Annotated in this window: 60 protein-coding genes and 1 riboswitch (1 of these 61 only partly in view); of the genes, 22 read left to right on the forward strand and 38 right to left on the reverse strand. The window is 69.0% G+C overall.

Translation table 11 applies throughout. The features are described from left to right. Positions 1–75: 75 nt before the first annotated feature. Entirely contained in the window at positions 76–699 is a 624-nt protein-coding gene (locus tag O9335_RS03640) for a 50S ribosomal protein L25/general stress protein Ctc (RefSeq protein WP_298383709.1), read from the forward strand. A 70-nt stretch (positions 700–769) separates the two neighbouring features. On the opposite strand, the gene O9335_RS03645 is transcribed toward O9335_RS03640, so the two are convergent. The 14 genes from O9335_RS03645 to O9335_RS03710 are packed head-to-tail and all read right to left on the reverse strand — an operon-like array spanning position 770 to position 14,517. Further along, positions 770–1,222: an MSHA biogenesis protein MshP gene (locus O9335_RS03645; RefSeq protein ID WP_298383712.1), complete on the reverse strand. Its 453-nt coding sequence runs from the start codon at positions 1,220–1,222 to the stop codon at positions 770–772. Continuing rightward, complete coding sequence (locus O9335_RS03650) at positions 1,219–2,067, reverse strand: type II secretion system protein (protein WP_298383714.1); 849 nt, start codon at positions 2,065–2,067, stop codon at positions 1,219–1,221. The genes O9335_RS03645 and O9335_RS03650 overlap by 4 nt, the downstream gene beginning before the upstream one ends. After that, positions 2,067–2,519 (reverse strand): prepilin-type N-terminal cleavage/methylation domain-containing protein, encoded by a 453-nt coding sequence (locus O9335_RS03655; protein ID WP_298383716.1) that lies wholly within the window; start codon positions 2,517–2,519, stop codon positions 2,067–2,069. The genes O9335_RS03650 and O9335_RS03655 overlap by 1 nt, the downstream gene beginning before the upstream one ends. Then, positions 2,509–2,997, reverse strand: coding sequence for a type II secretion system protein (locus tag O9335_RS03660; protein ID WP_298383717.1), 489 nt, complete (start codon positions 2,995–2,997; stop codon positions 2,509–2,511). The genes O9335_RS03655 and O9335_RS03660 overlap by 11 nt, the downstream gene beginning before the upstream one ends. Further along, positions 2,978–6,382 (reverse strand): DUF6701 domain-containing protein, encoded by a 3,405-nt coding sequence (locus O9335_RS03665; protein ID WP_298383719.1) that lies wholly within the window; start codon positions 6,380–6,382, stop codon positions 2,978–2,980. Before O9335_RS03665 ends, O9335_RS03660 begins: the two co-directional genes overlap by 20 nt. A 5-nt stretch (positions 6,383–6,387) precedes the next feature. Continuing rightward, positions 6,388–6,795: a type II secretion system protein gene (locus tag O9335_RS03670; RefSeq protein ID WP_298383722.1), complete on the reverse strand. Its 408-nt coding sequence runs from the start codon at positions 6,793–6,795 to the stop codon at positions 6,388–6,390. A 33-nt stretch (positions 6,796–6,828) separates the two neighbouring features. Then, positions 6,829–7,320: a prepilin-type N-terminal cleavage/methylation domain-containing protein gene (locus tag O9335_RS03675; protein WP_298383725.1), complete on the reverse strand. Its 492-nt coding sequence runs from the start codon at positions 7,318–7,320 to the stop codon at positions 6,829–6,831. A gap of 1 nt (position 7,321) precedes the next feature. Continuing rightward, positions 7,322–8,566, reverse strand: coding sequence for a type II secretion system F family protein (locus O9335_RS03680; protein WP_298383728.1), 1,245 nt, complete (start codon positions 8,564–8,566; stop codon positions 7,322–7,324). Further along, complete coding sequence (locus O9335_RS03685; protein ID WP_298383731.1) at positions 8,567–10,282, reverse strand: GspE/PulE family protein; 1,716 nt, start codon at positions 10,280–10,282, stop codon at positions 8,567–8,569. It lies immediately after the preceding gene. After that, a complete protein-coding gene (gene mshL / locus O9335_RS03690) occupies positions 10,279–11,904 on the reverse strand; it encodes a pilus (MSHA type) biogenesis protein MshL (RefSeq protein WP_298383736.1) in 1,626 nt (541 codons plus the stop codon). The genes O9335_RS03685 and mshL overlap by 4 nt, the downstream gene beginning before the upstream one ends. Next, positions 11,901–12,275, reverse strand: coding sequence for a hypothetical protein (locus O9335_RS03695; RefSeq protein WP_298383739.1), 375 nt, complete (start codon positions 12,273–12,275; stop codon positions 11,901–11,903). Before O9335_RS03695 ends, mshL begins: the two co-directional genes overlap by 4 nt. Next, positions 12,272–12,967 carry a hypothetical protein gene (locus O9335_RS03700; protein WP_298383742.1) on the reverse strand — a complete coding sequence of 232 codons (696 nt, stop codon included), beginning with the start codon at positions 12,965–12,967 and terminating at the stop codon, positions 12,272–12,274. Before O9335_RS03700 ends, O9335_RS03695 begins: the two co-directional genes overlap by 4 nt. Further along, positions 12,964–13,578: a PilN domain-containing protein gene (locus O9335_RS03705; protein ID WP_298383745.1), complete on the reverse strand. Its 615-nt coding sequence runs from the start codon at positions 13,576–13,578 to the stop codon at positions 12,964–12,966. Before O9335_RS03705 ends, O9335_RS03700 begins: the two co-directional genes overlap by 4 nt. 6 nt (positions 13,579–13,584) lie before the next feature. After that, positions 13,585–14,517 (reverse strand): agglutinin biogenesis protein MshI, encoded by a 933-nt coding sequence (locus O9335_RS03710; protein WP_298383748.1) that lies wholly within the window; start codon positions 14,515–14,517, stop codon positions 13,585–13,587. A 78-nt stretch (positions 14,518–14,595) separates the two neighbouring features. Between O9335_RS03710 and pth the strand changes: the two genes are divergently transcribed. From pth to O9335_RS03745, 7 genes are all read left to right on the forward strand, one after another. Beyond that, complete coding sequence (gene pth, locus O9335_RS03715; protein ID WP_298383751.1) at positions 14,596–15,228, forward strand: aminoacyl-tRNA hydrolase; 633 nt, start codon at positions 14,596–14,598, stop codon at positions 15,226–15,228. Beyond that, on the forward strand, positions 15,225–15,656 hold the full coding sequence (locus tag O9335_RS03720; RefSeq protein ID WP_298383754.1) for a hypothetical protein: 432 nt from the start codon (positions 15,225–15,227) through the stop codon (positions 15,654–15,656). Before pth ends, O9335_RS03720 begins: the two co-directional genes overlap by 4 nt. Before the next feature lie 9 nt (positions 15,657–15,665). Continuing rightward, positions 15,666–15,909: riboswitch (cobalamin riboswitch) on the forward strand. A gap of 70 nt (positions 15,910–15,979) precedes the next feature. Beyond that, the gene (locus tag O9335_RS03725) at positions 15,980–17,830 is read left to right on the forward strand and encodes a TonB-dependent siderophore receptor (RefSeq protein ID WP_298383757.1); all 1,851 of its coding nucleotides are present in this window, start codon (positions 15,980–15,982) and stop codon (positions 17,828–17,830) included. Further along, positions 17,830–18,720 carry an ABC transporter substrate-binding protein gene (locus O9335_RS03730; protein ID WP_298383760.1) on the forward strand — a complete coding sequence of 297 codons (891 nt, stop codon included), beginning with the start codon at positions 17,830–17,832 and terminating at the stop codon, positions 18,718–18,720. Before O9335_RS03725 ends, O9335_RS03730 begins: the two co-directional genes overlap by 1 nt. Before the next feature lie 40 nt (positions 18,721–18,760). After that, positions 18,761–19,738 carry an iron ABC transporter permease gene (locus O9335_RS03735; RefSeq protein WP_298383762.1) on the forward strand — a complete coding sequence of 326 codons (978 nt, stop codon included), beginning with the start codon at positions 18,761–18,763 and terminating at the stop codon, positions 19,736–19,738. Beyond that, a complete protein-coding gene (locus tag O9335_RS03740; protein WP_298383764.1) occupies positions 19,735–20,502 on the forward strand; it encodes an ABC transporter ATP-binding protein in 768 nt (255 codons plus the stop codon). The genes O9335_RS03735 and O9335_RS03740 overlap by 4 nt, the downstream gene beginning before the upstream one ends. Before the next feature lie 96 nt (positions 20,503–20,598). Continuing rightward, the gene (locus O9335_RS03745; protein WP_298383767.1) at positions 20,599–22,170 is read left to right on the forward strand and encodes a DUF3369 domain-containing protein; all 1,572 of its coding nucleotides are present in this window, start codon (positions 20,599–20,601) and stop codon (positions 22,168–22,170) included. Here the strand turns inward: O9335_RS03745 and O9335_RS03750 are convergent. The 11 genes from O9335_RS03750 to O9335_RS03800 all read right to left on the reverse strand — a co-directional run bounded on the left by O9335_RS03750 (position 22,148) and on the right by O9335_RS03800 (position 28,418). Continuing rightward, positions 22,148–22,429, reverse strand: a complete 282-nt coding sequence (locus O9335_RS03750) for a YfhL family 4Fe-4S dicluster ferredoxin (RefSeq protein ID WP_298383770.1) — start codon at positions 22,427–22,429, stop codon at positions 22,148–22,150. The two genes, O9335_RS03745 and O9335_RS03750, sit on opposite strands and share 23 nt — an antisense overlap. Then, positions 22,429–22,905 carry a pantetheine-phosphate adenylyltransferase gene (coaD, locus tag O9335_RS03755; protein ID WP_298383773.1) on the reverse strand — a complete coding sequence of 159 codons (477 nt, stop codon included), beginning with the start codon at positions 22,903–22,905 and terminating at the stop codon, positions 22,429–22,431. Before coaD ends, O9335_RS03750 begins: the two co-directional genes overlap by 1 nt. Positions 22,906–22,954: 49 nt before the next feature. Continuing rightward, complete coding sequence (locus O9335_RS03760; RefSeq protein ID WP_298383775.1) at positions 22,955–23,482, reverse strand: RsmD family RNA methyltransferase; 528 nt, start codon at positions 23,480–23,482, stop codon at positions 22,955–22,957. A 34-nt stretch (positions 23,483–23,516) separates the two neighbouring features. After that, a complete protein-coding gene (gene hisF, locus O9335_RS03765; RefSeq protein WP_298383777.1) occupies positions 23,517–24,278 on the reverse strand; it encodes an imidazole glycerol phosphate synthase subunit HisF in 762 nt (253 codons plus the stop codon). A gap of 49 nt (positions 24,279–24,327) precedes the next feature. Then, positions 24,328–24,576, reverse strand: coding sequence for a hypothetical protein (locus tag O9335_RS03770; protein WP_298383779.1), 249 nt, complete (start codon positions 24,574–24,576; stop codon positions 24,328–24,330). Between the two features lie 27 nt (positions 24,577–24,603). Then, on the reverse strand, positions 24,604–25,344 hold the full coding sequence (gene hisA, locus O9335_RS03775; RefSeq protein ID WP_298383782.1) for a 1-(5-phosphoribosyl)-5-[(5-phosphoribosylamino)methylideneamino]imidazole-4-carboxamide isomerase: 741 nt from the start codon (positions 25,342–25,344) through the stop codon (positions 24,604–24,606). A gap of 94 nt (positions 25,345–25,438) precedes the next feature. After that, positions 25,439–26,089, reverse strand: a complete 651-nt coding sequence (hisH, locus tag O9335_RS03780; protein WP_298383785.1) for an imidazole glycerol phosphate synthase subunit HisH — start codon at positions 26,087–26,089, stop codon at positions 25,439–25,441. Continuing rightward, the gene (gene hisB / locus O9335_RS03785; RefSeq protein WP_298383788.1) at positions 26,086–26,676 is read right to left on the reverse strand and encodes an imidazoleglycerol-phosphate dehydratase HisB; all 591 of its coding nucleotides are present in this window, start codon (positions 26,674–26,676) and stop codon (positions 26,086–26,088) included. The genes hisH and hisB overlap by 4 nt, the downstream gene beginning before the upstream one ends. Beyond that, positions 26,673–27,746, reverse strand: coding sequence for a histidinol-phosphate transaminase (gene hisC, locus O9335_RS03790; protein ID WP_298383790.1), 1,074 nt, complete (start codon positions 27,744–27,746; stop codon positions 26,673–26,675). Before hisC ends, hisB begins: the two co-directional genes overlap by 4 nt. After that, on the reverse strand, positions 27,730–28,188 hold the full coding sequence (locus O9335_RS03795; RefSeq protein WP_298383793.1) for a PIN domain-containing protein: 459 nt from the start codon (positions 28,186–28,188) through the stop codon (positions 27,730–27,732). The genes hisC and O9335_RS03795 overlap by 17 nt, the downstream gene beginning before the upstream one ends. Next, positions 28,185–28,418: a CopG family transcriptional regulator gene (locus tag O9335_RS03800; RefSeq protein ID WP_298383796.1), complete on the reverse strand. Its 234-nt coding sequence runs from the start codon at positions 28,416–28,418 to the stop codon at positions 28,185–28,187. The genes O9335_RS03795 and O9335_RS03800 overlap by 4 nt, the downstream gene beginning before the upstream one ends. 107 nt (positions 28,419–28,525) lie before the next feature. Between O9335_RS03800 and O9335_RS03805 the strand changes: the two genes are divergently transcribed. Further along, entirely contained in the window at positions 28,526–29,740 is a 1,215-nt protein-coding gene (locus tag O9335_RS03805; protein ID WP_298383799.1) for a hypothetical protein, read from the forward strand. On the opposite strand, the gene O9335_RS03810 is transcribed toward O9335_RS03805, so the two are convergent. The 11 genes from O9335_RS03810 to O9335_RS03860 form a co-directional block, all read right to left on the reverse strand. After that, on the reverse strand, positions 29,737–31,182 hold the full coding sequence (locus O9335_RS03810; RefSeq protein ID WP_298383802.1) for an FAD-binding domain-containing protein: 1,446 nt from the start codon (positions 31,180–31,182) through the stop codon (positions 29,737–29,739). The two genes, O9335_RS03805 and O9335_RS03810, sit on opposite strands and share 4 nt — an antisense overlap. Continuing rightward, positions 31,182–32,756, reverse strand: a complete 1,575-nt coding sequence (locus tag O9335_RS03815) for a cryptochrome/photolyase family protein (protein WP_298383804.1) — start codon at positions 32,754–32,756, stop codon at positions 31,182–31,184. The genes O9335_RS03810 and O9335_RS03815 overlap by 1 nt, the downstream gene beginning before the upstream one ends. Further along, on the reverse strand, positions 32,753–32,950 hold the full coding sequence (locus tag O9335_RS03820) for a DUF2256 domain-containing protein (RefSeq protein WP_298383806.1): 198 nt from the start codon (positions 32,948–32,950) through the stop codon (positions 32,753–32,755). Before O9335_RS03820 ends, O9335_RS03815 begins: the two co-directional genes overlap by 4 nt. A 190-nt stretch (positions 32,951–33,140) precedes the next feature. After that, the gene (locus O9335_RS03825) at positions 33,141–34,721 is read right to left on the reverse strand and encodes a cryptochrome/deoxyribodipyrimidine photo-lyase family protein (RefSeq protein ID WP_298383809.1); all 1,581 of its coding nucleotides are present in this window, start codon (positions 34,719–34,721) and stop codon (positions 33,141–33,143) included. Positions 34,722–35,008: 287 nt separating this feature from the next. Continuing rightward, the gene (locus tag O9335_RS03830; RefSeq protein WP_298383812.1) at positions 35,009–35,527 is read right to left on the reverse strand and encodes a hypothetical protein; all 519 of its coding nucleotides are present in this window, start codon (positions 35,525–35,527) and stop codon (positions 35,009–35,011) included. Positions 35,528–35,828: 301 nt separating this feature from the next. Then, entirely contained in the window at positions 35,829–37,145 is a 1,317-nt protein-coding gene (hisD, locus tag O9335_RS03835) for a histidinol dehydrogenase (protein WP_298383814.1), read from the reverse strand. 4 nt (positions 37,146–37,149) lie between these two features. Further along, on the reverse strand, positions 37,150–37,836 hold the full coding sequence (gene hisG, locus O9335_RS03840) for an ATP phosphoribosyltransferase (protein WP_298383817.1): 687 nt from the start codon (positions 37,834–37,836) through the stop codon (positions 37,150–37,152). Positions 37,837–37,951: 115 nt separating this feature from the next. Then, positions 37,952–39,226 (reverse strand): UDP-N-acetylglucosamine 1-carboxyvinyltransferase, encoded by a 1,275-nt coding sequence (gene murA, locus O9335_RS03845; protein WP_298383821.1) that lies wholly within the window; start codon positions 39,224–39,226, stop codon positions 37,952–37,954. 3 nt (positions 39,227–39,229) lie between these two features. Further along, positions 39,230–39,484: a BolA family protein gene (locus tag O9335_RS03850; RefSeq protein WP_298383823.1), complete on the reverse strand. Its 255-nt coding sequence runs from the start codon at positions 39,482–39,484 to the stop codon at positions 39,230–39,232. Position 39,485: 1 nt separating this feature from the next. Then, entirely contained in the window at positions 39,486–40,250 is a 765-nt protein-coding gene (locus O9335_RS03855) for an ABC transporter permease (RefSeq protein WP_127682675.1), read from the reverse strand. Continuing rightward, entirely contained in the window at positions 40,247–41,155 is a 909-nt protein-coding gene (locus tag O9335_RS03860; RefSeq protein WP_298383828.1) for an ABC transporter ATP-binding protein, read from the reverse strand. Before O9335_RS03860 ends, O9335_RS03855 begins: the two co-directional genes overlap by 4 nt. Before the next feature lie 91 nt (positions 41,156–41,246). Here O9335_RS03860 and O9335_RS03865 point away from each other — a divergent pair, with 91 nt between their 5' ends. From O9335_RS03865 to O9335_RS03890, 6 genes are all read left to right on the forward strand, one after another. After that, on the forward strand, positions 41,247–41,903 hold the full coding sequence (locus O9335_RS03865; RefSeq protein ID WP_298383831.1) for a TetR/AcrR family transcriptional regulator: 657 nt from the start codon (positions 41,247–41,249) through the stop codon (positions 41,901–41,903). A gap of 353 nt (positions 41,904–42,256) precedes the next feature. Further along, complete coding sequence (locus O9335_RS03870) at positions 42,257–42,970, forward strand: hypothetical protein (RefSeq protein ID WP_298383920.1); 714 nt, start codon at positions 42,257–42,259, stop codon at positions 42,968–42,970. A gap of 139 nt (positions 42,971–43,109) precedes the next feature. Then, positions 43,110–43,994 (forward strand): phosphonate ABC transporter ATP-binding protein, encoded by an 885-nt coding sequence (phnC, locus tag O9335_RS03875; protein WP_298383834.1) that lies wholly within the window; start codon positions 43,110–43,112, stop codon positions 43,992–43,994. 75 nt (positions 43,995–44,069) lie between these two features. Continuing rightward, positions 44,070–45,050: a phosphonate ABC transporter substrate-binding protein gene (gene phnD / locus O9335_RS03880; RefSeq protein ID WP_298383837.1), complete on the forward strand. Its 981-nt coding sequence runs from the start codon at positions 44,070–44,072 to the stop codon at positions 45,048–45,050. A gap of 11 nt (positions 45,051–45,061) precedes the next feature. Then, on the forward strand, positions 45,062–45,859 hold the full coding sequence (gene phnE / locus O9335_RS03885) for a phosphonate ABC transporter, permease protein PhnE (protein ID WP_298383839.1): 798 nt from the start codon (positions 45,062–45,064) through the stop codon (positions 45,857–45,859). After that, positions 45,856–46,491 (forward strand): HD domain-containing protein, encoded by a 636-nt coding sequence (locus tag O9335_RS03890; protein ID WP_298383842.1) that lies wholly within the window; start codon positions 45,856–45,858, stop codon positions 46,489–46,491. Before phnE ends, O9335_RS03890 begins: the two co-directional genes overlap by 4 nt. Here the strand turns inward: O9335_RS03890 and O9335_RS03895 are convergent. Beyond that, entirely contained in the window at positions 46,441–47,127 is a 687-nt protein-coding gene (locus tag O9335_RS03895; protein ID WP_298383845.1) for a DUF1045 domain-containing protein, read from the reverse strand. The genes O9335_RS03890 and O9335_RS03895 overlap by 51 nt on opposite strands. Continuing rightward, positions 47,124–47,876 carry a phosphonate metabolism transcriptional regulator PhnF gene (gene phnF / locus O9335_RS03900; protein ID WP_298383847.1) on the reverse strand — a complete coding sequence of 251 codons (753 nt, stop codon included), beginning with the start codon at positions 47,874–47,876 and terminating at the stop codon, positions 47,124–47,126. The genes O9335_RS03895 and phnF overlap by 4 nt, the downstream gene beginning before the upstream one ends. A gap of 84 nt (positions 47,877–47,960) precedes the next feature. On the opposite strand from phnF, the gene phnG reads away from it, so the two are divergent. The 7 genes in view from phnG to phnL are tightly spaced (each overlapping or abutting the next) and all read left to right on the forward strand, a layout consistent with a single transcriptional unit that may run on beyond the window. Further along, positions 47,961–48,467, forward strand: a complete 507-nt coding sequence (gene phnG / locus O9335_RS03905; RefSeq protein WP_298383850.1) for a phosphonate C-P lyase system protein PhnG — start codon at positions 47,961–47,963, stop codon at positions 48,465–48,467. Next, the gene (phnH, locus tag O9335_RS03910) at positions 48,464–49,108 is read left to right on the forward strand and encodes a phosphonate C-P lyase system protein PhnH (RefSeq protein WP_298383853.1); all 645 of its coding nucleotides are present in this window, start codon (positions 48,464–48,466) and stop codon (positions 49,106–49,108) included. Before phnG ends, phnH begins: the two co-directional genes overlap by 4 nt. Next, entirely contained in the window at positions 49,108–50,202 is a 1,095-nt protein-coding gene (locus O9335_RS03915) for a carbon-phosphorus lyase complex subunit PhnI (protein WP_298383857.1), read from the forward strand. Before phnH ends, O9335_RS03915 begins: the two co-directional genes overlap by 1 nt. Beyond that, positions 50,199–51,056 carry an alpha-D-ribose 1-methylphosphonate 5-phosphate C-P-lyase PhnJ gene (locus O9335_RS03920; protein ID WP_298383860.1) on the forward strand — a complete coding sequence of 286 codons (858 nt, stop codon included), beginning with the start codon at positions 50,199–50,201 and terminating at the stop codon, positions 51,054–51,056. Before O9335_RS03915 ends, O9335_RS03920 begins: the two co-directional genes overlap by 4 nt. Then, positions 51,049–51,552 carry a GNAT family N-acetyltransferase gene (locus O9335_RS03925; protein WP_298383863.1) on the forward strand — a complete coding sequence of 168 codons (504 nt, stop codon included), beginning with the start codon at positions 51,049–51,051 and terminating at the stop codon, positions 51,550–51,552. Before O9335_RS03920 ends, O9335_RS03925 begins: the two co-directional genes overlap by 8 nt. Further along, on the forward strand, positions 51,549–52,352 hold the full coding sequence (gene phnK, locus O9335_RS03930) for a phosphonate C-P lyase system protein PhnK (protein WP_298383866.1): 804 nt from the start codon (positions 51,549–51,551) through the stop codon (positions 52,350–52,352). Before O9335_RS03925 ends, phnK begins: the two co-directional genes overlap by 4 nt. Further along, a protein-coding gene (gene phnL, locus O9335_RS03935; protein WP_298383870.1) for a phosphonate C-P lyase system protein PhnL crosses the window boundary here: on the forward strand, positions 52,349–53,043 show its 5' portion. It continues 40 nt past the right edge of the window; the window shows 695 of its 735 coding nt (coding positions 1–695); it begins with the start codon at positions 52,349–52,351; the stop codon falls past the right edge of the window. The genes phnK and phnL overlap by 4 nt, the downstream gene beginning before the upstream one ends.

Raw genomic sequence — 53,043 nt, forward strand, 5'->3', positions numbered from 1 at the left:
CCTGGGGCTGGCGCTGCCAGCCCTTTTTCTCACCGGAGGCTTGGTCGCGAGCCCCCGACTCACTTGGAGTGAACCATGAACTTCGTCGCTTTTGAGCGCAAATTGCAAGGCACTGGTGCGAGCCGCCGCCTGCGCATCTCGGGCAAGGTCCCCGGCATCGTCTTCGGTGCGGGCGAGCCCACCATGATCGAACTCGATCACAACGCCCTGTTCTTCGCCTTGAAGAAGGAAGCCTTCCACAGCTCCATCCTCGACATGGAGCTGAACGGCCAAGCCGTCAAGGTGCTGCTGCGCGACGTGCAATACCACCCCTGGAAGCCTCAAGTCCTGCACGTGGACTTCCAGCGCGTGGACAACACCACCAAGATCACCAAGAAGGTGCCGCTGCACTACATCGGCGAAGCCGAATCGCCGGCCGTCAAGACCGACAAGTGCACCGTAACCCACGTCGTCACCGAGTTGGAAATCAGCTGCCTGGCCGTGGAACTGCCCGAGTTCATCGAAGTGAACCTGGCCAACCTGACCAAGGGCCACAGCGTGCACGTGAACGACATCGTCCTGCCCAAGGGCGTGAAGGTCGTGACCCACGGCAAGCCGAACCCGGTGATCGCCACCCCGGTGGAACCCAAGGTCGAAGAGATCGTGGTGGCCGCCGCCCCGGCCCCGGCCAAAGGCAAGGACGCCAAGAAGAAGAAGTGATGCCTTGGACCCATTGCGGTCCGCGCAACACCCAAAGCCTCGCCTCGGCGGGGCTTTGTCGTTTCGGGGATCAGTCGGTGACGGTGACCGAGCGCGCCCGCTCGACGTACTGCGCGCCGGCTGCCGCCGCGTTGTCGGGGCAGGTGCCGCTGCTGCCGTTGCAGGCCACGGCTTGCAGGCGGTAAAGGCGCACGGTGCGCGTCACCCCAGGGCTGATCTCGCCCTCCTCGTAGCTTTGGCCGCTGCAACTGACCGTGACGCGCATGCCCGTGTCGGCGCGCAGGTCCAGGGTTTGGGTTTGCGTGGCGGTGCAGCCCGCCCAGCCCCCTTTGAGCACCTGAAAGAGGCCCCAATCGATGCCGGCCCGGGCGGCGGATTGCGCACGCGCGGCCTGCACGTCCTGCGACAAGCTGGCCTGGCTGCCGCTGCTGAAGCGCACCACGGTGGCCGCCAACACGGCCAGCAGGACGAGCACGACGACGGCGCCGATCGCGCCGAAGCCCCGTTGCGGCGTTGGCTTCATGGCACGTTGCTCGTCATGGCGCTGTATTGCAGGCTGGCGCGCTCGCCGTTGCGCATCAGCTCGAGGCGCAGGCTCATGACGCCGAATTCGCTGAGCGATCGCTGGTCGAACACGAAGCTGCAGGCCGCCACCCGCGTGGCGATGACGGCACCCACGGAGGTGGGACAGGCTGTGGGGTAGGCGGCGTTGAAGCCATAACCGGTGATGCGCGTGAGCGTGCCAGTGCCCTCGCCGTTGCTGACCCCCGCGCCACTGCAGCGGTAGAACACCGCCGGCTCGGATGCCGGCACGACAAAAAAGCGACCGCCGCCATAACCGACCGGGAACTGGATGGCGTTCACACTGAAGCGCTGCTGGCCGTAAACGGCCGAGGGCGGCGCGGCAATGGCCGTGATGGCGCTGCGGTTGCTGCCCTGGTAGGCCTCGTTGCTGCTTTGGTTGCCGACCACGACCCAGTCGCCCACGGCGGCAGCGCCGTTCAGGTCGCCCAGCACGTCGAAGGCCGAGGTGACGGTGCTGGTGTCGAGCACGGCCGACAAGTCCGGGCTTTGGCTCGGCGCCCCGGCCATGCGGTAGCGGCCGCCACCGCGCGTGGGGATGAGTTCAAAGCATTGGTCGCCGGGCGTGCGAATGGAATTGGGCAGGGCCAGGCGCACGTCGCAGGCCATGGCCTGCAAGGCGGCGTGCGCCGCCGCCTGCATCTCGCTGCGGCCACGCTGCGCGCTGTAACTGTCGATGGCCGGACGCACGAACACGGTGAGCACGCCAGCCAGCACGCCGGTGATGACGATCACCAACACCAGCTCCACCAAGCTGAAGCCACGTTGGGCGGGGCGCCAGGTCATCATGGGATGGCGTAGCCGGTGCGCCAGCCCACGAGGCTGAGGGAGTCGGAGCGGCTGCTGGCCGTGACGACGATGCGCCGCGCTTGGGCCACACCGCCCAAGGTGGTCGCTTGAACGCTGACGCTGACCGAATAGCCGGCCAAGGCGGCCACCTCGGCGCCGTCCACGGTGCAGATGCGGCCACTGGTGGCATAGCCGTTGTAGTCGTCCAAGTCGTTGAAGGCGCTGCGCTCGCAGCCCGCGCCGCCGCCGCCAGGCACGGCCGCGAAGGGGCGACTCTGAACCTCTTCCATCAGGCCTTCGGCCAGGGCCAGCAATTGGCGTTGGACCAAGGCATCGCCCGAGGCGCGTGTCGTGGTGGAGAAGGCCACCAGCACGCCGGCCAAGCCGATGCCGATGACGACGATGGCGATGACCAATTCCACCAACGTGAAGCCGCGCTCATTCGACATGGCCGCTGGCTCCGTAGACGGTGATGGCGGCCACATCGGTGGCCGAAATGGTGAAGGTGGCGGTGCTGGCACCGGCCCCATCGCTGGTGACTCGGCCATCGGGCTGGAAGAACAAGGGGCCAGCGGGGCTCACGGTCACCGTGGTGCCGGCGGCGGGCGCCGTGTCGTCCCACGTCGTTTGCCCGTCCGGGCCGCGCAAGGCCGCGTCGCAGGTCGTGGCCGGGTTGGCGCTGGCGACCTGAAGCGTCAGCCGGTTACCACCCAAGCTGGCACAAACTAGGCGACGGTGGCCAGTGGCGGTGGACTGCGCCAGCCGCAAACCCGCCACCACCTGCTCGCGCCAGCCTTGGCTGCGAAACGCATCGATGACCCCCAAGCGCGGCAGGGCCACCACCGCGAGGATGCTGATGAGGATGAGCACGGCCACCAGCTCCACGATGGTGAAGCCTCGCGGCCGCTCAGTACAGCTGGCGTTCATGCACACGGCGTTGGCTTTCCACGGTGGCTGCGCCAAAGCTGGCGCGAGCGCTGGGGTCGCTGCTCCAGGCCCCGCTGCAGGCCAGGCCCACACCCGCGCTGCCCCAACGGCTGCGCAGCCATGCGCGGCTTGCGCCGGTGGTGGCGGGGCGAGGGCTGCTCAGGCAGGCTTGGTCGGCGGTGCTGTCGCCCAAGTTCAGGGCCACCCCCACGGTGCCGGCCCCCGCAGCGGGCGTGGGGGCGCTGAGCCTCACCCAGCCGATGCCGGTGGCATTGCTCAGGCTGACGCCCGCCACCGTGGTCGTCCAAGTCGGCGTGCCCGGGCTGAGGGCCGCGTAGGGACCCAAGGCCACTTGACTGGCGGCCAGGCTGGTGCAGGTGTCGGCGGTCTCGAGCACCCAGGCCTTGCCGCTCCAGGTCTCCAAACGCACGGGCAGGTCCAGGGTGCGCGCCGATGAGCCCACGGCCGATTGCAGCGCGAGGCGTCCGCTCTTGACGAGCAGCACCGGCTCGGCCTCGGGCGCGGCCGAGCTGACCCCCAACGCGTCGGTGGCTCGCAGCCGCAAACTGGGCACTGGGCCGGCTTCTTTGGCGGAGAGCACGGGCGCCACATCCGTGACGGTGGCCACGCCAGCCGCAAAGCGCGAGGCGGCGACAGTGCCAGGGGTCAGGCTCAATCCCGTGAAGGCATTGGCGTCGCTGAGCGTCACGTCGCGCGCCCAGGTACCGGCGTGGTTGACCGTCGTGGCGTTCAAGGCGTTGCGGGCGGTGACGGTCACGCTGCCGAAGGGCTGGCCGGCATAGGTGAAGGCCGACCCGCAACCGGCACTGGCGTCCACCCGGTAATGGCGCGCCCGGAAGGGGCCGACGCCCACCAAGGTGCCGGTGACGTTCAAGCCCGATCCCAGGTAATTGGTGGCGGTGACGGCCAGATTGCCCTGGCCCACCTCGCTCCAGACGAGGTTGCTGGCGTCGGCCACACCCGAGGTGGCATTGGCGCTGCCGGTGAACGTGCCATCCACGGTGCCGGCACCCAAGGGAGCGGTACGCGTCCAGCTCCAAGCCAGGGTCGAACGCTCGCTCCCGCCTTCGTTGCCAAACGCCGCGGTCGTGGCGCCCGCGCTGTTGCGCGCGGTGGCACGCGCCGCGAAGGCCTGCCCCGCAACCAAGGCCACGGCATCGGTCCGCTGCACGGAAAAGTCTTGAGGCACAGCGACGAACTGGGTGCTGCCGTTCAGCAGCAGCCCTGTGTTGTTGTCGGCGCTCGATCCAGCGTACGAGGCGGTGAGCGTGATGCGGCCTGCATCGGCGTACTGGAGGTTGGGGGTGGCACGGCCTTGGCCGTCGAAACTCAAGGCCAAGGCGCGGCTGCCACAGCTGGCATTGGCCACGTTGCTGGCGTTCAGGGCTTGACCGGCCACACGCACGGAGACCGTTCCCGTGCTGGGGTTGGCGTAAGCGCAACCCAAGGTGACGGTGCGGGTGACGTTGGCAAACGCCGGCGTGCAGGCCAAGCTGTTGTCGCTTTGGCGCACGGCGCTCAGGGTCAATGTGCTGGTGGTTTCGCTCCGATGCGCCGGCACGCTCACCAAGAAACCGGCACTGGCCGCCGTGAGCGTGCAAGCTGGGGCGCCGAAGTCGCAGGTGGACGCGTTCACCGCCGGCGGTGAGTTGGCCGTGGCCCCGATCACCGCCGAGCCGACCTGCGTGACTTGCACGGGCACCGCGATGCTGCTGCTGCCCGGCGGGATGCTCACCACATTGCCCGACGGCCACACGACGCTGGGCGTGCCCGTGGCCGACAAGGTGAAGGTCACCCCACCGTCGAACGGAACGAGGCAAGCCGCGTCGCTGCAGGCCCGCACCGTGAGCGTGGTGGGCGTGCACGTCAAAGCGCTGCCATTGGGGTGCTGGATTTGCAGGCGGTTGACCGGTGACACGCACAGGCGGGTGTCGGTGCGGTCCAGGGCGACCTCGGCCGGTCCGATGTCGTAGTTGTAGACCCGGAGTTCGTCAAAGAAACCATTGGCGGAGTTGAGCGTACCGCCCGTGGATGCCGTGCTGGTGCGAGCGTCGCCCACCAACAGGGTGGACAAGCTGCCCACCAGGGCGCCTGTCGTGGTACCGACTGTGGTGGCCGCCAAGGAACCATTCACAGAAATGCGAATGACCGATTGGTTGGTGCCTGCAGCCACCCGCCAGCTGATGGCCACGTGGGTCCAGGTGTTGGCCGCGATGTTTTGTACCGGCGTGGTCGCGGTGAGGGCGGTGCCCGCGCTGTCGGTGATGCGAAAGCGCAGCGCCCCGTTGGCATCGCGCTGCAAATAAAACGGGGCAGCGGGATTGGCACTGCCGTCGATCAACATGCCCGCGGGCCCCACGGTCCAGGCCGCCGTGCTGCGGTGGTGGAAAGTGACGCCCCCCGAATTGCCAATGCTGGCGTTCACGTTGAGCAAGGTGTCTGCACCCGCCTGCGTGGCGGTCGTGTTGGCGGGAACCTCCAGCGCCCGGCACACCACCGCGGTGCTGCTGCTGATGGGCGAACCCACCGTGAGCCCGTGGTTGGCGTTGCCGGAACTGTCCAACACCTCACCCACCCGGCCGGTGTACTGGTACTCGTCGAAACGGTAGCTGGCCACCCGCTGGGGCGTGCTGGTGGGCCGGTACCAGCGGATGGCCGTGCCATTGGCGTTGTAGCCGCTGTTGAAGGAGTACAGCGTGAAGTCGCTGTTGCTCACCTGCACCCCGATGGTGGCCTGGGAGCCGGTGGCGTTGGAATTGCCGTACTGGTACTTGAATTCACCGTTCTCGTAAAGGATGACTTGCAGCGCGTAGGGCGTGCTCGTGCCGTACTGGAACACGCTGTTCCAGGAGACCACCACATAGCGGTTGGGCGCCGTGCCCTTCTGCTGCCAAGTGACGTTGCCGCTGCCCGATTGAGACGGATTCAAATCCGTCCAATAGGCCATCAACGCGTTGGTTGTGGGCCCGGCCACGCAGCCCGATTGAACGGTGGCAGCCCCCGCCGGCAAATTGGTGTTGGCAAAGTTGCGAAAGAAGCCCGTGTCCGCACCGAACTGCAAGACCCCGTTGGACAACACCCGCACACTGCCGTAGTTCGTGCCCGCAAAAGGGAAGACGAAACCACCCGTGAAGGTCAGGGTGGCTTGGTCGTCGTCGCCGCGGTAGGCCGTGCACGACCGATCCCAGCTCACCACCGTGCTGGCGGTTTCCCACAAATAACTGTCACTGCGATAGGTGTAGGTCTGGGCCAAGGCAGCGCTGCCCCAAAATCCCAGGCTCACCAGGACCCACAGCCAGCGCCAGCACCGGGCGAGCGTGCTGTGGCACGACGGGCCTGGCAAAGGCGGCCAGGGGCGGTTCATGGCCCTCAGATCGCGGCGCCGATGGCGATGAAGGTGGCGTTGATGCCGGTCTCGTTGGTGAGGCGAACCGTGCAGGTCTGGTTGGCCCCGTTGCTCGCGATGGCCGCAGCGACCACGCTGTAGCCTTCGGGCAAGCCCCCCTGCAGGAGACTCTCCGTGTCGTCGCAGTCGTTCACCTGCACGCATTTGTTGGGGGTGGCGACGTTGTTGGTGATCACGCAACCGCTGAAATTCAAGGTGTGGGCCGACGCCGCGGCGCCCGCCACGGCCTTGACGGCGGCCCTCTTGGCGTCGCCGCTGAGGTCCACGAACTTGGGCAGCGCCGTGGCGGCCAGGATGCCCAAGATGACGATGACCACGATGAGTTCGATGAGGGTGAAGCCGGTTTGAGCGGCGGGGGCGATGCGCTTCATGGTGCTCTCCTAACCCAGGGGGGCGAACTGGAACTATCGACAAACAGTTTGCACATCCTGCACGCGGACCGGTTGCTCCGGTCCGGGCCAGTGCAGGGAAAAACGGCATTGCGGCACGTCTTGCAGCGTCACTTGCAAGGTGCGGTCCCCGTCGGCTTCCCACCGCCAGGCACGGCCAGGCTCCGCGGATGCCGACAACCCCGCGGCGCGCGCAATGCTTTGCAGCAGGGCCAAAACGGTGACGGCCTCGGGCGGGGGCACCGCACGCGGGTCGTCGGCTGGGCGCCAGCGGGCGAGTTGCGATGGATCCTGGGCCGCTTGCCAACACGCCGGATCCAACGCACCGCCGCAACGCAAGAACAGCAACTGGGCATGGATGCGGGTGCTTTCCGCTGCCATTTGCAGTTGCACGCGACGGGCCTGCTGACTGACCTCCGCCAATCGGTGAAGCAGCACGGTGGCCAGCACCGCGATCAGGCTCAGCACGACGAGGACTTCCAGCAGCGAGACACCTTGGCGTCGCATCTCATCGGCCACGCAGCGAGGCGCGACCCAGGTCCCAGATGGGCAGGAACACGCCCAGCGCCAGGATGAGGACGAGCACGCCCAGGAAGACGATCAAGATGGGCTCGATCTGTTGCCCCAAGGTCTTCAGCTCGTACTCGACGTCGTTGCTGTACAGGTCGGCCACCTCCTGCATCAGGTCGTCGACGGCGCCGGTTTCTTCGCCCACGGCGATCATTTGCAAGACCACCGGCGTGAAGACCTGGGCCTGGATCGCTGCGCGCAGCAACGATTCACCGCGCTCGATGGCGCCACGCATGCCTTCCACCTTGCGAGCGATGTGCAGGTTGTCGCAGGTCTGTGCCACGACGACGAGCGCTTGCTCGATGGACACACCGCTGCGCAGTGCCAAGGCCAAGCTGCGGGACAGACGCGCCAGCTGGGCCTTGAGCACGATGGGCCCCGCGATGGGCAAGCGCAACTTGAACCGGTCGAAAGCCAACCGTCCCGCTTCGGTGGCCACCCACTGGCGGAACACCAGGAAGGCCGCGACCGCGGCCGCCACGATGGCCCAACCGTACTGCAGCGTGAAGTTGGACGTGGCCAGCAAGATGCGGGTCGCCAGGGGCAACTCGGCGCCGAGGTTCTTGAACACCCCGGCAAACGCCGGGATGACCAGCACATTGATGACGCCAATGGCCACCACCATGGCGATGACCACGAACATCGGGTAGCGCAGCGCCGACTTGACCTGCTGGCGCATGAACTGCTCGAAGCTCATGTGGTGATAGAGCCGCAGGAAGATCTCGTCCAAACGGCCGGTCATCTCACCCACGCGCACCATGGCCACGAAAAAGCTGTCGAACACGCTCGGATGCTGGGCGAAGCTGCGGCTGAGCTCAACGCCCGATTCCAGGCTGAGCCGCACGGCCTGCAGGGTTTCGCGCAAGCGCTGGCTGGTGGCCGACTCGGTCAGTCCAGCCAGAGCCCGCAGGATGGGGACGCCCGCCTTGAGCAGGGTGTGCAACTGCCGCGCGAACAGCAGCAGGTCCACCGGGTCGATGCCCCGCCGCAACCACCGCTGGAGGCCCTCCATCCATGCCGATCCGACCTCGGTCGAAGCGCCAGCAGCCGCGACCGGCTCGATCCGCGTGGGCACGATGCCCTGCGCCTGCAAGGCGTCGGCCGCGGCGCTGGCATTGGGGGCCTCCAACTCCCCCTGCTGCGCGCCTTGCGCGCCGTAGCCGGTGTAAGCAAAACGAGGCACTCAGTCGTCCTCGTCGAGGTACACGGAGACACGCAGCGCCTCGTCCAGGGTGGTCAATCCTTGGATGACACGCCGGGTGGCGTCATGGCGCAGCGTGTTGCCGCGCATGCGCTGTCGTCCCAATTGGGTGAACCCTTCGCTGTCGCCCCGGTTCATCAGGGTGATGAGCTCGCCGTCCATCTCCAAGAACTCGTAAACACCCATGCGCCCGGCGTAGCCCGTGTCGTTGCAATGCACACAGCCGCGCCCGCGCATGAAGCGTGCACCATCCAGGCTGAGCCCCAAGCCCTCGACCAAGGCCATCTCGCGGGCATCGGGTTCGTGGGGCTCGGCGCAGTGGGTGCACACGGTTCGCACCAGGCGTTGGGCCAGCACGAGGTGCAGGGACAGCGCCACCATGTAGCGCGGCACGCCCATGTCGAGCAGCCGGGTGGCGGTGGACAAGGCGTCGTTCGTGTGCAGGGTGCTCAGCACCAAGTGGCCCGTCATGGCCGCGCGCATGCCCACCTCGGCGGTGGTTTGGTCGCGCATCTCGCCCACCAGCACGACGTCCGGGTCCTGACGCAGCGCCGCCCGCAGCACCCGCTCGAAGCCGAGGTCGATCTTTTCATGCACCTGCACCTGGTTCAGCCCGGCCAGGCGGTACTCCACCGGGTCTTCGACGGTGATGATCTTGCGCTCGGTGTTGTTCAGCGCATTGAGGGTGGCGTACAGCGTGGTGGTCTTGCCGCTGCCGGTGGGCCCCGTCACCAAGAACATGCCGCTGGGGCGGTCAATCGCGCGCTGGATGGCGCCCTGCACATGCTCGGGCAGTTGAAGGCCTGGCAAGCTGAGCAAGCCGGTGCTCTGGTTGAGCAGTCGCATCACCACGGATTCGCCGAACTGCGTGGGCATGGTGGAAATGCGAACGTCCACGCCCCCACCCTTGAGCTTGACGTGGAAGCGACCATCTTGGGGCAGGCGTCGCTCCGAAATGTCGAGACCACTCATCAGCTTGATGCGCAAGGCCACGGCGGCGCTGATCTTGGCGTCGGTCTCGGTCTGCACGTGCAGCACACCGTCGATGCGGAAGCGGATCCTCAAGCTGGCCTGTTGGGGCTCGATGTGGATGTCGCTGGCGCGGCGACGCAAAGCCTCCTCGAACACCGTTTGCAGCAGACGCACCACCGGGGCGTCTTCGGCGCCCACCGCGCTCAGGCCCAGCAGGTCGCCCAGCGCATCGTCAACACTGGCGAGGTCGCTCGTGAGCTGCTCGGCCAGGCTGGCCATCTCGCTGGCGCCGGTGTAGCTGCGGTCGATGAGCGCCATCAGCTGGGTCTCGGCCACGGCCACGAGCTGGAAATCGCGCTTGAGGATCCGGCCGATTTCGTCGAAGCCCGCCATGTCGGTCGGGTCGGCCATCGCCACCCGCAAGGCGCTGCCGGCCGCCGCCTCGATGACCATCGCCCGCAGGCGACGCGCCTGGCCTTCGGGCAGCAGGCCCGCGATGTCGCCACGCACCGACAGATTGCTCACGTCCTGGAACGGGACGCGAAGCTGGCGGGCCACGGTCTTGGCGATCTGCACCTCGGTGACCCAGCCGCGCTCCACGAAGATGCGCCCGAGCTTGCGGCCGGTGGCTTTTTGCTCGGTCAGTGCCTCTTGCAGTTGAGCCGGCTGCAGCAAGCCCTCCTGCGTCAGCAGGTCGCCCAGGCGGATGCGGGCGGGCTGGTTCATCGCGGCTGGCGCTCCGGCACCGCGGGGGCGCTGGCGGCAGGGCTTTCGGGCCAACTGCCAGCGTCCTTGATGACGGTGGGCTTGATGAGGATGACCAACTCGCGCTTGCGGTTGACCTTGCTCTTCTGGCCGAACAAGCTGCCAAACACCGGCAAGCTGGACAGCCCCGGCAGGCCGGTGCGGTCGCCGCGCAGCTCTTGCGTCATGAGCCCCCCGATGGCGACGATGTGGCCGTCGCGCACGCGCACGATGGCGTCGGTTTCGCTGATGGCCGTGCTGGCCAGCGGCAGGCGGAAGTTGCCCAAAGTGCCCAGGTTGAGCACCTTCTCGCGCTCGCTCACCAGGCTGATGGAGGGGTGGATGTGCAGCATGACCTGACCTTCGGCGTCGATCTGCGGGGTGACGTCAAGCACGATGCCGCTGAAGAAGGGCGTCACCGTCAACGAGGGCGAGCTGGTGGTGCCGCCGCCCGTGGCGTTGGTGGTTTGGTTGGTGGTCACCCCGGTGACGTACAGATCGTCAGAACCCACCTTGAGCAGGGCCTTCTGGTTGTTCAGGGTGGCGATGCGTGGGCTGGAGAGCACATGCACGTCGCCCTGCGTCTCCAGGAAGTTCAGCATGGCGGCGAAATTGGTCGCTTGGAAGGCCAAGCCGTAAAAGCCGCGACCGACCCCGCTGGCATCGATGCTGACGCCCGGCACGCTGATGTTGGTGCCGTCGGTGATGGGGCCGGTTCGCCCCACCACAGCGCCGGGCTGGCCGACGCCGATGCTGAGCTGGCCCCCGCGAGCGCCACCCAAGAGCTGCCCGAAGGCGCCCCAGTTCACCCCGGTCTTGGCGTCGTCGGTCAGGCTCACCTCGAGGATCTTGGCTTCGAGCATCACCTGCCGTTCGATGCTGATCTGGATGGCCTGCAGGTACTCCTCCACCTGACGCAGCTCCGGCCCCGTGGCGCGCACGACGATGACCCCCGCCGCAGGGTTCAGCACCACGGAGCGCCCCCGCTCAGACCCCACCAACAGTTGGAGCGAGGCACGAACCTCGGCCCAAAAGTCGGCGTCGGAGGTGGTGCGCACCTTGGCGCTGTCGGTCACGCGCAGGGTCTGTCCGCTGCCGCCGCTGCCCGTGGCACTGCCCCCGGTGCTGCCAGCGCCGCCGTTTTGACCTCCGCTCTCCCCTGAAAACGCCCCGCTGCTCACGCGCAGGTCGCTCTCGCCCTGCCGGCGCCCGGGCAGGTAGTTGATGCGGAAGATCCGCGTCTGCACCGCATTGGAGTAAACGAAGACCTTGTCGCCCTGGACACGGTAGTCGTAGCCGTACAGCTCCTTGACGGCATCCAAGGCTTCCAGCACCGTGGTGTTGCGCAGGTTCAGGCTGATGCGCCCCTCCACCTCGGGCGACACCAGCACCTGCAAGGGGCTGCCCTGGACGATCTGCAAAAAGACTTGGCTGGCCGGCGCATCGACCAGGGCGATGTCGAAGCGGTCGCTGCGCGCCGCCGCGGCTTGGGGCGGCGGCGGCGTGGGGGCTGCCCGCGGCACGCGAGGGCTTTGCGCCTCGGCCAAGGGAGCCAGGGCGATGACCCAGGCCAGAGCAAGGAGAGTGGTTCGCAGCATCGTCATGGGCGGTTCCCGCGCGGCGCCGGGGCGGCCGCTGAAGGGGAGGAAGGAAGCAGCAGGAGTCGCAACAAGCGGCCCTCGGGGTCGCGCAGCACCGCGGCGTCGGTTTCCAAACGCAGCAAGGTGTGGCCCTGCCATCGCTGGCCCGGGCTGAGCACCTGGCCGTTGATCAGCGCGCTGGGCATGGGCCCCAGCCGCAAGCCTTGCAGACGCAGGCGCTCCGGCACCGCTGCCGCCGGCGCGGCGGACGCCGTGGCCGCCGCCGGTAGCGCGCGCAGCACAGCCGGGGGTTGGGTGGGATCGAGCGCGGCCGCCGGTGTCCCCCAGACCAAGAGCACGGCAGCCGCCAGCAACCGCCGCAGGAAAGGGGTCACAGCGCCAGCCATGTGGGATCCGTGCTCAGGGTTTCGAGGTCGACGGTCAGCTCCAACGTGGGGTGCTCCACCACGTCCAAAGACAGGCCGCGCAGGCGCAGGGGCAGCTCACCCGCCCGGGCCAAGGCTTGCACATAGGCCTGCAAGGCCTCGTAGCGGCCCGTGAGCACGAGTTGCACCCCATGCCGGTAAACCCGTGGGGCGCTCGGCGCACTGGCTGCCGGGCTGGGAGGCGCCACGTCGGGCACTGCGCGCAGGGCCACCAACTGCAAGGCCCCCGCCGGGGCCGCCTGGGCCTGGCGCTGAACCAGCGATTCAAGCAGGGCCAAGGTGCGCGCCGCATCGGCTTGCGCCACCTGGGGCTGTTGCTGCTGCAGCGCCGACCATTGGTCGCGCAAGCGTTTGAGCTCCAACTGGCGTTGGGCTGCTTCGGTGGCGCGCTGCTGGATGGTGGACTGCAGCTCCTGCTGCACCTGCTGCTGCCCCTGCAGCAGCGTGGCTTCTCGAGCCAACGCGGCTTTGCGCTGAGCCAGCGCGGGTGTGAGCCAAAGGGCGTCAATCACCCAAAACACCAACAGGGCCAACACGGCCACGAGCATGAGCTGCTCGCGCACCGAACGGGCGGTGAAGCGGGCCCACGCCCCCCGCCAGCGGGCCTGTTGCTGCTGCCAAGCGGTGCGTACGGCGCTCATCGGCCCCCCGTCGGCGCAGGCCCAGGGCTGCGCAACACGAACTGGAACACGGCAACCGGGGCTGCCGGAGCCCCCGTGGCCACCGGCACTGGCGTGGCCTCCACCTGGGCGAAGCGCTGACCGTGGAGCGGGCCCTGGGCCTCCAGGCGGCGCAAATAGGCCGGCAGCCGGCCTGGATCCAGCATGCGACCCTCCAACGCCACGCTGCCGCCTGGGCCCGCCTGCCAGCGCACCTTGTCGAGCCACACATCGCCGGGCGCCGCCTGAGCCAGCGCCTGCAAGAAGGCCGCGGCGGCGTCGCGACCATCCACCGCACCCGCTTGTGCATTGGCCAGCGTTTGCGCGCCCAGCAAGCGCTGGCGCAGCTGCTCGATTTCAGCCCGCTGGGCCGCGCCGTCCGCCACGGCCGGCACCTGGGCGGCCAGTTGGCGCAATTGGGTTTCGATGGCGTCCGACCGCTGCTCGGCGGCCCGAGCCTGCTGCTGCACCTGCCAACCCGCAGCCCCGGTGAGTGCGGCCACGGTCAGCAACAGCACCACCACGCGGCCGGGCGTGACCCACACCCGCGGCGGGCGCAGGCGGTCGTCGAACAGATTGAGGTGTTGAGCCATGGGCGATCAGTCCATCCGCAGCGCAGCGCCCAAAGCCAGGAGCCAAGGCGCCGCGCGAGCACCGCTCAGCTCTGGCGTGGCGCTCAGGTCCAGGGCTTCGGCCAGGTCGAAGGGCAGCACGGGGACGTAGGTGAGGGTTCGCAGGTGTTCGGTGAGGGCGGCCATGCCTGGGCCGGGAACGACGAGCAGTCGCGCCAAACTGAGATGGCTGTGCAAGCGGTCGAAGCTGTCCAGCGTGCGCTGGACTTCCAGGCCGATGCGATCCAGCGCTGCCTCGCGACGGGCGTCGTCCTCGGTATTCAGCGAATCGGCGGTCACGTCGATCTGGCGGTACATCACCAAGTCCTCGCCGGCCGTGACGACCAGACTCCCCGTGCCGGCACTGAAACTGAGCAAAGCCTGGGCCCTGCCCTCGGGGGCCACGCGGTGACTGAGGTTGCGCAAGGCGGTTTCCGGGATGTCGATGGCCGTCAGCGGGGCCTTGGCCGCCACCGCGGCGTGCACCACCGGGCGCAACGCTGCGTGGGGCGCCAGCACCGCCAACAGCTGCTTTCGGCGCTGCAAATGGCGATCGCCCGGCAGGGTGAGCAGGTCGATGGACGCGTCGGCCACGTCGAAGTCCACCTGGCCCTTGAGCTGCCATCGCAGCACGTCACGCCACGCTTCAGGCGGCACATCGGCCGGTGCCTCACCCGCCACGATGCGGTAGTGCTCGGGCGGCAGCACCCAAACCCGCCGAGTGTGGCCATGCGCGCGGGTCAAAGCCGCCAGTGCGGCGCGCTGACCGGGCGCATCGCTCGGCCACAGGCCTTCCCACGCCCAGGCCACGCGCGGCCGCGCCTGACCCGCTTGCGGCAACACGGCCACGGCGCGCAATCGCTCGCCGCTGGCCACCATGGCCATCCAAGCTGCCGAAGAATGGGCTCGAAACCAGGGCACCGACCGACCTTCCCAAGAGGCAACAGGCCCGGAGTATTCCAGCCGCGCATCCACCCCTCGCCCCGGGATAATCCCGCGATGCTCAAACTGCTGGTGGGCCTGGGCAATCCTGGCGCTGAATACGACGACACGCGACACAACGCCGGCTTCGCCTGGGTGGACGCGGTGGCCCGCGAACTCAAGGTCACCTTGCAGCCCGAGCGCAGCTACTTTGGCTTGGCAGCCAGGGCGAATGGCCCCCAAGGGCCGGTGTGGCTGCTGGAGCCACAAACCTACATGAACCTGAGCGGCAAATCGGTGGCGGCGCTGGCTCGGTTTTTCAAGGTGCAGCCCGACGAGATCCTGGTCGCCCACGACGAGCTCGACCTGCCACCGGGCGAGATGAAGCTCAAGAAGGGCGGGGGCACGGGCGGCCACAACGGTCTGAAGGACATGCAGGCGCAGTTGGGCAGTGGCGACTTCTGGCGCCTGCGCCTGGGCATCGGTCACCCGGGGCAGAAAGACGCCGTGGCCGGCTACGTGCTCCGCCGTGCACCGGCCACCGAGCGCGAGCTCTTGCAAGCGTGCATCGACAAAACCCTGCCCGTGCTGCCCCTGCTGCTGGCCGGCCAAATGGACGCGGCGCTGCAAAAGCTGCATGCCAAGCCGCCGCGCCCGAAGCCCCCCAAACCCAATGCGCCCAGCCCGACCACCGCAGGCTCGCCATCATGAATCGTCGGCTCTGGTGCCTGTGGGCGGGTGGCATGGCCTTGGGAGGCGGCGCGCTGGCGCAAACCCGCCGCGAGCAACGCCCCATCTACCGCTGCGGCAACACGGTGAGCGATCGTCCCTGTGGCCCCGAGGCCGAGGCCTCGGCCGTGGGCTTCGATCAACCCAGTGAGGCCGACCGCCGCGCCGCCGCGCAACGCGCCCGGACCGAGCAGGCGCGGGCCGCGCAGCAGCAAAAGGAACGCGAGGCGGCCGAACGGGCGGCCCTGCGGGCCAACACGCCCCGCCCACCGCCCCCGCCACCCCCGGCCGCGCCAGAGGCGCGCCCCCCCAAGCCGGAGCCCCGCGTGCGGCATGCACGTGGCCCCAAGCCCGCCCAACGCCCGCAGCGGCCCAAGCCCACCCCGGCGGACCCAGCCTCCAAGCCCTGATCGCCAAGCGGCACAATGCTGGCCGTTGGTGCTCGCGACGCCCGCCCGGGGGTCGCAGTTGAACGGGAATCGGGGGGGTGGATGGCCAGCGGCCGGCAACCCAACCCGAGCTGTCCCCGCAACGGTAAGCGGCCAGGATCGGGATTCGCACCCCGCCCCTCGGCCCGACCACAGCCACTGGTGCGTCAGCGCTGGGAAGGCGGTCGGGTTGGCGCCGTCAGCCCGGAGACCGGCCAACAACGGGGGCTCGGGACCTGAGTGCCGAGCCCGTGTCGCCGCAGCGAACGGGGATGTTCGCGCGCGGCCTCGTTCGCTGTTTCACCATGTCCATCCTTGTTTGGCGCACTTCGCGCCTGTTCCGCCTGTCCCTGTTGACTGGGGCGGCGGTGGCGGCCTGCCCGTCCCACGCCCAAACCCTCGCCGCCCTCGACCCCGTCGTCGTCACCGCGGCGCGAACCCCCCAACGCCTGAGCCAAGCCGTGGCCGATGTGCGAGTGATCGACCGCGCCGCCATCGAACGCTTGGGCATCGGCGGCTTGGCCGACCTGCTGCGCCGCGAGGCCGGCTTGGAGATGAGCCGCAACGGCGGCCCGGGTGCCAGCACCTCCGTTTACCTGCGCGGCGCCGATTCCCGGCACACCGTGGTGCTGCTCGATGGCGTTCGCATCGACTCTCAAGCCACCGGCGGCGCCAGTTGGTCGGGCATCGCCCTGACCGACATCGAGCGGGTGGAAATCGTGTCCGGCCCGGCCAGCGCCTTGTACGGCAGCGACGCCATCGGCGGCGTCGTGCAACTGTTCACCCGCCAGGGCAGCGCGGGGGTGCAGGGCGAGGCCCTGCTCGCCGCCGGCAACTTGGGTCAGCGCCGGGTCGAGGCGTCCGTCGGCGGGCGCGATGGCGGGCTGCACGGCCGCTTGGGCCTGCTGCACGAGCGCGCCACTGGCTTCAACGCCAGCACCGACCCCAGCGGCTTCGCCTGGAGCCCGGACCGCGACGGTTGGCAGCGCCGCAGCGCCACGCTGCGGGCCGGCGCGACCGTGGCCGAGGGACACACACTGGACGCCACCGTCAGTGCCGCTCGCACACGCACGCAGTTCGATGGCTGGGACGCCAACGCCGACGACCGCGACGTCCAACGCCAAACGGCGGTGCAACTCGGCTGGCAAAGCGCTTGGTCGAGCGCGCTGCGCACTGAGGTGCAGGCCGGCGAGAGCCGCGACCGCTACGCCATCCCGAACTTCAGCTACCAGGCCGACACCCGGGTGCGCCAGAGCGGCATCGTGGCCTTCTGGACGCCACAACGCGGCCAGCAGTGGCAAGCCGTGCTGGAACGACGGGACGACCGGCTGCGCGACGCTGGCCTGAGCGGCGCCGGGGCCGAGCGTCAACTCGACAGCCTGGGCCTGGGCTGGAGCCTCACCGACCCCACGCACACGGTGCAACTCAACGCTCGGCGCGACCGCGACAGCCAGCACGGCACGGTTCACACCGGGCTCCTGGGTGCCTCGGTCACGCTGGCGCCCGGTTGGCGCCTGGCCGGCAGCGCGGGCACTGGCTTCCGCTCGCCCACGGTGTACCAACTGGCCAGTCCTTACGGCGTTCGCAGCCTGCGCCCCGAGCGCAGCCGCAACGCCGAGCTGGCCTTGCGCTGGCAAGACGGCGACATCCGCGCCTCGCTCACGGCCTACCGCCAGACGGTGCGAGACCTGATCGGCTTCGGCGCCGCCGGCCCTTGTGCCAGCGCCTTCGGCTGCTACGAGAACGTGGCCCGCGCCACACTGCAAGGCCTGAGCCTGCGCGCCGATGGCCGCTGGGGCAGCAGCCTGGGCTGGCGCGCCAGCGCCGATTGGAGCGACCCGACCAACGCCGTCACCGGCAAGCGTCTGGCCCGCCGGGCCGAGCGACATGGTCGGCTGAGTCTGGACTGGCAGCCGGCACCCGGCTGGAGCGTCGGCGCCCACGCCCTGCTGAGCAGCGCCCGCTTCGACGACGCCGCCAACACGCGGCGCTTGGGCGGCTACGTTCAGCTCGACCTGGACGCGCGCTGGCAGTTCCACCGCGACTGGGCGCTGGAAGCCCAGCTCGGCAACGCCACCCAGCAGGCCCAGGCACTGGCCCGCGGCTACGCCGTCACCCCGCGCAGCCTCTTGGTGGGCCTGCGCAGCCGCTGGTGATGGCCGGGCGGCACGCGGCAGGCGTCTGGCGCGCGGCCTGGGCCGCGCTCGGCCTGAGCCTGCACACCCTGCTGAGCGCCGCCCCGCTGACCCACACCGACGACCTGGGGCGGCGGGTGACCCTGCCCGCGCCGCCCCAGCGCATCGTGGCCATCGGCCCGTCCATCGTCGAGAGCCTGTGCGCGGTGGGCGGCTGCGACCGTCTGGTGGGGGTGGACCGTTTTTCCAACCACCCCGCCTCGGTGCAAAGCCTGCCCAAGCTCGGTGGGCTGGGCGAGGCGTCGCTCGAGCAAATCGTCGGCCTCAAGCCCGACCTCGTGCTGCTGCTGCCCGCATCGCGCCTGCACGACCGGCTCTCGCAACTGGGCGTACCGGTGCTGGCCTTGGACGCACAAAGCCTGCCCGAGATGCATCGCCTGCTGCGCCACCTGGCCGCGCTGATGGGCGAGCCCGCGCGGGCCGAGCAGGTGTGGGCGCAGATGCTGCGCGAGGTGGACGCCGCCGCCGCGCCATTGCCGGCGGCCTGGCGGGGTCGCTCCGTGTACTTCGAGGTCGACCCCACGCCTTTCGCGGCCGGCGAGGCCTCGTACATCGGCGCCTTGCTGGCGCGCCTGGGCCTGCGCAACATCGTGCCGGCAGCGCTCGGCACCTTCCCGCAGCTCAACCCGGAATTCGTGTTGCGCGCGCAGCCCGAGCTCATCGTCGTGGGGCAGCGCGAAGCGCCTAACCTGGCGGCGCGGCCGGGCTGGGCGCGATTGCCGGCCGTGCGGCAAGGCCGCGTGTGCGCGCTGCCCCGAGACGACGGCGAAGTCGTGGGCCGCCCAGGCCCCCGCATGGGCGAAGCCGCCAGGGCGTTGGTGCGCTGCATCGCCGCCCTTCCCGCACCTTGACCGGCGGCGAGATCATCCGGGCCCCACGAGCTTGCGCCCCATGAGCCTGCGTCCCCTCCCCCTGGCCCTCGCCCTGTCGCTCACCTGCGCCGCCTTGTTGGTGTTGGGCGCCAGCGTGGGAGCCCACGGCCTGGACGCGGCGCTGTGGGCCGCGCCGAGCCTGGTCACCGAGCTGCGGCTGCCCCGCAGCTTGGCCGCCTGGGGCTGCGGCGCGCTGCTCGGGCTGGCGGGCGCCATCGCCCAAGGCCTGTTCCGCAACCCCCTGGCCGACCCCTACCTGTTGGGCGCCAGCGCGGGTGCCAGCTTGGGCGTGGCCCTGGCGTTGGTGCTGGCCGGCAACAGCGCGGGCGCCCTGCTGGCCGGCAGCGGCTGGGGCCTGAACTTGGCGGCCTTCGCCGGCGCCTGGGGGGCCTTGGGCCTGACGGTGCTGCTCAGCCGCGGGGTGTCGCACACCCCCCGGCTGCTGCTGGCGGGCGTGATCGTCGGGGTCGTGCTGGCAGCCGCCACACAGGGGCTGACCTTGTTGGATCCGAGCACCCTGCGGCCCATGCAGCAGTTCATGCTGGGCAGCACCAGCCTGTTGGGCTGGCCCCAGGTGGCGCTAAGCCTGCCGCTCTTGGCGCTGGCCCTGACCGCCGCCCTGGTGGGCAGCCGCACCCTGGATGCGCTGGGCCTGGGCGAGGCCACCGCGCGCAGCCTCGGTCTGCCGCTGGACGGCACGCGCGCCCTGCTGCTGGCCTTGCTCGCCCTGTGCAGCGGCGCCGCGGTGGCGCAGTGCGGGCTGGTCGCCTTCGTCGGCCTGGTTGCGCCCCACACGGTGCGGGCCCTGGGCGTGAGCCGCTACCGTTGGCTGCTGCCGCTGTCGGCCTTGAGCGGCGGCGCCTTGCTGCTGGCGGCCGACATCGTGGCCCGGTGGGTGATGGCCCCCATCGAGCTGCCCGTGGGCCTGCCCACAGCCTTGTTGGGCGGGGCTTACTTGCTGAGCCGCTTGGCGCACAGCACGGGGGCCGCCCGATGACCCCCACCCTGCACTTGAGCCTGGACCGCCTGTGCCTCGGCGAGCGGGAGGTGCTGCACGCCATGCAGCTCACGCTGCGACCCGGCGAGTGGGTGGCCCTGGTGGGCCCCAACGGCGCGGGCAAAAGCACCCTGCTGCGCGTCCTGGCCGGGCTGCTGCCCATCCAAGGGTCGCTGCGTCTCGGCGATACCCCCTGGCCCCTGCTGTCACGCCGGCAACGCGCCCAGCGTCTGGCGTGGCTGGGCCCAGCCGAGTTGGACGGCACGGGCACCGAGTTGCGCGCCGAAGAAGCCGTGATGTTGGGCCGCCTGCCCCACCAAGGCTGGATGGGTCTGGCCAGCGAGGCCGACCGGCAGGCGGTGGACGCCGCGCTCAGCGCCGTCGACGCCCTGCCCTGGCGCCAGCGCCCCCTGCACAGCCTGTCGGCAGGCGAACGCCAGCGCGTGCTGTTGGCGCGGGCACTGGCCGTCGAGGCGCCCGTGTTGCTGCTGGACGAGCCGCTGACCCACCTCGACAGCCCCCATCAGGCCGACTGGTTGCGCCTGATGCGCGCGCTGGCAAAGCAGGGTCGCGCCGTTTGCAGCGTGCTGCACGAGCTGCACCTGGCCCTGCGCGCTGACCGCTTGTGGGTGGTGCACGAAGGCCGCGTCCTCCACGATGGGCCCGCTGGCGACCCCGCCGCCCGCGAGGCGCTGCAACAGGCATTTGGCCATCGCTTGCGCTTCGTGGCCGACGCCGACGGCTGGCTGGCCCTGCCGGCCTGAGCGCGTCACGCCCCCCCTCAGTCGAAGGCTGAATCGGGTCTGCTGGCGAAATCCCCTCTGGCATCATGGTTGCGCTCGCGCTGACGCCTCACGCCCATGACCGACGACGCCGATTTCGACTTCGCCCCTGAGACCGCTGCCGCCGACCTGCCCGCCGAATGGACACCCTGGATCGTTCTGGTGGTGGACGACGAGCCCCAGGTGCACGAGGTCACCACCCTGGTGATGGGCGATTTCCGCTTTGCCGGGCGGGGCTTGAAGTTCCTGCACGCCTACAGCGCCGCACAAGCCCGCGAGGTGCTGCGCGAGCGCGACGACGTCGCGCTGATCCTGCTTGACGTGGTGATGGAGACCGAGACCGCCGGCCTCGACCTGGCTCGCGAGATCCGCGAAGACCTGCGCAACACCCGCTCCCGCATCGTCTTGCGCACGGGGCAGCCCGGCCAAGCGCCCGAAGAACGGGTCATCCAGGACTACGACATCAACGACTACAAGGAAAAGACCGAGCTGACCAAGCGCAAGTTGGTCACCACCTTTTTCTCGGCCTTGCGCAGCTACCGCGACATCGTCGCCATCGAACGCAGCCGCACGGCACTGCGCCGCTCCATCGAGGCGGTGCGGCACATCCACGACGCCGGCGGCATCCAAGCCTTTGCCTCGGCGGTGCTGGAGCAGTTGTGCCGAATGCTGGGCTTGGAAGGCAGTGGCCTCTACGCCAACCGCGTCAATGCCTGGGCAGCGGCTCACGTCGAGGGTCGCCTGCACGTGCTCGCTGCCACGCAGGACTACGTTGGCCTGATGGAGGCCGAGCACTTGGCGGACTTGCCGCACAGCGTGCAGTACGCCTTCGATCGCGCCGAACGCGAACAACGCAGCCTGTTCGATGGCAACCACTTCGTCGGCTTCTATCGCACCAGCAGCGGCAACGTCAGCCTGCTGTATCTGGACCTCCAACAGCCCTTGGAGGACGAGGCGCGGGAGCTGCTCGAGATCTTCTGCGCCAACGTGGCCGTCACCTACGAAAGCCTGCTGCTGCGCCAAGAACTGCAGGACACGCAGCGCGAGACCGTGTTGCTGCTCAGCGGCGCCGTGGAGCGCCGCAGCCTGCAAGGCACCGCCCACGTGCAACGCATCGCCGAGATGAGCGCCCTGCTCGCCCGCGCCTGGGGCTTGCCGGAAACCGAAGTCGAAAACCTCCGCCAAGCCGCTCCCTTGCACGACCTTGGCAAGGTCGGCGTGCCCGACCACCTGCTCGTCAAACCGGGCAAGCTCCACGCCGGCGAGTGGGAGCGCATGCAAAGCCACGCGGCCATCGGGCACGAGCTGTTGTGCAGCAGCCAGCGCCCCATCCTGCGCCTGGGTGCCCAAATCGCGCTGGAGCACCACGAGCGTTGGGACGGCCAAGGCTACCCGCAAGGCCTGGCTGGCGAAGACATCTCGCTGGCCGGTCGCATCGTGGCACTGGCCGATGTGCTCGACACCCTGGTGAGCGACCGCGTGTACAAACAGCGGTGGGATTTCGACACCGCCGTCGACTACATCGTCAGCCAAAGCGGCCTGCATTTCGACCCGCGCCTGGTCTCGCTGCTGGAAGAACACCTGGATGCGGTGCGCGACCTCTACACCGCCTACCCGGACAGTTCCTTCAACGCGACGGAGTTCCTGTAGCGGGTGCTGCGGCTTCGGCCGTCAAGCGGAGGTACTTCTGCACCAAGGTCTCGTGGCTTTCGACGTGGGCGGGGTCCTTCGGGATGCAGGCCACCGGACACAACATGGCGCACTGCGGCTCGTCGAAATGGCCCACGCATTCGGTGCAACGCGCCGGGTCGATGACGTAAAACTCCGGGCCCATCGAGATGGCCTGGTTGGGGCAGGCCGGCTCGCAGACGTCGCAGTTGATGCACTCATCAGTGATCTTCAGCGCCATCAGCCGCTCCGCTTCTGCGCCAAGCGCTGCAACACCCCGTGGCTGACGAACTTGCTCACATCACCCCCCAGCAGCGCGATCTCGCGCACGAAGGTGCCGCTGACGAACTGGTAGTCGTTGCCCGGCGTCAGGAACACGGTCTCCACGTCGGGCATCAGTTGCCGGTTCATGCCAGCCATCTGGAACTCGTAGTCGTAATCGCTGACCGCGCGGATGCCTCGCACCACCACCTGGGCGCCCTGCGCCTGAACAAAGTGACTGAGCAGGCCCTCGAAGGCCACGACTTCGAGGTTGGGCACACCGGCCATCGCCTCGCGCGCCATGGCCAGGCGTTCGTCCAGGCTGAACAGGGTCTTCTTGTGGTGCGCCACCGCCACGGCCAACACCACCTGCGGGAACAAGCGTGCGGCGCGACGCAGGATGTCTTCGTGCCCGAGGGTCAGCGGGTCGAAGGTGCCGGGGTAGATGGCTTTCATGGCGGGTCTGGGTTTCAGCGGACGGCGCGACGGCGCCCCCTCTCGGCCTTCAATTGTCCCGGGCAAACAGGTGGGCGTGCACGGCACCTGCTTTGAGGTGGCGGTGCAGTCGGTAGCCCGCGGGGGGCTCAAAGGCCGCGGGAGCTTCCAGGTAAATCCAGCCCGCACCGGCCGCCGCGCTCAAGGCCTTGGCAAACCCGTTGGCCTCGAACGGCGGGTCGATCAACACCAAGTCCCAGCGGCCAGCCAAGGCGGCAAAGCCATCGCCGACGATGAGGGTCACCCGGTCGCCGGCGCCCTGCAGCCTGGCGATCACCTGCTTCAAGCTGGCGGCGGCCTTGGGCTCGCGCTCCACCAAGTGCACCGTCGCGCCTCGCGAAGCGGCCTCCAGGCCCAGCGCACCGCTGCCGGCAAAGGCGTCCAACACGCGCCAGCCGCTCAGGTCGTGCGGCAACCAGTTGAAGAGCGTTTCGCGCAGGCGGTCGCCACTGGGGCGCAAGCCGGGGAGGTTGAGCACCGGCAGCTTGGAGCGGCGCCACACACCGCCAATGATGCGAACTTCGCCGGACTTGGTCATGACGCAAGCAAGCGCAGCCGCGCAGCGTGGGGGCTCACAACCTGACTTCCAAGCCCGCTGCGCGCATGAAGGCCTTGGCTTCGCCCACGGTGTGCTGCCCGTCGTGAAAGATGCTGGCCGCCAACACGGCGTCAGCACCGCCCTCGCGAATGCCGTCCACCAAGTGCTGCAGCGTGCCCACGCCACCGCTGGCGATGACGGGAATGTCCACCGCGTCGCTCACGGCGCGGGTCAATGGCAGGTTGAAACCAGCGCGCGTGCCGTCGCGGTCCATGCTGGTGAGCAGGATCTCGCCCGCGCCCATGGCCTGCATGGTGCGGGCCCACTCGACGGCGTCCAGGCCCGTGTCCTTGCGGCCGCCGTGGGTGAAGACGTGCCAGCCTTCCCCATTGGGGTTCTTTTTGGCGTCGATGGCCACCACGATGCACTGCGAACCGTACTTGTCGGCGCACTCGCGGATGAGTTCGGGCCGCGCCACGGCCGCCGAGTTGAAGCTGACCTTGTCGGCCCCGGCATTGAGCAGCCGGCGCACGTCGGCCACCTCGCGCACCCCGCCACCAACGGTCAGCGGGATGAAGACCTGCGAGGCCACGGCCTCGATGATGGGCAGGATCAGGTCGCGCCCGTCGCTGGTGGCGGTGATGTCGAGGAAGGTCAGCTCGTCGGCGCCTTGTTCGTTGTAGCGGGCGGCGGCTTCGACGGGGTCGCCCGCATCGCGCAGGCCCACAAAGTTGACGCCCTTGACGACACGGCCGTCCTTGACGTCGAGACAGGGAATGATGCGTTTGGCGAGCATGGACGAAGGCCAGCCCAGCGTCAGCGCCGGCCAGCCAGAGGAGGATCGATCAGCGAATGGATTTGAGCTTCTTGCCCACACCGGACTTCTTCTTGACGGCCTTCTTCTGTGTCTTCTTGTGCGTCTTCTTGACCGTCGCCTTCTTCTTCACCGCATGGGCCTGCTTGGCCGCGGGCTTGGCGTGGATGGCGTGGGCGCCGCCTGTGCGCGATTGGGCTTGCGCGGAAACGGGGCTCAAGGCCGAGACCGACAAGGCCACGGCAAAGGACAGGAGGGTGGAGGACAGCAAACGGCTCATGGTGGCTCTCAGTGGGTCGAACAGGTTTCAGGAGCGCAGCGCGTCGGCCCGGGCCTGGGCATCGGCCAAGTCGAGCGCGCCGGTGTAGATCGCCTTGCCGCAAATGACGCCGCTGATGCCTTCGTCTTCCACCTTGCACAGGGCTTCGATATCGGCCCAGCCCTTGAGGCCGCCGCTGGCCACCACGGGAATGGTCAGGGCCTGAGCCAGCTTGACCGTGGCCTCGATGTTGATGCCGCTGAGCATCCCGTCGCGACCGATGTCGGTGTAGATCACGCCTTCGATGCCGTAGTCCTCGAACTTCTTGGCCAGGTCCACGACCTCGTGGCCAGAGAGCTTGCTCCAGCCGTCGGTGGCCACCTTGCCGTCTTTCGCGTCCAGGCCCACCCAGATGTGGCCGCCAAAGGCCGTGCAAGCGTCGCGGATGAAGCCGGGGTTCTTCACCGCTGCCGTGCCCACGATGACGGCGCTGATGCCGTCGTCGAGGTAGCGCTCGATGGTGTCGAGGTCGCGGATGCCGCCGCCCAACTGCACCGGGATCTCATCGCCCACTTCCTTGAGGATGGCCTTTACCGCCGCCTCGTTGACCGGCTTGCCCGCGAAGGCGCCGTTCAGGTCGACGAGGTGCAAGCGACGCGCGCCCGCGTCCAGCCAGCGGCGGGCCATGGCCGCAGGGTCTTCGCCGAAGGTGGTGGAGGCGTTCATGTCGCCCTGTTGAAGGCGCACGCAATGGCCGTCTTTGAGGTCGATGGCGGGGATCAGCAGCATGGTGAAGAAGCGTTGCGAAGAAGCGGGCGCAGGGCCACCCCAGGCCCGCGTGCGCCCCCTTGGGGGGTGGCGACCGGCAGGGAGACTGGGGGCCTCATGGATTCCAGGTTAAGAAGTTTCGGTAAAGACGGAGCCCGTCAGCGGCGCTCTTTTCCGGGTGGAATTGCGTGGCAAAAATGGTATCGCGTGCGATGGCACAGGCAAACGCGTCGCCGTAGGTGGTGGTGGCGGCCACATGATGGCTCTGGGCCGGCACCGCATGGAAGCTGTGCACGAAGTAGAAGTGGCTGCCGCTGGCCACGCCGGCCCACACGGGGTGGGGTCGGGCGATGTCGACGCGGTTCCAGCCCATTTGCGGCACCTTGAAGCGGCTGCCGTCGGGCTGCAGGCGGCCCTCCAGCCGGAAGCGCTTCACCTCGCCCGGGAACAGGCCCAGGCCCGGGGTGTCTTGCTCTTCGCTGCGCTGCAGCAGCATCTGCATGCCCACGCACACGCCCATCAGCGGCTTGCCGTTCGCCACCTCGTCCAACACCGCCTGCTGGGCGCCGCTGTCGGCGAAGTGGGCCATGCAATCGCGCATGGCGCCTTGGCCGGGCAGCACGATGCGGTCGGCATCGCGCACCTGCTGCGGGTCGTGACCGACGACCACCCTGACGCCGGTGTCGGCCGAGGCCGCCTGCACGGCTTGGGCCACGCTGCGGAGATTGCCCATGCCGTAATCGAGCACGAGCACGGTCTTGGTCACAAGCTGCCTTTCGTGCTGGGGATGGTGCCGGCCGCGCGCGGGTCGGGCGTGACGGCCATGCGCAGCGCGCGGGCGAAGGCCTTGAAGATCGTCTCGCACTGGTGGTGCGCGTTGTGGCCCTTCAGGTTGTCGATGTGCAGGCTCACGCCAGCGTGGTTCACGAAGCCCTGGAAGAACTCGAACACCAGCTGCGTGTCCAGTTGGCCGATGCTGCCGGCCGTGAAGGTCACGTCCATGTGCAGACCCGGGCGGCCGGAGCAATCCAGCACCACGCGGCTCAGGGCTTCGTCGAGCGGCACGTAGGCGTGGCCGTAGCGGGTGATGCCGCGCTTGTCGCCCAAGGCCTGCGCGAAAGCCTGGCCCAGCGTGATGCCCACGTCTTCCACCGTGTGGTGGCCGTCGATGTGCAGGTCGCCCTTGGCATCGATCGACAGGTCGATCAGGCCGTGGCGGGCGATCTGGTCGAGCATGTGGTCGAAGAAACCGATGCCGGTGACGAAATGCGCCTGGCCGGTGCCATCGAGGTTCAGTTCGACGCGAATCTGCGTCTCGGCGGTGTTGCGCTGGACGGTGGCGGTGCGGGTCATGTCAAAGCCTGGATGAGCTGGGAAGTTTCGTCGGGCGTGCCCACGGTCAGGCGCAGGCAGTTTGTCAGCATCGGGTGCATCGCGCTCACGTTCTTCACCAAGATGCCCTTGGCCTTCAGAAGGGCAAAGGTGGCGGCGGCATCGGGGAAGCGGGCCAGCACCATGTTGGCTTGGCTGGGAAAGGGCGTGACCCCCGGCAGGGCTTGCAGCGCCGTGAACAAGCGCTCGCGCTGGGCGCGGATCTGGGCGGCTTGGCGGGCGTACTCGGCCTCGTGCTCCAGCGCGAACAGCGCGGCCTCGGTGTTGAGCACGCTGACGTTGAAGGGCGGGCGCAGTTTTTCCACCTCGGCGACCAAGGCGGCGTCGCCCATCAGGTAGCCGATGCGCACCCCGGCCAGGCCGAACTTGCTCATGGTGCGCATCACCAGCACGTGGGGCTGGCGCAGGCGGTGCAGCGAGTCGTTCGCGGCGAAGGGCTGGTAGGCCTCGTCCATCACCACCAAGCCCGGGTTGGTGCCGTCCAGGGCCATGGCCTCCACCAGCGCGTCGATGGTGGCCGCGTCCCACAGCGTGCCCGTGGGGTTGTTGGGGTAGGCCAGCCACAGCAGCGCCGGCTTTTCGGCCGCGATGGCGGCGAGCATGGCCTCGCGGTCGAGCTGGAAGTCGTCGGCCCGGCAGGGCACGCCCACGAAGCGCACGCCCAGCAACTGCGCGCTCATCGCGTACATGACGAAGCTGGGCAGCGGGCTCATCACGCAAGCGCCCGGCTTGGCGATGGCCTGGGTGAGCAGGCTGATCAGTTCGTCGGAGCCGTTGCCCAGCATCAGCGCGCCCCCAGCCGGCAGTCGGGCATGGCGGGCCAGCGCGCTGCGCAGGACTTCGGTGCGCTCGGCCGGGTAGCGGTTCAGGGCCACGGCACCCAGGCGCTGGCCGAGTTCGGCCTGCAGCGCCGCGGGCAGCGGGAAGGGGTTCTCCATCACGTCCAGCTTCACCAAGCCGGCGGCGGGCTGGACGGCGTAGGCGTGGAGGGCGCGTACGTCGTCGCGGAAGACATCAAGCGGCGAATTCATCGAGCAGTTCCGGGCCTTGCAGGAAGGGGTTGACGATCCGCAGGCTGTCGATGGTTTGGCCGTGCTGGAGGTCTTCGGTCAGCAGGTGGGTGCAGGCCTGCTGCTGGGCGGCGGCCACCACCAGGGCGTCCCAGTAGCTCAGGCCCCAGCGGCTTTCCACGGCCCAGGCCGATTCGACCGTGGCGTGGTCCGTCTGCCAGGGCTGCCAGAGCTGGTAGCGGCGCACCTCGGCACGCGCATCGCCGGCCGACAGTGCGCTGGAAAACTTCTTGCGAGCGTTCCAGTAGAACTCGTGCAGCACCTGGTTGCTGACGCGGCCGCAGCGCTGGGCCCAGCAGGCGCGCAGCCAGGCGCGGGCGGCGTCGCGCTTGACCGGCTCGCGGTCGTCAAAGGCGTAGAGCAGGACGTTGGTGTCGACGAACACCAGAACCGGCGTGCTCATCGGGCGTTACGGTCGTAGATCTCGTCGCGGCTGAGGTAACGACCGCTGGACTCGCCGAAGCTCTTGAACTCCAAGGCCTCACGCATGGCGCGCTCGTAAGCGTCGTCATGGCGCATCTTGTCGGCCAGCATGTCGCCCACCAGGCGCGACACGCTGGTGTTGCGGCGGGCCGCTTCCATCCGCGCCCAGTCGGCGACGGCGTCTTCCATGGTGACAGTGACGTTGCGCATGGCCTGAGTATGCACGAAGTTCGTGGAACACGAAGTTCGTGCTGCACGATCTTCGTGCCACACGGGGCACGGGGCCGGCGGAGCCTGCCTCGCTATGCTGGGCCGCCATGAGCCATGCCCTGCACATCTGGGAGCGACCGCTGCCCACCTCTCTGGCCGACGCCCAAGCCGCCAAGTCCCGGTTGAGCGCTGAAAGCGGGCCCGACCCCGAGGGCTTTGCGCATTTGCGCAAGGCACTGACCAGCGCGCTGGCCGACGAGCCCGCGTTGGCCGGCATGCGCTTTGAAGGGCTGGACGATGGGTTGCTCACCGGCCCGGTGCGCAGGGTGGGCGTGCCGCAGCCATTCAGCGCCGAGCTGGTGCCGCTGTTGGTGGCCGGGGCCTTGGCCCTGGGCTTGGCGGTGTACGACGAGCAGGCCGGCGTTTGCTACCACCCACTGCGTCACAAGCTGACGCTGGATGGCCAGCAGCCGATCCGGCCGAGCGACTTGCTGCCGCGGCCCTTGAAAGCTGCTGGCGTTTGGCTGGAGGCCCAGCCAAAGCCCCAAGAGCTGGGCCCTGACGAGCAGGCCCGCGCCTGGATCGCACAGCGGCGGCGCCTGCCGGCTTTCCAGGACGCCCTACTGGCCAAGGGCCCTCAAGGGCTCGAGCCCATGGACAGCGACAACCTGTGGATGCAGGCCCGCGTGCTGCGCCATCTGGGCCCCTGGTTCACGGCCCAAGGCTTTGTTGAACGCTCGCGCAGTGCCGAAGCCACCGAGTTCGCCCGGCTCACCGCAGGCGGCCTCCAGTCCTGGAGCCTGAGTCATTTTTTGCAGGGCAGCACGCCCAGCGGCACAGGGCCCGGCTTCAGCGTGCGCTGTGCGATCCGACCTTGGCTGCCCGAGATGCTGGACGGACCGGGCAACGCGTTCCCGCTGGTGCCGCCACCGCATGAGCCGCAGAGTTGGGGCCACGGCCGCCCCACAAGCGAGACGCGGGTGCTGGTGCGCACCCGCGCCGAACTCGAGCGCGTGTTGGCCGCCTTCAGGCCCAGCCTGGACACGGGGCTGCTGCCCCTGCTCGAGGCCTGTCGAACGCCGGAAGGGATCTTGGCGCTTGCGCGCCAGACGGGCACGCCCCACCCCTTGGTGCCCACCGCAGCACTGAAAAAACTGGCCCACTGGGAAGGCGCGCCCGATCACCAGGCCTTGTTGCAGCAACTCCACCAGCGTGACCGCGCGCTGGGGGGCCACCCGGCCAACCTCATTTGGCCCGCTTGCAGGCTACGGGCGCTGCCCCAGGCTTTCGGCACGATGCGGCCGCGGGCGCCTGGGCCTTAGGCGCCGGCCAGCAGTTCATCGACTTGGCGCAGGCGCCGCGTACCCAAGCGCCAGTAAGCGCTGAAGGAGCTGGCCACTGGCGCGTCGGGGCGGTCCAGCTCGGGGAACAGTGAATCGGCCGGCCGATCAAGCAAAGCGCGCAAGGGCTCGGGAAGGCCTGGATGGTCGAAACCCGACGTGTGAGCGCCCGCCAACCGCTCAACCAAGCTCTCAGCCGGGCCCACCCACTGCCAGGGCGTGAGGGCCTTCAGGCGCTGCGCAACGGCCGCCCAGCGCTCGGCGCGCCAAGCGATGTGTGCCCACGCCTCCAGCGGCCACAGCGCAACAACGGCATCGAAGCCGGGCGGCGGGTCGCCAAGGGCCCAGGGGTGGGCCAACCACACGCGTCGGCCGTGCTGGTCCGGGCCCCAATTGGCTTGGACGGTCGAGGCGGGGGGCGTGTGGCTCACCATGGGTTCGGCCACCGCCTCGCCGCCGCGCCCGGCTGGCAGCGGGGGCTTGCCGCCCCGGGCGCGGGCTTCGTGCACGTCGTAGCCGGTGTCCAGCACCGAGCCGGGCACCTGCCAATCGGCGGGGGCGAACCGGGCCACGTTGTCGGCGTTGAACAGGTAAGGCTTGTGGCTGCCCGTGCCGGCCACCCACTGCCAGGAGCCGTGGTTGGGGCCCACGTCGCCGTCCATCAGCCAGCTCAACATCCAATCGGCCCCGGCGCGCCAGTGCACGCGGCGGCCATGCACCAGGTAGCTGGCCAGCCACAGGCGGGCGTGGTTGTGCAGCCAGCCGGTGGTGGCCAGGGTGCGCACGGCCTGGTCGATGACGGCCAGGCCGGTGCGGGCCTCGCGCACGTCGGCAGGCACATCCAGGAGTCTGCGCGGCAGAAGGTCAGGCTGTCGCCGAGATCCCGGGGGCGACAGGCTAGGCGCTGGCGACGCCGCGTGGCGGGCCACGTCAGGAGCCAGCAACGACGCTTGTCGCCCCCGGGGCTCGGCCCGAAGGGTGGCCCCTGGATCCGGCGCAAGCGTTGTCGCTCCTTCTTTTGGACACGCGTCCACGGCGGCGTCGCTCCGAGCCTGCGCCGGCCCAGGGGCCACGCCAGCCTGACCTTCTGCCGCGCAGACTCCTGCGGCGTACTCGCCCTCGGGCAGCGGGCCTTCGTGCCGGCTGTGCCACACGGTGTCGGGCTCGCGCATCAAGCGGTGCTGGAAGAAGCCGCGCCAGGCCAGTTCCTGCACCCAGCGGTGGTCCAGCGGCAGCGGCGTGCGGGCGTGCACCGCGGCCAAGGCCTCGCGCAGGCTCAAGGCGCCATGCACGATCCAGGGCGACAGGCCCGACACCGCGCCTTGCAGGTGGTTGCGGGTGGCGGCGTAAGCGGCAGCGTCCACGCGGGCCAGGCGTTCGCGGGCGGTGGCGGGGCTCAGGTCCAGATCCACGCTGAGCGTCATCACAGGCCACTCCCTCCGGCCTTCCAGGCTTCGGCCTGCAGGCGAATGACCTTGCGCTCCGCCTCATCCATGCGGGCCAGGTTTTTCACTTGCAGCGCCAATCGTGGGTGCTTGGCAAAGCGGGCCTCGTGGCGCAGCAGGAAGTCCCAGTACAGCGTCGTGTACGGGCAGGCGTCGGGCCCCGTGCGCTTGGCGGGCTTGAAGCGGCAGCCTTGGCAGGCCGCGCCGCCGCTCATGCGCTGGATGTACTGGCCGCTGGCGATGTAGGGCTTGCTGGCCATGGCGCCGAAGGGCGCGGGCCGGCCGTCGGGCAGCGTGCCGTCGGCGAACTGGCTCATGCCCAGGGTGTTGGGCAGTTCCACCCACTCCACGGCGTCCACGTACACCGCCAGGTACCACTCGTGCACGCGTTGCGGTCGCACGCCCAGCAGCAGCGCGTACAGGCCGGTCACCATCAGGCGCTGGATGTGGTGGGCGTAACCGTGGCGCAGCGTCTGGCCGATGGCGTCGCGCAGGCAGGCCATGCCCACCTCGCCCGTCCAGTACCAAGCCGGCAGCTCGGCCTGCGCGTCGAGCGCGTTGCGCTCGGCGTAGTCGGGCATCTGCGTCCAGTAGATGCCGCGCACGTACTCGCGCCAGCCCAAGATCTGCCGGATGAAGCCCTCGGCCGCGGCCAGGGGCACGTGGCCGGCGCGGTGCGCGGCTTCGGCCTTGGCCACCACCTCGCGCGGGGTGATGAGCTTGAGGTTCAGGCTGCTGGCCAGCAGGCTGTGCCAGAGAAAGGGCTCGCCCGGCCACATCGCGTCTTGCCACAGGCCGAACTGCGGCAGGCGGTGCTCGATGAAGTCGTCCAGCGCCTGCAGGGCCTGCGCGCGGGTGACGGGCCAGGCGAAGTCGTCGAGCTGCCCCGGGTGGGCGGCGAAGCGATCGCGCACCAGGGCCAGCACGCCGGCCGTGCGCGCGTCGGGCGCGAAGCGCGGCGCAGGGGGCACCAAGCCCGGGCCTTGCGGCCCGAAGGCCTCGCGGTTCTCGGCATCAAAGTTCCACTGCCCACCCAGGGGTTCGCCAGCCTCGTCCAACAGCACACGGTGCCTGGCGCGCTGCTCCCGGTAGAAGTACTCCATGCGAAGCTGCTTGCGGCCCTTCGTGTGGGCGGCGAATTCGCGCACGGTGGCAAAGAAGTGGCGGTCGTCGCGCAGGTCCAGCGGCAAGCCCAAGTCCTTCGCCACGCCGCGCAAGGCCTGCAGCACGCGCCAGTCGCCGGGGGCGGTCATCACCAAGGTTTGGGGCTGCAGCGCGCGAATGTCGCGCGCCAGGGCCTCGGCCAGGCTGGGCGCGGCCTGCGCGTCGTCCAGGTGCTGGTAGTGCAGCGGCCAGCCGCGCTCGCGCAAGGACTGCGCAAAGGCGCGCATGGCCGCCAGGAACAGCGCCGTGCGCGGCTGGCTGCTCCAGACATGCGTGCTCTCTTCGGCCACCTCGGCCATCCACACGGCGTCTTGCGCGGTGTCGAAGTCGTCGAAGGCGCTGGCGGCTTCGTCGAGCTGGTCGCCAAGAACAAGAACAAGATGCCTCATCGTGCGGCCTTGGCTTCGCGGCGGCAGCGCTCGCTGCAGAACTTCACCTCGCTCCAGGTCTTGGCCCAGGCCTTGCGCCAAGTCATCTCACGCCCGCAGTGCGCGCAGGGCTTGCTTGGCAGCGCCTGCTTGTTGCCCCGGAACCCAGAAACGGCAGTTGACCGCTTCCCTCCGCCTGCCAGTTTTCGCTCCATCATCGGATTGAGCCCACGGCGCTGTTCACCGCTTGGGCGACACCGCTACACAGCCGATTGCACCGCGCTGCAGCACGCTGGCGGCGTTGCTCGTCCTTGCGGGCAAGAGCCCGCGGCGTCCTCGCGCCTTGCCAGCGCACCGCATCACGGCGCACTCGGCCGTGTCCAACTGCCGCTTCTGGGTTGAAGCTCAAAACAACTCTCCCTGGGGCGAAGGGGGTGACGGCGTCGCCGGTGCCGGCGCTGGTTTGGCGCGCCGTGATTTCGTCGTGCTCGGCAGCCCGCTCTTGCGCGAGCCGTGCTTCTCTTGCACGCCATCGGCCTGCGCGCGGGCCTCGGGCCGGCGGCGCTCGGTCCACATCGCGTCCTTGGCCGCGCGGATGGCGCTGCGCTCGTCCACCAGCGGTGCCGGGTAGTGCGTGCCGATGACGCAGCCGCTGGCCCGCTGCGTGGCCGCATCCATGCGCCAGGGCGTGGCCAAGTGAGGCAACGGCACGCCGGCCAGCTCGGGCACCCAGCGGCGGATGAACACCCCGTCGGGGTCTTGGTCCAGCGCCTGCTTGGTGGGCGAGTAAATGCGCAGGGTGTTGATGCCCGTGGTGCCCGATTGCATCTGCATCTGGCTCCAGTGGATGCCGGCTTCGAAGTCCAGGAACTGCCGCGCCAGGTGCAGGCCCGTGGGCCGCCAGTGCAGCCACAGCGGGTAGCTCGCCACGCTGACCAGCATGGCGCGCATGCGGAAGTTCAGCCAGCCGGTGGCCTTGAGGCTGCGCATGCAGGCGTCCACCATCGGCCAGCCGGTGTGGCCCGTGGCCCAGGCGTGGAAGCGGGCCTGGTCGGACTCGGTGAAGGGCGCGGTGTCGCCCGGGCGCAGGCCGTCGAAGGCCGGCACGAAGGCGCGGCGCTCGATGGCCGGCTCGTCCTCCAGCTTCTGCATGAAGTGGCAGTGCCAGCGCAGGCGCCCGGCAAAGCCGCGCAGCGCGTAAGCCCAACTGCGCTCGCCCAAAGCCTGCGCCTCGGCGATGCGCGCCTCGGTGGCCTGGTGTGCGCGGCGCAGGCTCAGGGTGCCCCAGGCCAGGTGGGGCGAGAGGCGGCTGCAGCCGGCTTCGGCGCTCAGCGGGCTGCTCATCGCGCGACGGTAGTCGTGGCCGCGGCGGGTCAGGAAGTCGTCCAGCGTGGCCAGCGCGGCGCGCTCGCCCCCCACCTGGCCGGCTCGCGCGTCCGGCGCCACGCCCAGGGCCTCGGGCGTGGGCAGCGGCTCGGTGGGGAAGTCGCCTGCGGGCGACCAACCATCGGGCACCGGCGCCTCGTCGGCGTCCATGCGCGCCTGCCATTGTCCGGCCCAGCCGTTGCGGCTGCGCAGGCGCCGCACCACGCCGTGCTGCGGCAGCTCGGTCCACGCGACCCCGGCCTGTCGGCACCACGCCGCCACGGCCAGGTCGCGCGCGTAGGTCCAACCCGGCCCGGTTTCTTCGTGGCTCAGCAAGTGCGTCACCCCCAGCTCGCGCTGCAGCGCGGCCAGGCCCTCCACCGCCGGCGCCACGCGCACGTGCAGCGGCAGGCCGCGCCGATGCAGCCGCAAGCGCAGGCCCTGCAAGCTTTGCAGCACGAAACGCAGGTGCTGGGGGTCGAACTCCGGCGAGGCCAACCATGCGGGCTCGATGAAGAACACCGCCGCCGTGCGCTCGAAGGCGGCCGCCCGCGCCAGCGGGGCGTGGTCGTGCAAGCGCAGGTCGCGCTTCAGCCAAACGAGTGCGGTGGACGCGGCCATGCCGCGATTGTGGAAAGCGTGGGCTCGGCTCGGCGGGGAGGCGCCGCGATGCCCTGGCGGGTTGATCCGCTGATCGGCGGCAAAGCCGCGTCAAGGGGCGGAGGCCACCCGATGCCAGCAACGCCCCTCAGCAAGCCCTCAGACAGGCGACTGTTTGCCTGCAACGGGCCAACTGCAATCGATCAATCGTCGGCCAAGGAGGCTGCTGTCGACCTACAGCTGCCGTAGCAGTTGCATACCTGGGCAGCCGCTGGGAAGCGGTAGCCGGCGTTCGCGATGGCGAGGTATCAGCGCCTCAGCAGTGGAACGAAGCGCCACCCAACAACAGAAACGCAAACCAAGGTTGGCACTAGATACCAAGCCAAGAAGGGCACGATACCGATGAGCATCGTGCCTTCCATCACTTCAAGCCGCCACACTCGAGAGAGGTTGGCCCAGAAATGCTCACCAGCGGGCACCAACTGGCTTCCTCGCAAATACAGAGATGGCCCCTGAAGCAGCAGTACGACCACCATGCCGACCGCCTGTGCAAGCAGCAAACGGTGCCAGGGTCGTCGGTCGCCGGAGAAACCGGGCCATAGCCTCACGGCAGCGAACAAGCCTACACAGCAAAGCAGGCCGTACAAGAGGGCCTGCAGCATTCCGGAAAGGTAGCCAAAGCCGAGAAGAACAAGCATGCCTCCACCCTGCCAATAGCTCCACCCCTTGATTGCACTGAGCCAAAGTCCTGTCAAGGTGACAGCAACGAGTGGGCCGAGAAGTGCAAACACGAGGCAAGTGGAAAGGGTGAACTTGATACGGGTCATCGAAAGGGGTGCAAGTTCAGGTGCTGACCTGAACGAGAGAGGACTGATGCTTGAAGGCCGCCACGATACCTGTGGCTCTTTGCTGTCGACCGACGGTCTGAAGAGGCAACCCCACTACCGACAAAGCGCTTTCCAGCTGCGTTGTGAATGTCTGCTCTTGGCCTTGTCTTGCTCTGCAGTGTGGGGGTCCGAACACCGGCTCCTGGCCGACAGGCGACTCTTTGACTTGAGTGCGGCGGACGGCTTCAGCCCTTGCGACCAGCACCCCAGCAAAGCGAGTCGCCTTGCGCTCAGCGGCGACTCATCCGCCGCTGGCGTCCACCCGCATCGCCGCCGACCGGGCATGCGCCTGCAGGCCCTCGCCCTGCGCCAGCGTGTCGGCCACCGGCCCCAGCACCTGGGCGCCGCGGTGGCTGATGTCGATCAGGCTGCTGCGCTTGACAAAGTCGTACACGCCCAGGGGCGAGCTGAAGCGGGCGGTGCCACTGGTGGGCAGCACGTGGTTGGGGCCGGCGCAGTAGTCGCCCAAGGACTCCGAGGCGTAGGTGCCCAGGAAGATGGCGCCGGCGTGCTTCAGGTGCGGCAGCCACTGGCGCGGGGCCGTGCTGCTCACCTCCAAGTGCTCGGGCGCGATGCGGTTGCTGACCGCGCAGGCCTCTTCCATGCTGCGCGTGTGGATCAGGCCGCCGCGGCCCTCCAGGCTGGCGCGGATGACGGCGGCGCGCGGCATGTCGGGCAGCAGGCGGTTCATCGAGGCCTCGACGGCGTCGAGGTAGGCGGCGTCGGGGCACAGCAGGATGCTTTGCGCCAGCTCGTCGTGCTCGGCCTGGCTGAACAGGTCCATGGCCACCCAGTCGGGCGGCGCGCTGCCGTCGGCCAGCACCAGGATCTCGCTCGGGCCGGCGATCATGTCGATGCCCACCTGCCCGAACACGCGGCGCTTGGCCGCGGCCACGTAGGCGTTGCCGGGGCCGGTGATCTTGTCCACGCGCGGGATGGTGGCCGTGCCGTAGGCCAGGGCGGCCACGGCCTGCGCGCCGCCAATCGTGAAGACCTGGGCCACGCCGGCCAGGTGCGCGGCGGCCAGCACCAGGGCGTTCTTTTCTCCGCGGGGCGTGGGCACGACCATGACGATCTGGCCCACGCCGGCCACCTGCGCGGGGATGGCGTTCATCAGCACCGAGCTGGGGTAGGCCGCTTTGCCACCGGGCACGTACAGGCCCACGCGGTCCAACGGGGTGACCTGCTGGCCCAGGCGGTTGCCGTCTTCGTCCTCGAACTCGAAGCCTTGGCAGGTGACCTCGAACTGGCGCTGGTGGTAGCGGCGCACGCGCTCGGCGGCCACCTGCAGGGCCTGGCGCTGCACCTCGGGCAGGCCGTCGAAGGCGGCCTTCAGCTCGGCCGGGGGGATGGCCAAGTCGGCCACCGAGGCGGCTTGCACGCCGTCGAACTTGTGCGTCAGCGCCAACACCGTGGCGTCGCCGTCGCGGCGCACGTCGGCAATGATTTTCGCGACCGTGGTCTCGATGCCGGCGTCGGTCTCCTCGCTCCAATGCAGCAGCTGCTCGAGCTCGGCGTCGAACGTGGCGGCGGTGGTGGCGAGGCGGCGGATCTTCATGACTTCAGGCGTTGGCAGTGGAGGCAGCGAGGGCGCGGCGGAAGGCGTCCATCAGCGGTTGCAGGCGCGCGCGCTTGAGCTTGGCGGCGCCGGGGTTGACGACGAGGTGGGCCGACACGGGGAGGATGTCTTCGACCTCGACGAGGTGGTTGGCCTTGAGCGTGCTGCCGGTGCTGACCAGGTCGACGATGGCGTCGGCCAGGCCGGTCAGCGGGGCGAGCTCCATCGAGCCGTAGAGCTTGATGAGGTCGACGTGCACGCCTTTGTCGGCGAAGTGCTGGCGGGCCAACTGGGTGTACTTGGTGGCCACGCGGATGCGCGCGCCTTGGCGCACGGCGGCGGCGTAGTCGAAGTCGGCGCGGGTGGCCACGCTCAGGCGGCAGCGGGCCAGCCGCAAGTCGATGGGGCGCAGCAGCGAAGCGCCGCCCTCCCCGCCGCCGTAGGGCCCCAGCTCGTGCTCCAGCACCACGTCCAAGCCGGCCACGCCGACGTCGGCGCCGCCGAACTGCACGTAGGTCGGCACGTCGCTGGCGCGCACCAGCACCACGCGCACGTCGGGCTGGTTGGTGGGCAGGATGAGCTTGCGCGTCTTCTCGGGGTCTTCCAAGACCTCGATGCCCGCCGCACGCAGCAGCGGCAGCGTGTCGTCAAAGATGCGGCCCTTGCTCAGGGCCAATGTCAATTGAGTCATGGGGTGAACCAGCAATCCAGGCAGTCAGCCCCCAAGCGGCCACCGCGGAACCGGCTTGGCCGGGCCGCCAGCGGCGCCCCCTTGAGGGGGAGGCGCGAAGCGCTTCGGGGGTGGGTCATTTCACGCGTTCGATGTCGGCACCCAGGGCGCGCAGCTTGGCTTCCATCTGCTCGTAGCCGCGGTCCAGGTGGTAGATGCGGTCCACCACGGTCTGCCCTTCGGCCACCAGGCCGGCGATGACCAGGCTGGCGCTGGCGCGCAGGTCGGTGGCCATCACGGTGGCGCCGCTCAGGCGCTCCACGCCGGTGACGACCGCCGTCTTGCCGTCGACCTCGATGCGGGCGCCCAGGCGCACCAACTCGTTGACGTGCATGAAGCGGTTTTCGAAGATGGTCTCGCTGATCTTGGCCGAGCCCTGGGCCACGCAGTTCACGGCCATGAGCTGGGCCTGCATGTCGGTCGGGAAGGCGGGGTACTCGCTGGTGCGAAAGCCCACCGCGATGGGCCGCGTGCCCATGGTGACGCGCAGCTGGCCGTTGATGGCGTTGATGCTGGCGCCAGCCTCACGAAGCTTGTCGATGACAGCGTCCAGGTGGTCGGCGCGCGAGCCCACCAAGGCCACGTCGCCACCCGTGGCGGCCACGGCGCACAGGAAGGTTCCGGCTTCGATGCGGTCGGGCACGATGGCGTGCGGCTCGCGCGGGGCGTGCAGCTTGTCGACGCCGCGGATCACGATGCGGCTGGTTCCGTGGCCTTCGATCTTCGCGCCCATCTTGATGAGCAGCTCGGCCAGGTCCACCACCTCGGGCTCTTGCGCGGCGTTTTCCAGCACGGTCTCGCCCTCGGCCAGCGCGGCGGCCATCAGGAAGTTTTCGGTGCCGGTCACCGTGATCATGTCGGTGGTGATGCGCGCGCCCTTCAGGCGGCCGCCCGCCGGGCACTTGGCCAGGATGTAGCCGTGCTCAACGACGATCTCAGCGCCCATCAACTGCAGGCCCTTGATGTGCTGGTCCACGGGGCGCGAACCGATGGCGCAGCCGCCGGGCAGGCTGACCGTGGCCTCGCCGAAGCGGGCCAGCAGCGGGCCCAGCGCCAAGATGCTGGCGCGCATGGTCTTCACCAGCTCGTAGGGCGCCTCGGGGTTGCTGACTGGGCCGGCGTTCAGCGTCAGGCGGTGGCCGGTGTCGCTGTCCCATTCCACGCTGGCGCCCATGTTGCGCAGCAGCTTGATCATGGTGTGGACGTCTTGCAGGCGCGGCACGTTGTCCAGCACCACCGGCTCGGCCGTCAGCAGCGCGGCGCACAGCTCGGGCAGGGCGGCGTTCTTGGCGCCCGAGATGGTGACGGTGCCGTGCAGCGGCTTGCCGCCGCGTATGAGGAGTTTGTCCATGGCTCAGGCGTTCCCGGGGTTGTCGGCGTGTTCGGCGGGGGTCAGGGTCTTCATCGAGAGGGCGTGGATCTGCTCCTTCATGCGCTCGCCCAGCGCGGCGTACACGCGCTGGTGGCGGCGCACGCGGCTCAGGCCCTCGAATTCCGCGCTCACGATGGTGGCGAAGAAGTGGCGGCCGTCGCCGTTCACCTCGAGGTGTGCGCAGGGCAGGCCGGCGGCGATGTAGGAACGCACCTCGTCGGGCGTGGGATCGGCCATGTCAATGTCTCACTTTGTAGCCGCGCTGCAGCAGCTGCAGCGCCAGGGTGGCAACAACGGCAAAGGCCAGCGCCACGATGCCCAGGCTGATCCAGGGGTTCGTGTCGCTGACGCCGAAGAAGCCGTGGCGGAAGCCGTCCACCATGTAGAAGAAAGGGTTCAGGTGAGAGGCCGCGCGCCAGAAGGGCGGCAGCGAATCCACCGAATAGAACACGCCCGCCAAGAAGGTCATGGGCATGACGATGAAGTTTTGGAACGCAGCCAGTTGGTCGAACTTGTCTGCCCACAGGCCGGCGATCAGGCCCAGCGAGCCCATCAGCCCCGCGCCCAGCAGGCCGAAGGCCAGGGCCCAAGGCAGGTGCTGCAGCGCCCAGCCCTGCCAGGGCACGAACCACAGCGTGGCCAGCGCCACGCCCAGGCCCACGGCCAGGCCGCGCACCATGGCCGCGCCCACGTAGGCCAAGAACCAAGCCCGCGGGCTCAGGGGCGTGAGCAGCAAGAACACGAGGTTGCCCGTGACCTTGCTTTGGATGAGGCTGGAGCTGCTGTTGGCGAAGCTGTTTTGCAGCACGCTCATCATCACCAGGCCCGGCAAGAGGAAGGCGCCGTAGGGCACGCCGTGCACCTGCACGTGGTCCTCCAGCACGTGGCCGAAGATCATCAGGTAGAGCACCGAAGTGAGCACCGGCGCGGCGATGGTCTGGAAGCTGACCTTCCAGAAGCGCAGCAGCTCTTTTTTGAACAGGGTCGACGCACCGGGCTTCATCGCGCGTCCCCTTGCATGATTTCCAGGAACACGTCCTCCAGGTCGGCGCGGCCGATCTCCAGGTCCTCCACCGGCACCTGGGCTTGGCGCAGGCGGCCCAAGATCTGCTCGACCTCGGCGGCGTCGTGCGCCTTGATCTGCGCGATGCGCCCGGTCACACGCGCATCGAGCCCTTCGGGCAAGGCGGCGTCGGTTTTGAAGCGCAGCACCTGGTGGCTGCGGTGGCTCAGCAGCGCGCTGGTGCGGTCCAAGGCCACGAGCTGGCCAGCCTTGAGCATGCCGATGCGGCCGCACAGGGCCTCGGCCTCTTCCAGGTAGTGCGTGGTCAGCAGCACGGTGGTGCCTTGCGCTTTGTTCAGGCGAGCGATGAACTGCCACAGGGTTTGGCGCAGCTCCACGTCCACGCCGGCGGTGGGTTCGTCCAGCACGATGACCGGCGGCTTGTGCACCAGCGCTTGCGCCACCAACACGCGGCGCTTCATGCCACCGCTGAGTTGGCGCATGTTGGCGTCGGCCTTGGCGGCCAGGCCCAGCTCGCCCAGAAGCTCGTCGATCCAGGCGTCGGTGGCCGTCACGCCAAAGTAGCCGGCCTGGAAGCGCAGGGTTTCGCGCACGCTGAAGAAGGGGTCGAACACCAACTCTTGGGGCACCACGCCCAGGGCGCGGCGCGCTTGCGCGTAGTCCGTGACCACGTCGTGCCCCATGACAGCCACACGCCCCTGCGTGGCCTGCGAGAGGCCGGCCAGGATGCTGATCAGGCTGGTTTTGCCGGCGCCATTGGGCCCCAGAAGCCCGAAGAACTCGCCGGGGGCGATGTCGAAGGACACATCGGTCAAGGCCGGGGAGTTGGCGCCGCGGTAGGTCTTGTGCACCCGCTCGAAGCGGATGGCGGGCGTCGCGGTCATGGCGGTAATTGTAGGAACGACGCGCCAAATCCCTAGGCTGGGCGCTGCGCGAGCGGGTATCGTTGGCCCGCCCCGCCACGAACCCTCGAACATGGCCACGCCCAAAAAGCCCCGTCGCACCGCCGAGCGCATCCTCGAAGTGACGCTCGACCTGTTCAACCGCTTTGGCGAACCCAACGTCAGCACCACGCTGATCAGCGCCGAGCTGAACATCAGCCCCGGCAACCTGTATTACCACTACCCGGCCAAAGACGAGCTGATCAATGCGCTGTTCCAGCGCTTCGACACCGAACTGGCCGACCTGCTGCTCGCCGCCGACAACGTGCGCAACGTGGAGGACGCCTGGTTCTTCTTCCACACCCTGTACGAGCTGATCTGGAAGCACCGCTTCCTGTACCGGGACCTGAACGACCTGCTCAGCAAGAACCGCAAGCTCGAAACCCACTTCCAAACCGTGCTGGCCCGCAAGCAAGAGGCCATGCGCGGCGTGCTGGCGGGCCTCAAGATCGGCGGCGCGCTCAAGATGGACCCCCGCGAAGCAGCGCCCGTGGCCGCCTCCATGGTGGTGCTGCAGAGCTACTGGCTCAGCTTCGAGTACGTGAAAGACCCGCGCCACGCGCTGGAACCCGAACGCGCCGGAGCCGCCTTGCTGCGCGGTGCCTTCCACGTGTTGAGCCTGCTGATGCCCTATCTCGAACCCCAATCCCGCGAGCACCTGTTCAGGCTGGCGGGCAACTACCAGTCCTGAGGAGACGCGCCATGGCCCCAGCCACCCCGAAGACGCCCGCCAAGAAGACCAGCCCCGCGCCGGCGGTCAAGAAGGTCGCTGCCAAGGCTGCGGCCAAGGCGCCTGCCAAAGCGCCTGCCAAAGCGCCTGCCAAGGTTCCTGCCAAGGCCCCTGCCAAAGCACCTGCCAAAGCACCTGCCAAAGCTCCTGCCAAAGCTCCTGCCAAAGCACCTGCCAAAGCACCGGCCAAGGCTCCAGCCAAAGCACCGGCCAAGGCTCCAGCCAAGGCTCCTGCCAAGGCTCCTGCCAAAGCTCCTGCCAAGGCCCCCGCAGCGCCCAAAGCCCAGGCTGGTTTCGCCTACGACGACGCCACGCTGAAAGCCCTGTGGCCGGAGTTGCACCGAGGCGATGCGGAGCCCTGGCCCAAGTCGGCGGCCGTGGTGGAGGCCTGGCGTTTGTTCCATGCCGGCGACTTCAAGGCCGCCATGGCGGCCGGTCTCAAGGCAGGTGGCGATGGCCTGACCGTGGCCAACAAGGCGCAGGCCATCCAGGCCAACTACCTGGAGAAGAACGAGAAGGCCAAGCTCGACGCCTTCTTGGCCGTGGCGGCCCGGGCCGAGGCGCAGCAGGCCAGCCAGCCCAACAACCCCAATGCCCACTACCTGGAGGCCTATGCCCTGGGCCGCTACAGCCAGGGCATCAGCATCGCCGAGGCCTTGGTGCAAGGCTTGGGGGTCAAGATCAAGTCGGCCCTCGAACGCGCCATCGCGCTGCAACCCAAGCACGCCGACGCCCACGTGGCCTTGGGCGCCTTTCATGCCGAGGTGATCGACAAGGTGGGGCGGCTGCTGGCCCGCGGCCAGGGCGCCGACTTGCGCACGGGGCTGCAGATGTTGGACACCGCGCTCAAGCTCAACCCCAAGAGCGCCATCACCCTGATGGAGTGCGCCAACGGCTACGTGATGCTCGAGGGCGACAAACGCATGCCCGAAGCCGAGAAGCTCTACGCCAGCGCGGCCGCCCTCACCCCCCGGGACGCGATGGAGCGCCTGGACGTCGAAATGGCCAAGGCCGAGTTGGAAGACTGAGGGCTGCATCCTGAGGCGCGACGGCGGCGGAGCCGCCGTCTTTTTGCACCCACCTGGGCTCGCGCCATGACCGATTCCGTCATGGGGCTGTCACCGCAGGTCTAGATGATTCGCGGCGTCGCCAACGTGGAGATGCCCGATGAACACGACGCCATCCGTCGCCTCAGCCCCCGCCATCGAAGTCCGCTCGCTGTCCAAGCGCTTCGGCACTGCGCAGCCCGCCTTGCGCGAGGTTTCGCTGTCGGTCCAACCGGGCGAGATGGTGGCCCTGCTGGGCGCCTCGGGCTCGGGCAAGTCCACCTTGCTGCGTCATTTGAACGGCCTGCACCGGGCCGATGCGGGTTCGGTGTCGGAGGTGAAGCTGCTGGGCCGCCGGCTGCAAAGCGGCGGTCGACTCAGCGCGGAGACCCGCGCGCTGCGCCGCGAAGTGGCCTCGATCTTCCAGCAGTTCAACCTGGTCGATCGCCTGCCGGTGATGAGCAATGTGTTGGTGGGCGCTCTGCACCGCCTGCCACTGTGGCGCAGCCTGCTGCGGGCCTTCCCGGCGCATGAGCTGCAAGGGGCTTACGAGGCCTTGCAACACGTGGGCATCGACGCCTGCGCGTGGCAGCGGGCGTCCACGCTCTCGGGGGGTCAGCAACAGCGGGCCGCCATCTCTCGCGCCTTGGTTCAGGGCGCCAAGATCATCCTGGCCGACGAACCCATCGCGTCGCTCGACCCCGCATCCAGCCGCCGGGTGATGGAGCTGCTGGCGCAGGTGAACCGCGAACGCGGCGTGACGGTGATGGTGTCGCTGCACCAAATCGACTACGCCTTCGCTTACTGCCCCCGCACCGTCGCCTTGCGCCATGGGCAAGTGGTGTACGACGGGCCCACGGCGGCGCTCAGCGAAGAGCGTTTGCACCAGCTGTACGGAACGCAGGCGGGCGAACTGCTGACGCCTGCGCGCGACCCCGCACCCGCAGTCGCCAGTGCCAGCCGCGGGCCGGTTCCCCCACTGGTGGCCGTTCCACAAGCCGCCTGAGCGGGCGCCGCTGGCCGGCACCCCACCCTCCAGCAAGTCTGTCCCCTCGCATCCTTTTCATCAGGAGAGTCACTCATGTTCCCAGTTCAGCGTCGCGCCTTGACCATCCTGGCGCTTGCGGCTGCTACCGCTCTGCCCCAGGCCCACGCGCAGGCCCCGAAAGAGATCAGCTTCGGCATCATCTCCACCGAATCGTCGGCCAACCTGAAGTCGGCTTGGCAGCCGCTGCTGGAGGACCTGCAACAGGCCACGGGCCTGAAGATCAATGCCTTCTTCGCACCCGACTACGCCGGGGTCATCGAGGGCATGCGCTTCAACAAAGTGCAGGTGGCCTGGATGGGCAACAAGTCGGCGATGGAGGCCGTGGACCGCGCGCAGGGCGAGGTCTTTGCCCGCATGGTGCAGCCCGATGGTGGCATCGGCTACTGGGGCTTCATCATCGCCCGCAAGGACAGCCCGCTGCAGAACCTGCAGGACGTGCGCAAGCAGCGCCAAGAGTTGACCCTGGGTTACGGCGACCCCAATTCCACCAGCGCCGCATTTGTGCCGGGCTTTTACGCCTTCGGCCAAAACAAGGTCGACCCGACCCGTGACTTCAAGCGCATGGTGCGCGCCAACCACGAGACCAACATCCTGGCCGTGCACGGCCGGCAGGTGGACATCGCCACCGTGGCCAGCGACGCCATGGAGCGCATGAAGCTCAAGCAACCCGAGAAGCACGACGAGCTGAAGGTGATTTGGCGCTCGCCGCTGATCGCCAGCGACCCCATGGTGTGGCGTGCGGACCTCGACGCTGGGACGAAGAAGAAGGTGTCCGACTTCTTCCTGACCTATGGCAAGCAGCCCCGCGAAAAGGAAATCCTGGCCAAGCTCACCATCGGCGGCTTCATGAAGTCCGACAACAACCAGCTCACGCCGATTCGCCAACTCAGCCTGGTGGCCGAGCGCAACAAGATCGAGGCCGATGTCAACCTGAGCGCCGACGACAAGAACCGTCGCCTGCAGGCCGTCGACGTCAAGCTCGCCGAGCTGAGCCGGCAGACCAACACCAACTGACCGGCAGCGCCATGAGCCTCGCGACGATCGACAAGCCCATGGTGCCGCAGGCGCCCAAGCCCAGCCTGTGGAGCCTGCTGGGCTGGGGCCTGCTCATCGCCTTGCTGCTCGGTTCCTGGCAGGGCGCCGACATGCGTCCCCTGGACCTGCTGCGCGACAGCGGCAACATGGCGGAATACGCGGGCGGCTTCTTCCCGCCCGACTTTCGCGAGTGGCGCCAGTACCTGCAGGAACTGATCGTCACGTTGCAAATCGCGCTGTGGGGCTCGGCCATGGCCGTGCTGTGCTCGGTACCGCTGGCGCTTCTGGCCGCCAGCAACATCACACCGTGGTGGATTCACCAGCCCGTTCGCCGCGTGCTGGACGCCTTTCGCTCGATCAACGAGATGGTGTTCGCCCTGCTCTTCGTGGTGGCCGTGGGCCTGGGGCCGTTTGCCGGTGTGCTGGCGCTGTGGGTGCACACCACGGGCACGCTGGCCAAGCTGTTCAGCGAGGCGGTGGAGGCCATCGATCCGCAGCCCGTCGAGGGCATCCGGGCCACTGGAGCGCACAGCCTGGAGGAGATCGCTTACGGCGTGCTGCCGCAGGTGATGCCGCTGTGGATCTCCTACGCCCTGTATCGCTTCGAGGCCAATGTCCGATCGGCCTCGGTGGTGGGCATGGTGGGCGCCGGTGGCATCGGCATGCTGCTGTGGGAGGTGATTCGCGGGTTCGAGTACGGCAAGACCGCGGCCATCCTGCTGATGCTCATTGGCACCGTGAGCCTCATCGACATGTTGTCGGCCCAACTGCGCAAGAAGCTGGTATGAACGCCGCCCTGCCTCCCCTCATGGATCGCATCGGCCACATGTTGGCCCGCCAAGCCGACCGCGCCTACGAGGGGCAACGCACCGAGTCGGTGAGCGCCCTGGCGCACGCGCTGCAATGCGCGCAACTGGCCGAGTGGGCTGGTGCGTCCAACAGCTTGGTGGCGGCTGCGTTGCTGCACGACATCGGTCACTTCGCCGACGACGAGGTGATGAGCCTGGGCGACGCCGTGGACGACGAGCACGAGTTGCGCGCCCTGCCCTTGCTGGCCGAGGGCTTTGGCCCGGCCGTGTTGGAGCCGATCCGCTTGCACGTGGCCGCCAAACGCTACCTGGTGGCCGCCGAGCCCGCCTACCTGTCCACCTTGTCGCCGGCGTCGGTGCATTCGCTGATGCTGCAGGGCGGCCCCATGCGCCCCGACGAGTGCGAGGCCTTCGCGGCACGACCGCACGCGGCCGATGCCATCGCCTTGCGGCGCTGGGACGATCTGGCCAAGGAGCCGGGCCGGCCCACACCCTCGCTGGACTACTACCTGGCGCTGCTGGCGGAAGTGGTCCAGCCTCCAGCGGGCCTGGGCGGGCGCTCAGGCCAGCGGGTAGCGTCGCTCGATCACGAAGGCGTCGTCGGGCGCTGATTGCTTGAAGAGGCAGAGGTCGGCGCAGCGAAGGGGCAGCGTGGCCAAAACGGGCGCGAAGTGCGCCCGAGCCTGCTGCAAGCACGCCTCGCGCTGCGTGCCTGGCGGCAGGCTGTTGCTCAGCGTCATGTGAAAGCGCCACCCCTCCAGCACGTGCGGGTAGCCCCAACGCTGCAAGCGCTCGAGGGCTGCGGCGTCGGTCGCCGAGGCCGCGCGGCGCGCCTGTTCGGCCGACGAGGCGGGGGCGCGGAAGGGGTCGAGTTCGACCACGCAAGCATCGGCCAGTTGCCACAGCGGGTGGTCGCGCGGCAAGGCTTCGGCGGGCCGCAGGGCGACGAAATCGGCCAGGGTACTCACCTCCAAGGACGGGATGAGGAAGGCGGGATGGCGACGCGACAGCGCCGACAGGGCCCGGTCCAACTCGGCTGCGTCCTGGCCTGATGACAAGCGGAAGGGGGCCTTCAAGGTGGCATGAAAGCCATAGCGCCAGGGCTCGTCGCGCTGCGCAGGTGCGGGGCCCCGATCGGACGCGACCGCCGCATCCCGACCCAACCAGGCGCAACCGGCCCGCCACAGGGGGTGGTCGAGTTGAGGCGCGAAGTAAACAGCCCAGCGCGGTGCGGGTGGTGCGGTCATGCCAGCCCCTCGCCCGCCTCGACCTGCAACTGGACGGCATCGGCGGCGAACAGGGTGGTCGCCGCCTCCACCGGCACGCCCTCGGGGTCGACGTTGGTGTACTGCACCACCAGCAAGGGCTGGGTCAAGGCGCGGGCGAGCGCATCGGCCTCGCTCGCGGTCGGCAAGCGGGCGGAAATGCTGGAGCGCAAGCGCGTGTAGTCGCTCACCCCAAAGCGCTGCAGCGTGGCGGTGACCGAGCGCTCTTGCGCGAACACCTCGGCGATGCCCGAAAAGCGCGCGCTGGGGTAGGCCGCCGTGCTCAGGCTGATGGGCCGGCCGCGCACGCGGGAGCGTGTGTGGAGCAACTCCACGCGGCCGTGAGGCGGCAGCTTCAGGGCCTGGGCCCAGACGCCCGCAGGCTGCGCGGACTCGTGACCCAGGAGTTCGCGCTCGGCCCGCTCGCCGGCTTCGGCCAGGTTTTGGCTCAAGCGGGTGCGACGCTGCAACGCGTAGTCCAGCACCAGCTCTCGAACCCACGTGCCGCTGCCTTGGCGCACGCTGACGAAGCCTTCGCGCACCAGCGCTTGCACCGCCTGGCGCAGCGTGTGCCGGTTCACGGCAAAGCGCTCGGCCAGCTGGGCCTCGTTCGGCAAACGCGAGCCGGGCGGGAAATGCCCGCTGGCGATGTCGGCACGCAGGCTGCTGGCGATCTGCTCCCAGCGGCGCGTGCCCGCCGGCAGGGACTCGTTCGAAACGGGCGTATTCATCGCATCGGGTGTCGTTCGATTCAAGAAACTGTCACGGTGTCTGTCGATACTGGCGTCAGTATCAGTCATCTAGATGACATGCCCATGAACTCGACCCCCATCGAACTGGCAAGCTGCGCACCGGAACCCGACGCCGTGAGGCAGCGACAGCACTGGCTGTCGGTGCTGGCGCAGGCACCACGCCACGCGCTGGCCGCACACGGCCAGCGCGTGCTGGCCGACTACCGTTTCGAGACGCTGCGAGCGCCCGAAGCGGGCCTGGTGATGCTGCGCGCCCGCGCCAGCAACCGCGGTGCGCGCTTCAACCTGGCCGAGGCCACGGTGACCCGCTGCGCCCTGCGCTGGCGACCCGCTGGGGCCTCGCCCAGCGTGGGTGTGGGCTATGTGATGGGGCGCGACGAGGAGCGCGCCCAGTGGGTGGCGGCGCTGGACGCCCTGCTGCAACAGCCCGCCGAGCGGCCGCTGTTGCTGGCCGAGGTGATCGCGCCGCTGGACGCCCTGCGGGCGCAGCAACAGGCTGCGCAACGCGCGCATGTGGCGGCCAGCCGCGTGCAGTTCTTCACCTTGCAAAACGAAGGAGCTGCCGCATGAGCGCGCCTGGGAGTCTGCGCGACAGCGCCCACTTGGCGGAATTGGCGCCCGCCTTCGGCGACCCCGTGCACGATGCTCAGGCGGTGTTCCGCGTGCTGCTGGAGGCCATGAGCCGCCCGGGGCGCGTGCAGTCGCTGCCCGTGCCGTGCCGCGACCGCTTGGGCCGGCCCGACGGATTGGCCCCGGCCCTGGCCGCCAGCCTGCTGACCCTGCTCGATGCCGACACCACGCTGTGGATCGGGCCGACGCATGACACGGCCATCGTGCGCGCCTGGCTGCGCTTCCACACCGGCGTCACCCTCGCTGAGCACGCGGAGCAGGCCGACTTCGTGCTGCTGGCTGCGCATGAAGCGAGCCCGGCTCTGCTGGATCGGTTGTACGCCGGCAGCGACGTGGCGCCGCAGGACAGCGCGACCGTGCTCACGGTGGTGGACGCCATCGCGCCAAGCAACGCGGCCCAGCGCTGGCGGGGCCCGGGCATCGAGCATGAACACGGCGTGGCCGTGCTCGGCCCAAGGCCTGAGTTTTGGGCCTGGCGCCGTGCCCAGCAGGGTCACTACCCCTGCGGGCTGGACTGGGTCTTCTTCGCCGAGGAGCGCCTCGTGGCGCTGCCGCGCAGCACCGTCGTGGAGGTGAACTGATGTATGTGGCCGTCAAAGGCGGCGAAGCCGCCATCGCCGCGTCGCTGCGGCTGTTGGATGAACAGCGCCGGGGGCCTGCCGAAATCCGGGAGCTGGAGGTGGCCCAACTTCAGGCGCAGATGGGCTTGGCGGTGTCGAGGGTGATGGGCGAGGGCTCGCTCTTCGACCCCGAGCTGGCCGCGCTGGCGCTCAAGCAGGCCCAAGGCGATGCGCTCGAGGCCGTCTTCTTGCTGCGCGCTTACCGCAGCACGCTACCGCGCCTGGGCTACACGGAGCCCCTGGACACGGCCGCGATGCGTTGCGAGCGCCGCATCAGCTCCGTCTTCAAAGACCTCCCCGGTGGCCAGCTGCTGGGCGCCAGCTTCGACTACAGCCAACGCCTGCTGGAGTTCGGCCTGCTGCAGACCGGCGCGCCCGCCGAAATCCTGCCGGCCCCAGCCGAACCAACGCAACCCGAGCCCATGCCCCATGCCCTGCTGGCCCTGGGCGAAGCTGGGCTGATCGAGCAAGAACAACCGCCCGAAGGCGACCCCGAGCCGTTCGACATCACGCGCGACCCACCCCTGTACCCACTGAGCCGAGCAGCCCGCCTGCAAATGTTGGCGCGCGGCGACGAGGGCTGGGTGCTGGGCTTGGCTTACAGCACGCAGCGCGGGTACGCGAACACCCACCCCTTTGCCGGTGAGATCCGCCACGGGCACGCCACCGTCTCGCTGGTGCCGGACGAGCTGGGCTTCCCCATCGAGATCGGCGAGGTGGCGCTGACCGAGTGCCAGATGGTCAACCAGTTCGTGGGCAGCGATGGGCAGCCGCCGCAGTTCACCCGCGGCTACGGCCTCGTGCTGGGCCATGCCGAGCGCAAGGCCATGGCGATGAGCCTGGTGGACCGCGCCTTGCGGGCCGACGAATTCAGCGAACCCCTCACCAGCCCCGCCCAGCAGCAGGAGTTTGCGCTGGCGCACAGCGACAACGTCGAAGCCTCGGGCTTCGTACAGCACCTGAAGCTGCCGCACTACGTGACCTTCGAGTCCGAGCTGCAGATGCTGCGCGCCATCCGCGCCGACCGGGCCACGCCGCCGGAGACCCAGCCATGAACGCCTCCTTGCCCACCGCGCGCGGCTACAACTTCGCCTACCTGGACGAGCGCGCCAAGCGCATGATTCGGCGCAGCCTGCTCAAGGCGGTGGCCGTGCCCGGCCACCAAGTGCCTTTCGGCTCGCGCGAGATGCCACTGGCCTATGGCTGGGGCACTGGCGGCATCCAGGTGACGGCCGCGGTGATCGGCCGCACCGACACGCTCAAGGTCATCGACCAGGGCTCGGACGACACCACCAATGCGGTGAACATCCGACGCTTCTTTGAGCGCACCACCGGCGTGGCCACCACCGAGCGCACCCGCGAGGCCACCTTGATCCAAACGCGGCATCGCATCCCCGAAGCGCCGCTGACCGAGTCGCAGATCCTGGTCTACCAGGTGCCCCAACCCGAGCCGCTCTACAAGCTGGAGCCGCGTCGTCGGGAAGCGGCACAGCTGCACGCCTTCCAGGAGTACGGCCTCGTCCACGTCAAGCTCTACGAGGACTTGGCACGCTGGGGCCGCATCGACACCAGCTACGACCACCCGGTGTTGGTCCATGGTCGCTACGTGATGGCGCCCTCGCCCATCCCCAGCTTTGACAACCCCAAGATGGACCGCATGCCGGCGCTGCAATTGTTCGGCGCTGGCCGCGAGAAGCGGCTGTACGCCGTGCCGCCTTACACCGACGTGAAGAGCCTGGACTTTGCCGACCGCCCCTTCCGGGTTGAACCCCAGGGTCACGCCTGTGCGCTGTGCGGCAGCACCACCAGCTTCCTCGACGAGGTGCCCATGGCCGGCGGCGAAACCTTGTGGGCCTGCTCCGACACCGACCACTGCCGCGAACAGCAGGAGATGCAACGCCATGCTTGAAACACGACGGCCCACGATCGCGGCGGCACAGCTGCGCCGCGCCACCGCTGACGATCTGCCCGCTGTGCTGGATCTCTTCGTCGCCAGCGGGCTCGACGAACCCGAGGACGTGCCGCTGGCCGGCGCCCAGGAAAGCTGGCAAGCCATGCAGGCGATGGGAGCCGACCTTTGGCTGGTGGAATGCCGGCTGGACGACGTGGGCCCCATCGAGGTGCTGGGCTGCTTGACGCTGTACGTGCTGCCCCTGCTGGCGCATCGGCAAGCGCCCGAGGCCTTGGTCGAGGACGTGGCCGTGCACCCCAAGGCCCAGGGCCTGGGCCTGGGGCGCCTGCTGATGGAACAGGCCATGGCCGTGGCGCAAGGCCGCGGTTGCTACAAGCTGGCCTTGTCCAGCAACGCACGGCGGGTGGACGCCCACGCCTTCTACGCGCACTTGGGCTTCCGCCAGCACGGCTTCAGCTTTCATGTGCCGCTGACTGGGAGGCTCACCCGATGAGCGCCCCCCAAGCGACCCAACCCCTGCTGAAGGTGACCGGCCTGAGCCACCGCTTTGCAGCGGCGCGTCCGGGCACCTGGGCGGTGCATGACGCCAGCCTGCAGCTGTACCCGGGCGAGGTTTTGGCCATCGTCGGCGAGTCGGGCTCGGGCAAGAGCACCCTGCTGAACTGCATCGCCGGTCGCATCGCTGGTGCACCGGGCCAGGTGCATTACCGCCGCGGCCACGACAACGCTTGGGTGGACGTGCATGCCTTGCCCGAGCGCGAACGTCGCCAACTGGCCCGAACCGAGTGGGGCTTCGTCGAACAGCATGCGGCCGAGGGCCTGCGCATGGCCGTCAGCGCCGGCGCCAACGTGGGCGAGCGGCTGATGGCCGCGGGGGAACGCCGCTACGACACGCTGCGCGAGCAAGGGCGGCGCTGGATGGAGGCCGTGGAGCTGGACCCCGCGCGCATCGACGACAGCCCGCGCGCCTTTTCCGGCGGCATGCGCCAGCGCCTGCAAATCGCCCGCAACCTGGTCACCCACCCGCGACTGGTGCTGATGGACGAGCCCACCTCGGGGCTGGACGTGTCGGTGCAGGCGCGATTGCTGGACCTGATCCGGCAATTGGTCAGTCGCCTGCAGCTCTCGGCCCTGGTCGTCACGCACGACTTGGGCGTGGCCCGCCTGTTGGCCCAGCGCACCTTGGTCATGCGACAAGGCCGCATCGTGGAGCAAGGCCTGACCGACCGCGTGCTCGACGACCCGCAGCACCCCTACACCCAGCTCTTGGTCTCTTCGGTGGTGGCGCCATGACGACTTCGCCTGTGCTCGACGTGCGCGGCCTGCGCAAGACCTTCACGCTGCACCTGCGCGAGGGCCTGCAACTGCCGGTGCTGCAAGGCGTCTCGCTGTCGGTGGGGCGGGGCGAATGCTTGGCCTTGGTCGGCCCTTCTGGGCAGGGCAAAAGCACCCTGATGAAGTGCCTTTACGGCAGCTACGGCGCGCAGGGCGGTCAGATCCTCGTGCGCACCGCCGATGGCGCGGTGCTGGACTTGGTCACCGCCACGCCGCAGCAGGTGCTGGCGCTGCGCCGCCAGGCGCTGGCTTACGTCAGCCAGTTCTTGCGCGTGTTGCCGCGGGTGTCCGCACTGGACGTGGTGGCCGACCGCGCCATCGCCGCCGGAGAGGCTGATGAACAGCGCGCCCGCGACCGTGCTGCCGAATTGCTGGCGCGGCTGAACCTGCCGCGCGGCCTGTGGGGCTTGCCACCGGCCACCTTCTCGGGCGGTGAACAGCAGCGCGTGAACATCGCGCGCGGCTTCATCGCCCCCGCCGAGTTGCTGCTGCTGGACGAACCGACGGCCTCGCTGGACGCGTTGAACCGGCGCGTCGTCGTCCAACTGATCCAAGAAGCCCAAGCGCGCGGCACGGCCATCGTTGGCATTTTCCACGACGAGGAGGTGCGCGACGCCGTGGCCAGCTGCGCTTACACCATGGGCCCGAG

The organism is Inhella sp. (assembly GCF_027532025.1).
Lineage (GTDB): Bacteria > Pseudomonadota > Gammaproteobacteria > Burkholderiales > Burkholderiaceae_C > Inhella.

What these genes read in the sequence shown, in the direction of transcription:
- mshL (WP_298383736.1), bottom strand. Translation starts at nt 11,904, where the DNA reads ATGACGATGCTGCGAACCACTCTCCTTGCTCTGGCCTGGGTCATCGCC.
- O9335_RS03820 (WP_298383806.1), bottom strand. Translation starts at nt 32,950, where the DNA reads ATGGAGCGAAAACTGGCAGGCGGAGGGAAGCGGTCAACTGCCGTTTCT.
- O9335_RS03725 (WP_298383757.1), top strand. Translation starts at nt 15,980, where the DNA reads ATGTCCATCCTTGTTTGGCGCACTTCGCGCCTGTTCCGCCTGTCCCTG.
- O9335_RS03850 (WP_298383823.1), bottom strand. Translation starts at nt 39,484, where the DNA reads ATGGCCGATCCCACGCCCGACGAGGTGCGTTCCTACATCGCCGCCGGC.
- O9335_RS03760 (WP_298383775.1), bottom strand. Translation starts at nt 23,482, where the DNA reads ATGACCAAGTCCGGCGAAGTTCGCATCATTGGCGGTGTGTGGCGCCGC.
- O9335_RS03645 (WP_298383712.1), bottom strand. Translation starts at nt 1,222, where the DNA reads ATGAAGCCAACGCCGCAACGGGGCTTCGGCGCGATCGGCGCCGTCGTC.
- O9335_RS03810 (WP_298383802.1), bottom strand. Translation starts at nt 31,182, where the DNA reads ATGACGCTCAGCGTGGATCTGGACCTGAGCCCCGCCACCGCCCGCGAA.
- O9335_RS03745 (WP_298383767.1), top strand. Translation starts at nt 20,599, where the DNA reads ATGACCGACGACGCCGATTTCGACTTCGCCCCTGAGACCGCTGCCGCC.
- murA (WP_298383821.1), bottom strand. Translation starts at nt 39,226, where the DNA reads ATGGACAAACTCCTCATACGCGGCGGCAAGCCGCTGCACGGCACCGTC.
- hisC (WP_298383790.1), bottom strand. Translation starts at nt 27,746, where the DNA reads ATGAATTCGCCGCTTGATGTCTTCCGCGACGACGTACGCGCCCTCCAC.
- O9335_RS03920 (WP_298383860.1), top strand. Translation starts at nt 50,199, where the DNA reads ATGAACGCCTCCTTGCCCACCGCGCGCGGCTACAACTTCGCCTACCTG.
- hisF (WP_298383777.1), bottom strand. Translation starts at nt 24,278, where the DNA reads ATGCTCGCCAAACGCATCATTCCCTGTCTCGACGTCAAGGACGGCCGT.
- O9335_RS03640 (WP_298383709.1), top strand. Translation starts at nt 76, where the DNA reads ATGAACTTCGTCGCTTTTGAGCGCAAATTGCAAGGCACTGGTGCGAGC.
- O9335_RS03830 (WP_298383812.1), bottom strand. Translation starts at nt 35,527, where the DNA reads ATGACCCGTATCAAGTTCACCCTTTCCACTTGCCTCGTGTTTGCACTT.
- O9335_RS03665 (WP_298383719.1), bottom strand. Translation starts at nt 6,382, where the DNA reads ATGAACCGCCCCTGGCCGCCTTTGCCAGGCCCGTCGTGCCACAGCACG.
- O9335_RS03915 (WP_298383857.1), top strand. Translation starts at nt 49,108, where the DNA reads ATGTATGTGGCCGTCAAAGGCGGCGAAGCCGCCATCGCCGCGTCGCTG.
- O9335_RS03670 (WP_298383722.1), bottom strand. Translation starts at nt 6,795, where the DNA reads ATGAAGCGCATCGCCCCCGCCGCTCAAACCGGCTTCACCCTCATCGAA.
- O9335_RS03685 (WP_298383731.1), bottom strand. Translation starts at nt 10,282, where the DNA reads ATGAACCAGCCCGCCCGCATCCGCCTGGGCGACCTGCTGACGCAGGAG.
- hisD (WP_298383814.1), bottom strand. Translation starts at nt 37,145, where the DNA reads ATGAAGATCCGCCGCCTCGCCACCACCGCCGCCACGTTCGACGCCGAG.
- O9335_RS03770 (WP_298383779.1), bottom strand. Translation starts at nt 24,576, where the DNA reads ATGAGCCGTTTGCTGTCCTCCACCCTCCTGTCCTTTGCCGTGGCCTTG.
- O9335_RS03655 (WP_298383716.1), bottom strand. Translation starts at nt 2,519, where the DNA reads ATGTCGAATGAGCGCGGCTTCACGTTGGTGGAATTGGTCATCGCCATC.
- O9335_RS03895 (WP_298383845.1), bottom strand. Translation starts at nt 47,127, where the DNA reads ATGACCGCACCACCCGCACCGCGCTGGGCTGTTTACTTCGCGCCTCAA.
- phnF (WP_298383847.1), bottom strand. Translation starts at nt 47,876, where the DNA reads ATGAATACGCCCGTTTCGAACGAGTCCCTGCCGGCGGGCACGCGCCGC.
- O9335_RS03890 (WP_298383842.1), top strand. Translation starts at nt 45,856, where the DNA reads ATGAACGCCGCCCTGCCTCCCCTCATGGATCGCATCGGCCACATGTTG.
- O9335_RS03740 (WP_298383764.1), top strand. Translation starts at nt 19,735, where the DNA reads ATGACCCCCACCCTGCACTTGAGCCTGGACCGCCTGTGCCTCGGCGAG.
- phnC (WP_298383834.1), top strand. Translation starts at nt 43,110, where the DNA reads ATGAACACGACGCCATCCGTCGCCTCAGCCCCCGCCATCGAAGTCCGC.
- coaD (WP_298383773.1), bottom strand. Translation starts at nt 22,905, where the DNA reads ATGAAAGCCATCTACCCCGGCACCTTCGACCCGCTGACCCTCGGGCAC.
- O9335_RS03825 (WP_298383809.1), bottom strand. Translation starts at nt 34,721, where the DNA reads ATGGCCGCGTCCACCGCACTCGTTTGGCTGAAGCGCGACCTGCGCTTG.
- phnH (WP_298383853.1), top strand. Translation starts at nt 48,464, where the DNA reads ATGAGCGCGCCTGGGAGTCTGCGCGACAGCGCCCACTTGGCGGAATTG.
- hisA (WP_298383782.1), bottom strand. Translation starts at nt 25,344, where the DNA reads ATGCTGCTGATCCCCGCCATCGACCTCAAAGACGGCCATTGCGTGCGC.
- O9335_RS03660 (WP_298383717.1), bottom strand. Translation starts at nt 2,997, where the DNA reads ATGAACGCCAGCTGTACTGAGCGGCCGCGAGGCTTCACCATCGTGGAG.
- O9335_RS03720 (WP_298383754.1), top strand. Translation starts at nt 15,225, where the DNA reads ATGAATCGTCGGCTCTGGTGCCTGTGGGCGGGTGGCATGGCCTTGGGA.
- O9335_RS03815 (WP_298383804.1), bottom strand. Translation starts at nt 32,756, where the DNA reads ATGAGGCATCTTGTTCTTGTTCTTGGCGACCAGCTCGACGAAGCCGCC.
- phnD (WP_298383837.1), top strand. Translation starts at nt 44,070, where the DNA reads ATGTTCCCAGTTCAGCGTCGCGCCTTGACCATCCTGGCGCTTGCGGCT.
- O9335_RS03865 (WP_298383831.1), top strand. Translation starts at nt 41,247, where the DNA reads ATGGCCACGCCCAAAAAGCCCCGTCGCACCGCCGAGCGCATCCTCGAA.
- O9335_RS03705 (WP_298383745.1), bottom strand. Translation starts at nt 13,578, where the DNA reads ATGGCTCAACACCTCAATCTGTTCGACGACCGCCTGCGCCCGCCGCGG.
- O9335_RS03805 (WP_298383799.1), top strand. Translation starts at nt 28,526, where the DNA reads ATGAGCCATGCCCTGCACATCTGGGAGCGACCGCTGCCCACCTCTCTG.
- O9335_RS03650 (WP_298383714.1), bottom strand. Translation starts at nt 2,067, where the DNA reads ATGACCTGGCGCCCCGCCCAACGTGGCTTCAGCTTGGTGGAGCTGGTG.
- O9335_RS03735 (WP_298383762.1), top strand. Translation starts at nt 18,761, where the DNA reads ATGAGCCTGCGTCCCCTCCCCCTGGCCCTCGCCCTGTCGCTCACCTGC.
- O9335_RS03925 (WP_298383863.1), top strand. Translation starts at nt 51,049, where the DNA reads ATGCTTGAAACACGACGGCCCACGATCGCGGCGGCACAGCTGCGCCGC.
- O9335_RS03800 (WP_298383796.1), bottom strand. Translation starts at nt 28,418, where the DNA reads ATGCGCAACGTCACTGTCACCATGGAAGACGCCGTCGCCGACTGGGCG.
- O9335_RS03750 (WP_298383770.1), bottom strand. Translation starts at nt 22,429, where the DNA reads ATGGCGCTGAAGATCACTGATGAGTGCATCAACTGCGACGTCTGCGAG.
- phnE (WP_298383839.1), top strand. Translation starts at nt 45,062, where the DNA reads ATGAGCCTCGCGACGATCGACAAGCCCATGGTGCCGCAGGCGCCCAAG.
- phnK (WP_298383866.1), top strand. Translation starts at nt 51,549, where the DNA reads ATGAGCGCCCCCCAAGCGACCCAACCCCTGCTGAAGGTGACCGGCCTG.
- O9335_RS03860 (WP_298383828.1), bottom strand. Translation starts at nt 41,155, where the DNA reads ATGACCGCGACGCCCGCCATCCGCTTCGAGCGGGTGCACAAGACCTAC.
- phnG (WP_298383850.1), top strand. Translation starts at nt 47,961, where the DNA reads ATGAACTCGACCCCCATCGAACTGGCAAGCTGCGCACCGGAACCCGAC.
- O9335_RS03675 (WP_298383725.1), bottom strand. Translation starts at nt 7,320, where the DNA reads ATGCGACGCCAAGGTGTCTCGCTGCTGGAAGTCCTCGTCGTGCTGAGC.
- O9335_RS03700 (WP_298383742.1), bottom strand. Translation starts at nt 12,967, where the DNA reads ATGAGCGCCGTACGCACCGCTTGGCAGCAGCAACAGGCCCGCTGGCGG.
- hisB (WP_298383788.1), bottom strand. Translation starts at nt 26,676, where the DNA reads ATGACCCGCACCGCCACCGTCCAGCGCAACACCGCCGAGACGCAGATT.
- pth (WP_298383751.1), top strand. Translation starts at nt 14,596, where the DNA reads ATGCTCAAACTGCTGGTGGGCCTGGGCAATCCTGGCGCTGAATACGAC.
- O9335_RS03730 (WP_298383760.1), top strand. Translation starts at nt 17,830, where the DNA reads ATGGCCGGGCGGCACGCGGCAGGCGTCTGGCGCGCGGCCTGGGCCGCG.
- O9335_RS03795 (WP_298383793.1), bottom strand. Translation starts at nt 28,188, where the DNA reads ATGAGCACGCCGGTTCTGGTGTTCGTCGACACCAACGTCCTGCTCTAC.
- O9335_RS03855 (WP_127682675.1), bottom strand. Translation starts at nt 40,250, where the DNA reads ATGAAGCCCGGTGCGTCGACCCTGTTCAAAAAAGAGCTGCTGCGCTTC.
- hisG (WP_298383817.1), bottom strand. Translation starts at nt 37,836, where the DNA reads ATGACTCAATTGACATTGGCCCTGAGCAAGGGCCGCATCTTTGACGAC.